The sequence below is a fragment of the Methanolobus sp. WCC4 genome (assembly GCF_038022665.1).
Taxonomy (GTDB): domain Archaea; phylum Halobacteriota; class Methanosarcinia; order Methanosarcinales; family Methanosarcinaceae; genus Methanolobus.
In genome coordinates, this window is record NZ_CP150629.1 from 1,672,473 (window position 1) to 1,730,143 (window position 57,671).

58 protein-coding genes (2 of these 58 cut by a window edge) are annotated in these 57,671 nt (G+C 45.0%); 28 read left to right on the plus strand and 30 right to left on the minus strand.

Annotated features, from left to right (window positions below; translation table 11 throughout):
• The 10 genes from carB to V7O63_RS08025 all read right to left on the minus strand — a co-directional run.
• Window positions 1-540, minus strand: partial view of a carbamoyl-phosphate synthase large subunit gene (gene carB / locus V7O63_RS07980; protein ID WP_340817907.1) — the start only. It extends 2,685 nt beyond the left edge of the window; 540 of the gene's 3,225 nt are visible here — the first part of the coding sequence; it begins with the start codon at window positions 538-540; its stop codon lies beyond the left edge, outside the window.
• Window positions 540-1,637 carry a glutamine-hydrolyzing carbamoyl-phosphate synthase small subunit gene (gene carA, locus V7O63_RS07985; protein ID WP_340817908.1) on the minus strand — a complete coding sequence of 366 codons (1,098 nt, stop codon included), beginning with the start codon at window positions 1,635-1,637 and terminating at the stop codon, window positions 540-542. The genes carB and carA overlap by 1 nt, the downstream gene beginning before the upstream one ends.
• Window positions 1,638-1,730: 93 nt before the next feature.
• Window positions 1,731-2,810, minus strand: coding sequence for a hypothetical protein (locus V7O63_RS07990; protein WP_340817910.1), 1,080 nt, complete (start codon window positions 2,808-2,810; stop codon window positions 1,731-1,733).
• Between the two features lie 10 nt (window positions 2,811-2,820).
• The gene (gatE, locus tag V7O63_RS07995; protein WP_340817911.1) at window positions 2,821-4,722 is read right to left on the minus strand and encodes a Glu-tRNA(Gln) amidotransferase subunit GatE; all 1,902 of its coding nucleotides are present in this window, start codon (window positions 4,720-4,722) and stop codon (window positions 2,821-2,823) included.
• 131 nt (window positions 4,723-4,853) lie between these two features.
• Window positions 4,854-5,963, minus strand: coding sequence for a transposase (locus tag V7O63_RS08000; RefSeq protein ID WP_340817689.1), 1,110 nt, complete (start codon window positions 5,961-5,963; stop codon window positions 4,854-4,856).
• A gap of 396 nt (window positions 5,964-6,359) precedes the next feature.
• Window positions 6,360-6,647, minus strand: a complete 288-nt coding sequence (locus V7O63_RS08005; RefSeq protein WP_340817912.1) for a sugar-specific transcriptional regulator TrmB — start codon at window positions 6,645-6,647, stop codon at window positions 6,360-6,362.
• 543 nt (window positions 6,648-7,190) lie between these two features.
• Window positions 7,191-7,697: a hydrogenase maturation protease gene (locus V7O63_RS08010; RefSeq protein ID WP_340817913.1), complete on the minus strand. Its 507-nt coding sequence runs from the start codon at window positions 7,695-7,697 to the stop codon at window positions 7,191-7,193.
• A complete protein-coding gene (locus V7O63_RS08015) occupies window positions 7,663-8,520 on the minus strand; it encodes a cytochrome B (protein WP_340817914.1) in 858 nt (285 codons plus the stop codon). Before V7O63_RS08015 ends, V7O63_RS08010 begins: the two co-directional genes overlap by 35 nt.
• A gap of 13 nt (window positions 8,521-8,533) precedes the next feature.
• Entirely contained in the window at window positions 8,534-10,324 is a 1,791-nt protein-coding gene (locus V7O63_RS08020; RefSeq protein WP_340817915.1) for a nickel-dependent hydrogenase large subunit, read from the minus strand.
• A 2-nt stretch (window positions 10,325-10,326) separates the two neighbouring features.
• A complete protein-coding gene (locus tag V7O63_RS08025) occupies window positions 10,327-11,487 on the minus strand; it encodes a hydrogenase small subunit (RefSeq protein WP_340817916.1) in 1,161 nt (386 codons plus the stop codon).
• 186 nt (window positions 11,488-11,673) lie between these two features.
• On the opposite strand from V7O63_RS08025, the gene V7O63_RS08030 reads away from it, so the two are divergent.
• From V7O63_RS08030 to hypE, 6 genes are read left to right on the plus strand one after another with little or no spacing between them, the layout of a single operon-like run.
• Window positions 11,674-11,916, plus strand: coding sequence for a HypC/HybG/HupF family hydrogenase formation chaperone (locus tag V7O63_RS08030; RefSeq protein ID WP_340817917.1), 243 nt, complete (start codon window positions 11,674-11,676; stop codon window positions 11,914-11,916).
• Window positions 11,906-12,319: a hypothetical protein gene (locus tag V7O63_RS08035; protein ID WP_340817918.1), complete on the plus strand. Its 414-nt coding sequence runs from the start codon at window positions 11,906-11,908 to the stop codon at window positions 12,317-12,319. The genes V7O63_RS08030 and V7O63_RS08035 overlap by 11 nt, the downstream gene beginning before the upstream one ends.
• Window positions 12,309-13,376 (plus strand): hydrogenase formation protein HypD, encoded by a 1,068-nt coding sequence (hypD, locus tag V7O63_RS08040; RefSeq protein ID WP_340817920.1) that lies wholly within the window; start codon window positions 12,309-12,311, stop codon window positions 13,374-13,376. The genes V7O63_RS08035 and hypD overlap by 11 nt, the downstream gene beginning before the upstream one ends.
• Window positions 13,369-13,752 (plus strand): hydrogenase/urease maturation nickel metallochaperone HypA, encoded by a 384-nt coding sequence (locus V7O63_RS08045; protein WP_340817921.1) that lies wholly within the window; start codon window positions 13,369-13,371, stop codon window positions 13,750-13,752. Before hypD ends, V7O63_RS08045 begins: the two co-directional genes overlap by 8 nt.
• Window positions 13,753-13,764: 12 nt before the next feature.
• Window positions 13,765-14,433 (plus strand): hydrogenase nickel incorporation protein HypB, encoded by a 669-nt coding sequence (gene hypB, locus V7O63_RS08050; RefSeq protein WP_340817922.1) that lies wholly within the window; start codon window positions 13,765-13,767, stop codon window positions 14,431-14,433.
• Between the two features lie 5 nt (window positions 14,434-14,438).
• Window positions 14,439-15,491 carry a hydrogenase expression/formation protein HypE gene (gene hypE / locus V7O63_RS08055; protein WP_340817923.1) on the plus strand — a complete coding sequence of 351 codons (1,053 nt, stop codon included), beginning with the start codon at window positions 14,439-14,441 and terminating at the stop codon, window positions 15,489-15,491.
• Between the two features lie 609 nt (window positions 15,492-16,100).
• On the opposite strand, the gene V7O63_RS08060 is transcribed toward hypE, so the two are convergent.
• Genes V7O63_RS08060 through tatC form a run of 3 tightly spaced genes read right to left on the minus strand, consistent with a single transcriptional unit; the run spans window position 16,101 to window position 17,491 of the window.
• Window positions 16,101-16,328: a twin-arginine translocase TatA/TatE family subunit gene (locus V7O63_RS08060; protein ID WP_340817924.1), complete on the minus strand. Its 228-nt coding sequence runs from the start codon at window positions 16,326-16,328 to the stop codon at window positions 16,101-16,103.
• Window positions 16,329-16,337: 9 nt separating this feature from the next.
• The gene (locus tag V7O63_RS08065) at window positions 16,338-16,673 is read right to left on the minus strand and encodes a twin-arginine translocase TatA/TatE family subunit (RefSeq protein ID WP_340817925.1); all 336 of its coding nucleotides are present in this window, start codon (window positions 16,671-16,673) and stop codon (window positions 16,338-16,340) included.
• 53 nt (window positions 16,674-16,726) lie between these two features.
• Entirely contained in the window at window positions 16,727-17,491 is a 765-nt protein-coding gene (gene tatC / locus V7O63_RS08070; protein WP_340817926.1) for a twin-arginine translocase subunit TatC, read from the minus strand.
• A gap of 80 nt (window positions 17,492-17,571) precedes the next feature.
• Between tatC and V7O63_RS08075 the strand changes: the two genes are divergently transcribed.
• Window positions 17,572-18,297 (plus strand): twin-arginine translocase subunit TatC, encoded by a 726-nt coding sequence (locus V7O63_RS08075; protein WP_340817927.1) that lies wholly within the window; start codon window positions 17,572-17,574, stop codon window positions 18,295-18,297.
• 75 nt (window positions 18,298-18,372) lie between these two features.
• Here V7O63_RS08075 and hypF read toward each other — a convergent pair whose 3' ends face one another.
• Window positions 18,373-20,643: a carbamoyltransferase HypF gene (gene hypF, locus V7O63_RS08080; RefSeq protein WP_340817928.1), complete on the minus strand. Its 2,271-nt coding sequence runs from the start codon at window positions 20,641-20,643 to the stop codon at window positions 18,373-18,375.
• 606 nt (window positions 20,644-21,249) lie between these two features.
• On the opposite strand from hypF, the gene V7O63_RS08085 reads away from it, so the two are divergent.
• The 7 genes from V7O63_RS08085 (at window position 21,250) to V7O63_RS08115 (ending at window position 28,079) form a co-directional block, all read left to right on the plus strand.
• A complete protein-coding gene (locus V7O63_RS08085; RefSeq protein WP_340817929.1) occupies window positions 21,250-21,792 on the plus strand; it encodes a 4Fe-4S dicluster domain-containing protein in 543 nt (180 codons plus the stop codon).
• Entirely contained in the window at window positions 21,789-22,691 is a 903-nt protein-coding gene (gene hdrB / locus V7O63_RS08090) for a CoB--CoM heterodisulfide reductase subunit B (RefSeq protein WP_340817930.1), read from the plus strand. Before V7O63_RS08085 ends, hdrB begins: the two co-directional genes overlap by 4 nt.
• Window positions 22,692-22,879: 188 nt before the next feature.
• Window positions 22,880-24,850, plus strand: a complete 1,971-nt coding sequence (locus V7O63_RS08095; protein ID WP_340817931.1) for a CoB--CoM heterodisulfide reductase iron-sulfur subunit A family protein — start codon at window positions 22,880-22,882, stop codon at window positions 24,848-24,850.
• A 2-nt stretch (window positions 24,851-24,852) separates the two neighbouring features.
• Complete coding sequence (locus V7O63_RS08100) at window positions 24,853-25,284, plus strand: hydrogenase iron-sulfur subunit (RefSeq protein WP_091935832.1); 432 nt, start codon at window positions 24,853-24,855, stop codon at window positions 25,282-25,284.
• 1 nt (window position 25,285) lies between these two features.
• Complete coding sequence (locus V7O63_RS08105; RefSeq protein WP_340817933.1) at window positions 25,286-26,437, plus strand: Coenzyme F420 hydrogenase/dehydrogenase, beta subunit C-terminal domain; 1,152 nt, start codon at window positions 25,286-25,288, stop codon at window positions 26,435-26,437.
• Window positions 26,434-27,891 (plus strand): molybdopterin-dependent oxidoreductase, encoded by a 1,458-nt coding sequence (locus V7O63_RS08110; RefSeq protein ID WP_340817934.1) that lies wholly within the window; start codon window positions 26,434-26,436, stop codon window positions 27,889-27,891. The genes V7O63_RS08105 and V7O63_RS08110 overlap by 4 nt, the downstream gene beginning before the upstream one ends.
• On the plus strand, window positions 27,891-28,079 hold the full coding sequence (locus V7O63_RS08115; RefSeq protein ID WP_340817935.1) for a hypothetical protein: 189 nt from the start codon (window positions 27,891-27,893) through the stop codon (window positions 28,077-28,079). The genes V7O63_RS08110 and V7O63_RS08115 overlap by 1 nt, the downstream gene beginning before the upstream one ends.
• A 103-nt stretch (window positions 28,080-28,182) precedes the next feature.
• On the opposite strand, the gene V7O63_RS08120 is transcribed toward V7O63_RS08115, so the two are convergent.
• Window positions 28,183-29,487: a 4Fe-4S binding protein gene (locus V7O63_RS08120; RefSeq protein ID WP_340817936.1), complete on the minus strand. Its 1,305-nt coding sequence runs from the start codon at window positions 29,485-29,487 to the stop codon at window positions 28,183-28,185.
• Complete coding sequence (hdrA2, locus tag V7O63_RS08125; RefSeq protein WP_340817937.1) at window positions 29,484-31,838, minus strand: CoB-CoM heterodisulfide reductase HdrA2; 2,355 nt, start codon at window positions 31,836-31,838, stop codon at window positions 29,484-29,486. The genes V7O63_RS08120 and hdrA2 overlap by 4 nt, the downstream gene beginning before the upstream one ends.
• A gap of 688 nt (window positions 31,839-32,526) precedes the next feature.
• On the opposite strand from hdrA2, the gene V7O63_RS08130 reads away from it, so the two are divergent.
• The 8 genes from V7O63_RS08130 to V7O63_RS08165 all read left to right on the plus strand — a co-directional run bounded on the left by V7O63_RS08130 (window position 32,527) and on the right by V7O63_RS08165 (window position 38,838).
• On the plus strand, window positions 32,527-32,988 hold the full coding sequence (locus tag V7O63_RS08130; protein ID WP_340817938.1) for a peptidase domain-containing protein: 462 nt from the start codon (window positions 32,527-32,529) through the stop codon (window positions 32,986-32,988).
• A 17-nt stretch (window positions 32,989-33,005) separates the two neighbouring features.
• Complete coding sequence (locus tag V7O63_RS08135; protein WP_340817939.1) at window positions 33,006-33,716, plus strand: winged helix-turn-helix transcriptional regulator; 711 nt, start codon at window positions 33,006-33,008, stop codon at window positions 33,714-33,716.
• 388 nt (window positions 33,717-34,104) lie between these two features.
• On the plus strand, window positions 34,105-35,790 hold the full coding sequence (gene hcp, locus V7O63_RS08140; RefSeq protein ID WP_340817940.1) for a hydroxylamine reductase: 1,686 nt from the start codon (window positions 34,105-34,107) through the stop codon (window positions 35,788-35,790).
• Between the two features lie 73 nt (window positions 35,791-35,863).
• On the plus strand, window positions 35,864-36,202 hold the full coding sequence (locus V7O63_RS08145) for a cupin domain-containing protein (RefSeq protein WP_340817941.1): 339 nt from the start codon (window positions 35,864-35,866) through the stop codon (window positions 36,200-36,202).
• A 138-nt stretch (window positions 36,203-36,340) separates the two neighbouring features.
• A complete protein-coding gene (locus V7O63_RS08150; protein WP_340817942.1) occupies window positions 36,341-36,619 on the plus strand; it encodes a ferredoxin-thioredoxin reductase catalytic domain-containing protein in 279 nt (92 codons plus the stop codon).
• 68 nt (window positions 36,620-36,687) lie between these two features.
• Complete coding sequence (locus V7O63_RS08155) at window positions 36,688-37,149, plus strand: (Fe-S)-binding protein (protein WP_340817943.1); 462 nt, start codon at window positions 36,688-36,690, stop codon at window positions 37,147-37,149.
• A 34-nt stretch (window positions 37,150-37,183) separates the two neighbouring features.
• Entirely contained in the window at window positions 37,184-38,434 is a 1,251-nt protein-coding gene (locus V7O63_RS08160; RefSeq protein ID WP_340817944.1) for a formylmethanofuran dehydrogenase subunit B, read from the plus strand.
• On the plus strand, window positions 38,434-38,838 hold the full coding sequence (locus V7O63_RS08165; protein ID WP_340817946.1) for a molybdopterin dinucleotide binding domain-containing protein: 405 nt from the start codon (window positions 38,434-38,436) through the stop codon (window positions 38,836-38,838). The genes V7O63_RS08160 and V7O63_RS08165 overlap by 1 nt, the downstream gene beginning before the upstream one ends.
• Before the next feature lie 369 nt (window positions 38,839-39,207).
• Here the strand turns inward: V7O63_RS08165 and V7O63_RS08170 are convergent, their stop codons facing one another.
• Together V7O63_RS08170 and V7O63_RS08175 are read right to left on the minus strand one after the other, a co-directional pair.
• Window positions 39,208-39,774 (minus strand): hypothetical protein, encoded by a 567-nt coding sequence (locus tag V7O63_RS08170; RefSeq protein WP_340817947.1) that lies wholly within the window; start codon window positions 39,772-39,774, stop codon window positions 39,208-39,210.
• A 68-nt stretch (window positions 39,775-39,842) separates the two neighbouring features.
• Window positions 39,843-40,049, minus strand: coding sequence for a hypothetical protein (locus V7O63_RS08175; RefSeq protein ID WP_340817948.1), 207 nt, complete (start codon window positions 40,047-40,049; stop codon window positions 39,843-39,845).
• A 366-nt stretch (window positions 40,050-40,415) separates the two neighbouring features.
• On the opposite strand from V7O63_RS08175, the gene V7O63_RS08180 reads away from it, so the two are divergent.
• Complete coding sequence (locus tag V7O63_RS08180; RefSeq protein ID WP_340817949.1) at window positions 40,416-40,856, plus strand: SRPBCC domain-containing protein; 441 nt, start codon at window positions 40,416-40,418, stop codon at window positions 40,854-40,856.
• 4 nt (window positions 40,857-40,860) lie between these two features.
• Here V7O63_RS08180 and V7O63_RS08185 read toward each other — a convergent pair whose 3' ends face one another.
• The 8 genes from V7O63_RS08185 to V7O63_RS08220 all read right to left on the minus strand — a co-directional run bounded on the left by V7O63_RS08185 (window position 40,861) and on the right by V7O63_RS08220 (window position 48,908).
• Window positions 40,861-41,958, minus strand: a complete 1,098-nt coding sequence (locus V7O63_RS08185) for a citrate/2-methylcitrate synthase (protein ID WP_340817950.1) — start codon at window positions 41,956-41,958, stop codon at window positions 40,861-40,863.
• 163 nt (window positions 41,959-42,121) lie between these two features.
• Window positions 42,122-44,905: an aconitate hydratase AcnA gene (acnA, locus tag V7O63_RS08190; RefSeq protein ID WP_340817952.1), complete on the minus strand. Its 2,784-nt coding sequence runs from the start codon at window positions 44,903-44,905 to the stop codon at window positions 42,122-42,124.
• Window positions 44,906-44,909: 4 nt separating this feature from the next.
• A complete protein-coding gene (locus V7O63_RS08195; protein ID WP_340817953.1) occupies window positions 44,910-45,050 on the minus strand; it encodes a hypothetical protein in 141 nt (46 codons plus the stop codon).
• A 362-nt stretch (window positions 45,051-45,412) separates the two neighbouring features.
• Window positions 45,413-46,711 (minus strand): TIR domain-containing protein, encoded by a 1,299-nt coding sequence (locus tag V7O63_RS08200; protein WP_340817954.1) that lies wholly within the window; start codon window positions 46,709-46,711, stop codon window positions 45,413-45,415.
• Between the two features lie 308 nt (window positions 46,712-47,019).
• Window positions 47,020-47,328 (minus strand): B12-binding domain-containing protein, encoded by a 309-nt coding sequence (locus tag V7O63_RS08205; RefSeq protein ID WP_340817955.1) that lies wholly within the window; start codon window positions 47,326-47,328, stop codon window positions 47,020-47,022.
• Window positions 47,329-47,405: 77 nt separating this feature from the next.
• Window positions 47,406-47,828: a hypothetical protein gene (locus V7O63_RS08210; RefSeq protein WP_340817956.1), complete on the minus strand. Its 423-nt coding sequence runs from the start codon at window positions 47,826-47,828 to the stop codon at window positions 47,406-47,408.
• Window positions 47,829-48,235: 407 nt separating this feature from the next.
• Window positions 48,236-48,415 (minus strand): hypothetical protein, encoded by a 180-nt coding sequence (locus tag V7O63_RS08215; RefSeq protein WP_340817957.1) that lies wholly within the window; start codon window positions 48,413-48,415, stop codon window positions 48,236-48,238.
• Between the two features lie 229 nt (window positions 48,416-48,644).
• Window positions 48,645-48,908 carry a hypothetical protein gene (locus V7O63_RS08220; RefSeq protein WP_340817958.1) on the minus strand — a complete coding sequence of 88 codons (264 nt, stop codon included), beginning with the start codon at window positions 48,906-48,908 and terminating at the stop codon, window positions 48,645-48,647.
• A gap of 190 nt (window positions 48,909-49,098) precedes the next feature.
• On the opposite strand from V7O63_RS08220, the gene V7O63_RS08225 reads away from it, so the two are divergent.
• From V7O63_RS08225 to V7O63_RS08240, 4 genes are all read left to right on the plus strand, one after another.
• A complete protein-coding gene (locus V7O63_RS08225; protein WP_340817959.1) occupies window positions 49,099-50,484 on the plus strand; it encodes an aspartate ammonia-lyase in 1,386 nt (461 codons plus the stop codon).
• Window positions 50,481-52,154, plus strand: coding sequence for an FAD-dependent oxidoreductase (locus tag V7O63_RS08230; RefSeq protein ID WP_340817960.1), 1,674 nt, complete (start codon window positions 50,481-50,483; stop codon window positions 52,152-52,154). Before V7O63_RS08225 ends, V7O63_RS08230 begins: the two co-directional genes overlap by 4 nt.
• Window positions 52,154-52,903, plus strand: a complete 750-nt coding sequence (locus tag V7O63_RS08235) for a succinate dehydrogenase/fumarate reductase iron-sulfur subunit (RefSeq protein ID WP_340817961.1) — start codon at window positions 52,154-52,156, stop codon at window positions 52,901-52,903. Before V7O63_RS08230 ends, V7O63_RS08235 begins: the two co-directional genes overlap by 1 nt.
• A gap of 124 nt (window positions 52,904-53,027) precedes the next feature.
• Window positions 53,028-54,014: a HAMP domain-containing sensor histidine kinase gene (locus V7O63_RS08240; RefSeq protein ID WP_340817962.1), complete on the plus strand. Its 987-nt coding sequence runs from the start codon at window positions 53,028-53,030 to the stop codon at window positions 54,012-54,014.
• Window positions 54,015-54,258: 244 nt separating this feature from the next.
• Here the strand turns inward: V7O63_RS08240 and V7O63_RS08245 are convergent, their stop codons facing one another.
• Both V7O63_RS08245 and V7O63_RS08250 read right to left on the minus strand, forming a co-directional pair.
• Entirely contained in the window at window positions 54,259-54,843 is a 585-nt protein-coding gene (locus V7O63_RS08245) for a diacylglycerol/polyprenol kinase family protein (protein WP_340817963.1), read from the minus strand.
• 159 nt (window positions 54,844-55,002) lie between these two features.
• Window positions 55,003-55,176 (minus strand): 4Fe-4S binding protein, encoded by a 174-nt coding sequence (locus tag V7O63_RS08250; RefSeq protein WP_340817964.1) that lies wholly within the window; start codon window positions 55,174-55,176, stop codon window positions 55,003-55,005.
• A 208-nt stretch (window positions 55,177-55,384) separates the two neighbouring features.
• Here V7O63_RS08250 and V7O63_RS08255 point away from each other — a divergent pair, with 208 nt between their 5' ends.
• Window positions 55,385-55,756, plus strand: a complete 372-nt coding sequence (locus tag V7O63_RS08255; RefSeq protein WP_340817965.1) for a TfoX/Sxy family protein — start codon at window positions 55,385-55,387, stop codon at window positions 55,754-55,756.
• Between the two features lie 35 nt (window positions 55,757-55,791).
• On the opposite strand, the gene V7O63_RS08260 is transcribed toward V7O63_RS08255, so the two are convergent.
• Both V7O63_RS08260 and V7O63_RS08265 read right to left on the minus strand, forming a co-directional pair.
• Window positions 55,792-57,051 carry a HAMP domain-containing sensor histidine kinase gene (locus V7O63_RS08260; protein ID WP_340817966.1) on the minus strand — a complete coding sequence of 420 codons (1,260 nt, stop codon included), beginning with the start codon at window positions 57,049-57,051 and terminating at the stop codon, window positions 55,792-55,794.
• Window positions 57,044-57,671 carry the 3' portion of an FIST C-terminal domain-containing protein gene (locus V7O63_RS08265; protein ID WP_340817967.1) on the minus strand. Its footprint extends 512 nt past the window's final position, so only the last 628 of its 1,140 coding nucleotides appear in the window; the start codon falls outside the window, past its right edge; its stop codon occupies window positions 57,044-57,046. Before V7O63_RS08265 ends, V7O63_RS08260 begins: the two co-directional genes overlap by 8 nt.

Here is a 57,671-nt window from a genome sequence, read left to right on the forward strand (position 1 = left end):
ACCGCCACCAGCTCCACCAAGTGTGTATGCTGGACGGATGATCAGGGGAAGTCCTAGTTCATCGATAAGTGCTTCAGCTTCCTTAAGTGAGGAAACTGCGGTACTGCGAGGTACCTTTTCACCGATCTTTTCCATTGCCTGTTTGAAAAGCTCACGGTCCTCGGTATTCTTGATAGCTTCCAGAGAGGTACCAAGAAGTTCCACACCATACTTTTCAAAGACACCATTCTCGGCGAGTTCACTTGTAATATTAAGTCCGGTCTGACCACCGATACCTGCAATAAGACCGTCAGGTCTTTCCTTTGCTATGATCTTCTCAATGGTCTTTGCCTCTATCGGCTCGATGTAAACTGCATCTGCTGTGTCCGGATCCGTCATTATGGTTGCCGGGTTGGAGTTTACAAGCACGACCTCATAACCTTCTTCTTTAAGGGAGCGGCATGCCTGACTTCCGGAGAAGTCAAATTCTGCTGCCTGTCCTATCATAATTGGTCCTGAACCTATCAGGAGTATTTTCTTAATGTCATCACGTTTTGGCATTATTTCTTTCCTCCTGCGAGTTTGAGAACCTTCTCAAAGAATATTCCCTCTGTGTCCATGGGACCGGGGTGTGCATCAGGGTGATACTGTACACTGAACATGTCCAGGTACTTGTGTGCTATACCTTCGACAGTCTTATCGTTAGTATTATACTGTGTAACCACAACCTCAGCCTCTTCAAAGGAATCCCCGTCCACAGCAAATCCGTGATTCTGGGATGTGATGTGCACAATTCCTGTCTCAAGGTCCTTTACAGGCTGGTTTGCTCCTCTGTGACCGAACTTCAGTTTGTAGGTCTCGGCTCCCAGTGCACGGGAGATGATCTGGTGGCCCAGACAAATACCTACTATCGGCATCTCTCCTGTAAAGTGTTTTACTGCTGCGACCGCATCCTGCGCCTGTGCAGGGTCTCCGGGACCGTTGGAGATGAACAAAAGGTCAGGGTCGTATGACTCTATTGTTGAGATGGATGAGTTACCCGGTACAACGGTCACATCCATTCCTCTTGCCAGAAGGCTCCTTTCGATACTGAGCTTTCGACCGCAGTCCATAAGGACCACATTTACCGGGTTGTTCGGGTCCCTCAGAGGACTTTCAAGCCTGAAAGGCTCCGGACAGCTCACCTGTGAGATAAGGTCGATGTCTGAGATGCTCTTCTGTGCACGTGCGAGCCTGACGGCCTCTTCACCATCATCACTGCCGTTGATGAGAGCTGCACGCATCGTTCCATGCTCACGGGTCTTTATAGTTAGCATTCGTGTGTCCACGCCTGCAATGCCGGGCTTGCCTTCTTCCTCCATAAGTTCTACAATGGTCTTCCTGCCTAAGTGGTGAGACGGCTCGGGACATGCCTCCCTGACCACAAGACCTTCCGCTTTAACCCCGTCCGACTCCATACAGTTGCCACTGACACCGTAATTGCCGATAAGAGGATAAGTGAACATAAGGATCTGGCCTTTGTATGAAGGGTCTGTAAGAGCCTCCTCATAGCCAGTATATTGAGTTGTAAAAACAAGTTCCCCGGAAACGATACCTTCGGCACCGAAACCAGTGCCTTTTATAATAGTCCCATCTTCTAATCCTAGTACTGCATTCATCTTTTGAACCTGCGAATACATGTGAGGAATAGGCTATAAGCATTGCGATGGCTTCTTAGCTTTTTGCAGGGAGTAATGTAAAAAAATAGTGAATTATGAGATCTTACGCAGGAATGAACCTACTATAAGAGCTACAAATGCGAATGATACCAAAAGAACCATACCTATGAACTCCCTGGGCTTTTCCGTAGCATAGGCACGTAGTTTAAGGATATACTCGTTATCAATGATCCTTTCTTCCTCTCCGGTAGATCCTGCACCTTCTATTTCCTCAAGTTCGATCGAACCGCTGCCCAGGTCCATGACCCAGATATCGTATTCTCCATCCCTGTTGGATACATAGGCTATCCTTTCCCCATCAGGGCTCCATGCAGGTGCTCTTTCAGAGGAACTGTCACTTGTGATCCTGGTATGTGAACTTCCATCGGCATTCAATATCCACAGGTCGTAATCCCCACCTATGTTAGAGGCATAGGCTATCAGTTTCCCATCCGGACTGTAGTCTGGTTCCACATTGTCGTATGTATCACTTGTAAGCTGTACCGGCCTTGCAGCATTGACACCGATCGTAAAGATGTCTCCCATTGATGAATATACAATGTTTTTGCCGTCAGGGCTCCATGATGGAGAAATATCATCACCTGTAGCATCTGTGAGCCTGACACTGTCCGAACCGTTGGGTGACATGGTCCATATGTCGTAATTTCCAGAAACTCTTGATGTATACACCAGTCTGCTTCCATCAGGACTTAGTGAAGGTGCCTTTGAATCTGCAGTCTCAGTGAGCTTAACTCCTTCGCTGCCATCCTCGTTCATAACGTGGACACTTATGTAGCGTGCAGAGAATGCCTTCTTACTTTCCGATGCGAAATATATCTTTGTCCCGTCACCGTTGAACTCGGGTTCCCCGTCCCATGCCATTCCGTCATAGAGCTTCTTCTTTCCTGAACCATCACTGTTCATGATCCAGATAGCCTGGTCAGCTGCATAGACTATTCTGGTACCATCGGGACTCCATGCAGGATGATTGGCATTTGTGGTGTTGGTGAGCCTTACATCATTTTCAATAACAGCAACTGCTGAGGCACATGATATGACCAGTGCCAGAAAAATGAGCAGGAATGATCCTCTTTTAAGGATATTTCCTGACCAAATAGTAAAAAGTATGCACATCAAAAATATATTATGCACTTAAATATTTATTAATCTTTTGTTTTAGTATCTCACTGATGGTCTTTCCGTCCACTTTTCCACGGACCTCTGCCATAACTACGCCCATAAGCGGACCGACCGCCGCCATGCCTTTCTCCTTCACGAAGTCCTGACGCTCACTGATGATAGCTTCGACCATGTTCTCAACCTCGGAAATGTCAATGCTTCCAAGTCCAATCTTCTCGGCTGCATCCTTTGCACAGAGCTCTGGTTCACATGCCAGAGCACGCAACAGACCATCGATCGCTTCCTTTGCAACACCGCCCTCTGCGATAAAGCTGCATACGTCGATGAAGTGCCTGTCCTCAAGATTGTCTATGTCGACACCGTCACGTTTCAGTTCCGGTAATGTTCCTGTAAGTGTTCTGACAACAAGTGTTGCATTGACATTCTCATTGTCACCAAGGAGTTCCATGATCTCCTCAAAGAGTGGGAGGTATGTGGAATAGGCTATCTTCTCGGCCAGTTCCCTGTGAAGCCCGAACTCGGACTCGAAGCGTTTTGCACGTTCTGTGAGCAGTTCAGGCATCTCTATGGAATCGAAATATTCAGGAGAGATGTTGACCTGTGGCACATCTGTCTCAGGGTACATCCTTGCTGCTCCCGGAAGTGGTCTCAGGTAGGAGTTGTTACCATCCGGAAGTGCCCTGCGTGTCTCTTCTGGAACACCTTCAAGTGTTTCCTTTGCGCGGATGATCACACTTTCCATTGCACCTCTGGCACGCACCTCACGATCTGCTACCATTACCACGGCATCATTCTCCTGTGCACCGACCTCAGCACGAAGTGCCTGTACTTCCTCTTCAGTTACACCGTAAGCCGGAAGTTCATCAGTATGGAAGATCCCTCCTACACCTGATGTCTTTGCACGGTCGGAGAACTCGGTACCAAGACGTCTTCCCGGCTGAACTTCCCTGCCGACATATCCATCGAATCCACGGAGGAGGACAGCATAGACCTTGCCTTTCTTGATGGTCTTCTTGATAACTTTGGACTTTGTCTCTTTGAAAATATCAGTAACATCGAATATAGTATCACAGACGGATGCGTTGCGCTCAAGCAGCTCATCTCTCATTGCAAGGAGATTGACCTGACGCTCAACTTCACGCTCTACCATTGTCTCGATCATGTCGAGTGCCTGAACACCCTTTAGTTCTACACGTGCACCCTTTGCGATCGAGATGTTAACATCCTGGCGTATGGTTCCGAGCCCACGCTTCACTTTTCCGGTGGAACGCAGGAGCATACCGATCTGCTGCGCTGTTTCCTTTGCATGCTGTGGTGAGATGATGTCAGGGTCAGTACCTATCTCCACAAGAGGGATCCCCAGACGGTCAAGGGAGTAAATAATAGAATCTCCCTGGTCCTCTATCTTCTGGCAGGCCTCTTCCTCAAGACATAGCACACCGACACCTACAGGACCAACTGATGTATCAAGATGACCATCCTTTGCAAGGAAAGCCGTCCTCTGGAAACCGGATGTGTTGGAACCATCAACCACGATCTTACGCATCATATGGACCTGGTCCACGGGTACCATGTTGAGCAGCTTTGTGATGCTGAGAGCAATATCAAGGGCTTCCTTATTGACCTCTGTTGGAGGCTCATCATCATTCTCCACCAGGCAGGTTGTATCATATGCCTTGTAGACGTACTTGCGTCTTAGTTTGGACTGTTCCAGGGCAGCCCTGTCGGTCTCTCCCATCTCGCTTGCAGTAGGGCGGAGATATCGGAAGAACTCGTGGTTTGATTCCTCTATGTTCCTTATCTGTGTAGGGCACCTGCAGAACAACTTCTGTTTAGAGTCAAGTTGCTGGTGAATTTCAAGCCCGCATTTCAGGCCAAGTTCTCTGTAATCGAATTTATCACTCATGGATGATCTCACCAAATTAGTTTCGCATACGTCGGTTTACACAACAAACAGCCTCAGGATGTATAAAGTTATTGTTAGAGATTATCAAATTAGCTCATCTTTTTCTCCATTCTAATTTGACAAGCTTTTTCTCACACATAATTTGCAAATGAATTTGGATTTTTGACCTTGTTTTGCAAATTTGCAATCAGCATCAATTGATAAACAACAAAGTTCATGGTAACATAGAGTTCTCTGCTTCCTTTTCTGATTGATCTAACATCAAATTTGAGAATATGCTTCACATGCTTGTGAAACCTTTCACAATCTTGTCTTGTCCCTTTTTTCTTCTGGAATTCTGCATCCTCCATGTTCTGATTTCTTAGATACATTCCAACTTGCTTTGACCTTCCATGTTTGTAGAGGAACTTCAATTTTCTGTTAAGTGGAAAGTGGGGGTCTCCCCCACTTTTCCACATCTTGTTCATCCAATGATTGATTCTCTCTATTCTTCCTTCCTCACTGACAACAGCATCAGAAGGAAGGGATATTGTAGGATTCACATTAAGATCATTCCAGATATCTGCGTAGTTAGTGAATGAATCATATGCACCATCCAAAGCATATGAATCAACTTCAGGATTCAATCTTTTCAAGAACTCAATATGCTGTTCCAGTTGTGGAGAATCATGTGCCAGTCCCTTTGTATACGTCATGTACAATGGACAAGTTCCGATTAATGTGATATGCGCTTTATCCATTTTACAGTTATAATGCGGATTATAATCACTATGCTTGTCGTACCTAGAAGCTTCAATAGGTGTTGAATCTGTTTTTAGGTCCTTTGAAGATGTTAGATCTAGTATTCTCGAAGCTACTTTTTGCATTATTTCCCGGAATCCATTTTCTCCTAACCTGTATTTCACAAAGTGGTGAAGTGTTGCTCCAGTTGGCATTGAAATATCATCGTTCGTATTAACAAAACGAAGAAGCAGAGCTTCTTCATCTGTTAGCGATGAGATAGTTTTGTCAAATGAGAGTTTTCTGAAACACATGACAATGGTGAGTTTTATCATAGAAGAAACACGATACTTGAAATGCCAGTCTTTATTGGAATAGTAGTTGTTTTCAACATGCTGTGCGATATCATCGATATTAAGAGAATGTAGCAACCGGCAAATTGACACATTATCTTTACCAACGTAGTTTCGAATGGAGTCCTCAAAGAGGACTCCTTTATACACAGTACAAATATCCTCCATGAGACTGGCCAAATTTATACTATATGAATCTATTGACCTAGCTACTGTTTTTTTTTTTGGGGGGGCGAGGTCTTAAAGAAAAAAGAGGTAAGCTTTTAAGTCAAAATTCTAATTTGATGGACTCTGTTAGCAAGGTTATCCTGACGATATGGATAATTACCGTTCAGTCTCCATTTCTGTCAGAAGGTTATGTTTTTCCCGGATAATTAACAGAATTGTCCTTTCAAGGAACAAGAAGAGTACTGGTCAGTTATTGATATATGTGTCATATGCGGGCAGGGAAGGCCAGCGAAATACTACACTTGCAGAAAAGTATTGAAAGGTCACGGAAAAATCAAATGGGCAAAAGCCCATTAATATTATATGTTACAGTTTTAAAGAATATCAGGTCAAAGGTCAGCAATAATGTTTTAGTCTTTGTTGAACCTCTTTTCCTGTATCTGTTAACATATACCTTTTCCAAGTCGTTTTTTCAGGTGTAAGGCACCTTGTGATGCCTTTGATGTTGAACTCTTTCAAGGCGCGGCTTATGTTCTGCGTCGATCTGTTCGTTTTCTGTGCAACATCGGATGCTTTGATAACCTTCTGGTTCTCTATTGATTCCATCAGCAAGACACGGCGGTCAACACTGAGTACCCATACTATCAAATCATCGATCGGAGGAGTTGTGCGTGGATTTTCCATTGTTATCTCCTTTTTTGTTTTTTAGTTAGATAGCTTTTTATATAGCTTAATAGTACCTCGGATTCCTAATTCCGATACTGTTCAATATGTATCTTGATATATAAATGTATCGGATTCCTGTGTAAGGGGAATAATGTCACCCGTTGCTTTTTTTAAGTATGTTTTCACAGTGTGAATAACATCTCATGATACATACTATTTCTATCTGTCAAAGCAACATATCTCATGACGGCAGACCCTTAAAGGAGGAATCTCCTGTTGCCAGGTTCATTCAGATGATCCTTTCATGTTCACAAGGAATGGCAGTGATCTTCTAACAAACGAACCATGTTCTCTTTTTACAAGAGTAACGGCGTTAATTCTAGGTTCTTTTTCATATTTATCATTATTGATTAACAATTTAAGAAGATAAGGTCATATACAGCTTTTTTTAAGCATGTTTTAACTGTTTTGTCTGTCTTTTTCAATAAATGCACAGCAGATGACTTAAAAGTACAAAAAAAGTAAAATAAAGGGAGGGAAAACCACGTTAGTGAATCGATTTTACTTTCTCATAATTTCCAGTTCATCGAGGATCAGTTGTATGGTTCTGTCAACTGAATTCTCCACTTTTTCGGAAAGAGACAGGGATAGTTCCTCTGCTTCTTCTATCTCTATGGCAAAGATCGTGATATCTTCAGGCAGATCCTGTACATGTTCAGCTATACATAGCACATCTGCAAGACTGGTATCATGCAAAGAGTACAAATTTGAAGACGAAGCCTGTTTTATGTCCTCCGGTTTGAAACGGTGCACCGATCCGACCTCTCCGGCACCTTTGGTTGCATCGACGATTATGACCTTGCTGGCATCTTCAAGCAGATTGAGGATATCAAGTCCGCTGACACCGGCATCTATCAGCTCTACGTCTTCCGGTAGTTCGTCGCGCATTTCCATAAGGCGGTTGATGATGTGGATACCTACACCATCATCACCTATAAGTGGGTTCCCGCATCCCAGTATTCTTATCGTATGATCACTCCGCTTGTGGTTGTGGCTGTGTGTCATCATCTACGTTGATGAGGTCAACGTAGTGGTGGTCACAGAGGTCGCTCGTTCCTGTCCAGAAGATAGCCTTGTGGTACTTCCATATCTTAGGATCGAGTTCGATGATACCTACATGTACGGTCACTTCTATGATAAAGAAGTAAGCCATCAGGAGGTGAACGGTTCGCATAAATGCAAGTGTTCCCAGGTTGAAGTATGGACCGATCATGTCACCTGCAAGGAGTATCAGATGGCCTATAGGCAGACCAAGTAATGTCCACTGCTGATGATATAGTGGGATACCACTGATGAATACAAGTGCTACTGCAGCTCCTTCGAACACAAGAAGGAATTTTGTCATCGGGTGGAGCTTCTCAATGTATCCTCTGTTCTTTACATCGTATACGGTGTAAGCAGGGTATGGCGCCTTACCCAGATAGTTGAGCAGGATCTGCTTCATCCTCTTTGCATCGTCAGGACCGAACAGGTACCTTCTGGCTATGTGCATTGCCCTGTGAGAATATCCACGGATCCCGCCAGCCTCACATATCGCACAGTATGGACATTCGGTGGTTATGATGTTATAGGGAATAACTATCCAGTTGGCCACCATGAATACTATCGCAAAGGCCATGTGTATATAAAGGGCTGAGTGGTAGGTCATGAACCCCCATCCAGCGTATATCTTGAATCCTGTGACCAGCAGAATGAATAAAGCAACGAGGTGGGCAAAGTGCGCCAGCCTCTCAGGAAGGGAATATCTTTCAATATGCCTTTCCCCGTGCATCTTGATAGCCTTTCTGCTGATCAGCTTTGGACATTCCGGGTCGCTTTTCTTTTCAGGCATGTGAATTCACCCCTTATACTATAGTAAAGGTTCTTGGGGTTCTGTCCTTCTCTGTCAGGTCGATGGTATGGACAGCACATGCGATACATGGGTCAAAGGACCTTGCAGTATGCAATATACCTGTAGGGTTGGCATTGTCGACACCAAGGAGATTCTCAGCTGCAGATATCTTTGTACCCATCAAAGCCTGTTCCAGAGGACCAGGCACTCCATTCGCATCTCTTGGTGAGCAGTTCCATGTTGTTGGAACGACCATCTGGTAATTCGTGATCTTCAGGTCGGAACCTGCCTTGACCCAGTGTCCAAGTGCACCACGTGGAGCTTCCCATAGGCCGATACCACGTGAGTCCTTTGCATTCTTCAGTTCAGGGTCGACGTAGTACTTGCCGTTTGGATCAAGGTCCACGGTCACCCATTTGAGGAACTGTTCAGAAAGGATCAGGAGTTCCTGTGCCTTTGCTATCATCCTTGTGAAGCTGTTGACAGCGGAATATCCATTCTCTGAGAACAGGTTCATCAGACCGGTGGTCAGTGGTTCGTTCATTGCTAACATACGGGAGACCGGACCTACCTCACATGGTATTCCATTGTAGCGTGGTGCCTTTATCCAGCTGTACCTGCTGTCGCTGCCACCCTCAAAGTCGATCTCACTGGCAGATGTCACAGGGTCGGTCACGCCGTCGAATGGGTGCAGAGCATCATCAGATGTATAGAATCCATGGGTTGTCTCTTCTGTGATGTATTTATGGTCGAAGCCCTTCTTCTCGAATGAACTGTTAATGAATGAAGCTGGCTGGAACGACGTCTGGCCGAATCCTACAGGGTCGTAACCATCGCCGTTCTCGACATCATAGAATACACCATATGTAAGGAAACCTACGTTTGAATCCTCAGGGTAGGCACCGGTCCTGTCCAGCTTGAAACTGGCAGGCAGTCCAAGGGTCTTCTCTCCGATCAGTTCCGAACCGAATGCGCTGATAAGTTCAAGGTCACCCCATCCTGCATTCTGTGAGAAATTGTTGGATGAAAGGGATCTGTCAACCACACTCTGCAGGTGTTCAAGCAGGAAGTTCACAGCTTTCTGCGGGGATGATGCCCTATAGGTGTTCTCCAGCCATGTTTCATGGTCGACACCCAATGTGGAACCATCGACGAAATCCATTAATTTATGATAGTAAGCGGTAAGCTTTCCTATGTCAGCAAGTGATGGGCGATATGTGACACCACCGGCAACAGTTGACATCTGGTGTGGCATCTTTCCGCCCATGAGGGCCAATGCCTCTTCAAGATTCTTCTTCTGTTTGATGCCGTCTATGTAAGCTGTTCCCGGAGCTACGGACTCTCCATTCAGCTTATAGCTGATCGGTGCGAAACGGGAGAGAAGCTCTTTCCATAGAGCACTGCCTGTGCCCTCGACGGTATCAAGTATGTTCTTATATGCAGGGTTCACAAGGTCCGGGCCCCAGAGCACATAGATATGTGTTGCATGGCTTGCCATTGTGTTGAGTGACTGGATGAGGTTCCTTGTCACAAGTGCATCTTTTGGTATCTGGTCCGCTACCTCATAAAGGTCATCAAGGGCATTGACAGCTGCCAGTGATTGTGCTGTGGGGCAGATACCGCATATCCTCTGTGTGAAACGTGCAGCGTCTCTTGGATCACGGTTGACGAGCATACGCTCCATTCCCCTGAAAAGCATTCCGGAGCTCTGCGCATCTGTGATCACTCCATTCTCATTAACCTCTGTAGCTATACGAAGGTGGCCTTCGATACGTGTTAAAGGATCTACAACAACACGGGTCATTTTTATTCCTCCAGTTTTTCCTTGTGTTCTTCAGCGTATTTGTCGAAAATGATCCTGCGTGCAGCATGGGCAGCCACACCGACCGTTGCAGCACCTACTCCTATGGCTGACATGGTACCGACATTCATTCCATATGCAAGTGGCTTGTCCTCTATCATCTCATAGAATGGTGAAGCAGCATCCGGGAATCCTGGTTCACAGCATGCTATACAGGAGGAACCTGCCTGTGTGCACATACTTACTCCATTGTTCCACTTTCTCAGGCCACAGTCCGAGCGTGTGTAAGGTCCTTTACATCCGACCTTCAGCAGGCATCCCTTGCCTGAGAAGTCATCGTCCAGTATGCCTCTGTCATAGTATCCCCTGCGCGGGCAATTGTCATGCATGGAATTATCTGCCGGGAAGAAAACGAGAGGACGTTTATATGTATCCAGTACAGGATCAAGGTTGTTGATGTCTATCTTACCAAGGATCACAGCTGCGAGTGTGAGGAGTACCCAGTCAGGGTGTGTCGGACATCCGGCAATGTTTATTACAGGTTTATCGATACCGAGCTCTGAGAGCATGCCTCCATAAGGATTCTCATTAAGGTAGGCAACGCCTCTGAAATCAGTAAGTTCTTTCAGGTCGCTGTCTGATGAATTTATACCACCGTATGCAGCGCACATTCCCACTGCCAGGATAGCAGATGCATTGCTTGCAGCCTTCTCGAATATGTCCTTGAAGGTGCGCTCTCCATACATGCAGTATTTACCGGATCCTTCCGGACCATTTGCAATGGATCCTTCGACCACAAGTATATAGTTACCCTCTTCGATAGCTTCATCCAGGAGTATCTCTGAGTTGAGTTCTGAGGTTGATGCAGGTCTGCCATCGACGAAGATACCCTGCTGTGCGAGCAGTGTCTCGTGGAAGGCCAGGTCAACACTGAGCTTTTCGATCGCCTGGGAAAGGTCAGGGTTGCCACCATCCAGAAGGGATGCGGAACAACCTGTGCATTCTGCTCCGTGCAGCCAGATGACCTTTGTCTTTGAGAGCTCAAGTGCTTTTGTTATCTGTGAACGGTGTATTCCTAAAAATGTGGACGCTCCTATGGCACCTACCACCTTCAGGAAAGTTCTTCTATCCATACTTAAGAAATCCTGTTTTTCTGTTTTTTCCATGGGTCTAAGCTCCTGTAACCAGATAAAATTTGATCATGAATGCTTGAACGTGATTGTCATGATTGTTAACGCTAATAAAGGTTTCTGACTGTTCTTAATTTTTTATAATATTTAATAATAATTTCTAATAGCAATATGGTTTTTAAGTAAGTATCTTTTATATACTTAAAATGCCAATTCAAAACCATGTGTATTGCAATCCCCGGCAAAGTGACCGAATTGCTGGATGAATATACTGCCATGGTCGATTTTGGAGGCGTTGAAAGGCAGATCAAGCTCGACCTTCTTGGAGAATGTGATGAGACGCTTCTTGGGCAGTATGTCCTGGTGCATGTTGGTTATGCCATTTCTTTGCTTAGTGAAGAAGAAGGAAAAGAAACCCTCGAGCTCATAGGTGAGCTTCTGGAAGGAGAACAGGATGTCTGTTGAGTCAGAACTCCTGGAAAAGATACGTGATATCTCACGTCCTGTCAGGATAATGCATATCTGTGGGACCCATGAGAGAACCATCTCTAAATATGGGATGCGTGATGTGCTTCCCGAAGAGATCGAAGTGCTCAGTGGCCCCGGTTGTCCGGTATGTGTTACTCCCGAACAGGAGATCGACCGTGCAATAGCACTGGCCGAGTCAGGTGTGGTCATTACATCCTTCGGTGACATGATGCGTGTTCCCGGAAGTAATGGCAGTCTTATGGAAGCCCGTTCAAGGGGATGCGATGTGAGGATGGTCTACAGCATCGATGATGCCATTTCTTTGCTTAGTGAAGAAGAAGGAAAAGAAACCCTCGAGCTCATAGGTGAGCTTCTGGAAGGAGAACAGGATGTCTGTTGAGTCAGAACTCCTGGAAAAGATACGTGATATCTCACGTCCTGTCAGGATAATGCATATCTGTGGGACCCATGAGAGAACCATCTCTAAATATGGGATGCGTGATGTGCTTCCCGAAGAGATCGAAGTGCTCAGTGGCCCCGGTTGTCCGGTATGTGTTACTCCCGAACAGGAGATCGACCGTGCAATAGCACTGGCCGAGTCAGGTGTGGTCATTACATCCTTCGGTGACATGATGCGTGTTCCCGGAAGTAATGGCAGTCTTATGGAAGCCCGTTCAAGGGGATGCGATGTGAGGATGGTCTACAGCATCGATGATGCCATTGCCATTGCAGAGAAGGAACCTGAAAAGAAGGTAGTGTTCTTTGCCATTGGTTTCGAGACAACGGCACCCACCAATGCAGCAGCGATCCTTCGAAGACCGCCTGAGAATTTCAGCCTGCTCCTGTCGCACAAACTGACGATCCCTGCCATGAAAGAGCTTATCAAAGAGATCGAAGTGGATGCTTTTGTTGCTCCCGGACATGTCTGTACTATAATAGGAGTACATCCTTTCGAGCAATTCGCCGAAAAAGGGTTCCCTATAGTTGCAGCAGGATTCGAATCTGACGAACTGCTTCTTGCCATTCTCATGATACTGGAACAACAGAAGAACGGCACATATGTCGTTGAGAATGCATATCCCAGGGCTGTGCGGGATGAAGGCAACATCCGTGCTCAGGAAATGATGGAACAGGTATTCGAGACTGTTGATTCGGACTGGCGTGGTATCGGGACCATTAGGGATTCAGGACTGAAGATAAGACTTGAGTTCTCAAAGTATGATGCAGCACTGATCTATGAGGATGCCATCAATGAGAAGATGAAGGATATCCCATATGGTGATCCAGCTGCTTCACTCTGCCGCTGTGCCGATATCCTGAAAGGAAAGGAGAAGCCGGACAATTGTCCTCTTTTTGCAAAACGATGTAACCCCGCAAACCCTGTAGGTTCCTGTATGGTAAGCCAGGAAGGCATGTGCTATAACTGGTTCCGCTATAGAGGTGTCGATAATGCATGAGTATTCGCTGGCATGTGAGATCATGGATAATGTGATCTCCATTTCAGAGACCAACGGAGCAAAGGGTGTGAACTCGATAACCGTGGGCGTGGGAAAACTAACCCATGTGAACCCGGACCAGTTGACGTTCTGCCTTGAATCGCTTGTAAGCGAGAATATCGCCCGTGGTGCCGAGATCATACTTAACGAGATCTATCCTGAAATGGAATGCCAGTGTGGTTTTTCAGACAGCGGGAAAAGGTTCTGTACTACAGATGACGAGGTTATAGATGATATCAGGGTCTTCCTGGATGTCCCATGCCCCGAATGCGGGGAGATGATGCAGGCTTCAGGTGGTCGTGAACTTATCATCGAAAGTATCGATATTGAACAATAGGAGATCTTCATTATGTTAATGCATGTGATCAATGTGGGCCATGATGTTCTCAAGGCCAACGACAAACTTGCAGAGAAAAACAAAAAACGACTTGACAAGAACAATGTTCTTGCCATAAACTTCATGGGTGCCATTGGTTCAGGAAAGACCACACTCATTGAAAGGACCATCACAGAACTGGGTAAGAAGTACCGCATAGCTGTGATAGCCGGTGATGTTATCGCTGATATGGATGCAGGAAGGATAGCAAAGCTCGGTGTTACTACCATTCCTGTGAACACGGGAAGGGAATGCCATCTAGATGCAAAGCTGGTGGAGAAGGCATTGAAGTCCATAGACCTCAAGAATATCGATATCCTTCTCATGGAGAATGTGGGTAATCTCATCTGTCCTGCTGACTACCAGCTTGGTGAACACCTCCGCGTAGTTGTGGTAAGTGTCACTGAGGGTGATGATATAGTCCTGAAACATCCGGTCATATTCAAGAGCACGGATATCGCTATCATTCACAAGAAGGATCTTGCAGAGGCGGTGTTCGCCAGTACGGAGAAGATGGAGGGAGATGTCAGACATCTTAACCCTGATATCCCTGTACTGAAGACATCAATTCACGATAAGGAAAGCATGGACCAGTGGTTCTCAACCATCTCATCACTTGCAGATGAGCGTAAAAAGGAATGATGTAAATGTCATCTCAAAAAACGATAACTATGGAACATGGTGCCGGTGGCCAGTTCATGCAGGAACTCATCGGTGGCATGATACTGAAGAACATCACCAATCGCTCTGCAGGAACCGTAGGTCTTGATGACCTTGACGACGGTTCCACCATTACCCTTCCCGATGGACTGGATGATGGTGCCGAGCTTGTAATGACCACCGACAGTCATGTGGTGGATCCTCTGTTCTTCCCTGGTGGGGATATTGGTAAACTGGCGGTCTGCGGAACGGTCAACGACCTGACAGTCATGGGTGCAACACCGCTGGCCCTTACATGTGCGATCATTCTTCCTGAGGGCTTCGAACTATCAGTCTTTGAAGATGTCATCAGGTCCATGAACCTTGCAGCAGAGGAAGCCGGAGTTGCCATTGTCACAGGTGATACCAAGACCATCCAGGGCAACAAACTGGATTCTATGATCATCAACACCACCGGAGTGGGAATCGCTCCTGAGGTCGTCAGGGACAACGGACTCTCCCCGGGTGATGCCATCATAGTCACAGGCAACCTGGGAGACCACGGAATTGCACTGCTCTCGCACAGGGAAGGTTTCGATTTCGAAACAAAGCTGGTCTCTGATGTCTCACCGGTCAACGGACTCCTCAAAGGCCCACTCTGTCTAAGGACAGAGGATGGCAGGCCTGTCATCACAGCCATGAAGGACCCCACACGTGGAGGACTGGCTGCATCAACAAACGAGATGGCCCAGAAGAGTGGTGTCGGGATAGTCCTTGAAGAAAGCGATATCCCTGTTGACATGGCAGTGAACACTGCATGTGAGATGCTCGGACTCAATCCTCTTGAGATAGCCAATGAAGGAAAGGCCGTAATAGGTGTCAGACCCGAATATGCCGAAGAGGTACTTGAGATGCTGAAAGACCACAAATATGGTTCAAATGCCCGTATAGTCGGCAAAGCTGTCAGTGAGAATGCAGGAAAGGTCCTGCTCAGGACATCAATAGGAAGCCTTCGTCAGCTTGGAATGCCAGTTGGCGATCCTATTCCAAGGGTCTGCTGAAAGGCAGGCTCGATATCTTTTTCTTATTTTTAGCTCTGAAAAAGGCCTTTGTAGGGGTTCTGCTGATTACAACTTTGACCACAGAATTTTTCAATAACTGTATTTTTTCAGTCTTCTTCAGGATGAAAGCGAAGGAATGTGCCGCCTGCGGCGGGTGGTAGCAGTGTTCTTCGTTATAAATGATCTTTAGTATAACTATCAGAAACACAAGGATGCAGGAATAATAAGTTTGACCGATTGGAAGTCATGAATTACTTAATCCATCCCGAAGGGTCCCGGCGAAGCCGGCACGGTCCGAAAAGGTGAATTAAATTATCTGTTGTCTTCACTTCTTTCTCTACATACCGGAATTGAATATCGCGATATTTATCATAAGACTGAAAGTCCAGATTATGGAAGATATGTACGATTACATGATTCATTCAAATGAGAATCTCTACAGAATCCAAAAAAGCGTATTATAATGTTTATGAAGGAATATGAGAATTAGTTGAAAAACATAAAGTGAGCATGAAAAGGAGTTTTACTCACCTTTTTAGCATGGTGTTGATCCAGGTGAGAAGCTCCTCCTCCTCTTTCCGATGGAAACAATACCTGATCAGATGCTATTCAGCTAGCATCAGCATCTTCATTTTCTTCTGAAACTGTTGTTACCGGATCCTTGAGGGAACGTTCGAATTCCTTCACTGCGATCTCTGACTCTTTCTGTGCCTTCTTGAATTCACCCATGGAAGTTCCCATGGAACGTGCGAGTTCAGGTAATTTGGCAGCACCAAAGAGTAAGAATATCACTGCAAAGATCAGTATAAGCTCAGTTGGGCCTAATCCGCCTATCATAATCTATCACTACTCCGTTTTTGGTATGTTTTTCATGTCATCGGTCCTGGCGGCTTCTTCCATGAGAGCAAGAAGTTCTTCTGTGCTCTTATCCTGCACATCTATCCCTGCTGAGGCTGCGATCTGCCTGACCTTCTCATCGACATCCGTTTGGTCAGGAGTTGTATCCTTATTGACCGGGGCTGTCATGTCAAGATCGGACAGGCCAAGTTCAGCAGATATCTGTGCCTTCTGGAAGTCACCATATGCCTTCCCGGCTGCCCGTGCAAGCTCGGGTATCTTGTCGGGACCAAAGATAAGCAACGCAGCGACCAGTATGACAACTATCTCCAGCGAACCTATCATGGTATCACTAATCTCCTTAATTCCTTTCTGACATAAATACCTTTTTTGTTCGCTTATCTCGAAACAAGTAACCCTATCTCAAATAACACTATCAAGAGAACCGCGCATACAAGTTGGGCAATAAATGTAGGGTCCGGTGTTATAAATAGGGAAAGTGTAAGAAGTGATGCATAGACCACAAGTCTCATCTTTTTGAGTGTTGCATGCCTGATAAGCTGCATCCTTGTGGCAAAGAACATCAGCACAGGTATCTGGAACACAAGGCCTGTGCCTGCCATCAGGGTAACTGCCATGGAAACTGTCTGTTTGACGGATATCTGGTTATCGGCAAAACCCTCGGATGCCAGGATGATATAGTCGAACATCAAAGGCAGGATGAATATCAGTGCGATGGCAGCTCCTCCTATGAAGAATATGAAGGATACCGGGACCACGCTCTTTACGAACTTCCTCTCATTGGGATACAGTCCCCTTGAAGCGAACCTAAAAAGCTCATAGAATGTGAAAGGCAGAGTGAATGCAACAGCCATCAGCAATGAGATCTTGAGCCTGGCGAACATCCATTCGAAAGGTGTGTAGATGTTCATCTCTATATTCTCGCCCAGGAAAGTATTCCATGCGTGAGTGAGCAGAGCTTCTGTGAAAGGATATGTCACAATTACACAGAGGAGCATTGCCAGGATTATCACAACAAAGCGGTTGCGCAACTCACGCAGATGGTATATGACGTGTTCATTATAATCTCCTGACACGCCGCTACTGCCCGAATTGACTTTATTTTCAGTACGTTTTTGGTTTCCAATTCGTTCGTAATCCATAAGATCAGTGTAGGTTTGGGATATATACCATAAAAACATAGTACCCGCAAAAACGTAAAGGTGATATTCTGAATTCTTATATGGAAGACCTTGGTGTGATCATAGTTTCACTCAGGAAGAAAATAGCCCTCTTCTTATCATTATTCTTTGTTGTCTTCATGGTATCTTTCCAGTTTGCAGGCTTTTTGATAAGCACAATAAAGGAAGACCTTTTGCCAGAGGGCGCAAAACTGGTCTACGTATCTCCCCTTGAGATCATGTTGTTGAAGATGAAGATAGCATTGTTCATTGGCCTGTTCTTCGTACTGCCATTCGTGCTGTTCTTCGCTGTCAGGGCAATTATGAAAAGGAAGATGGTAACGATAAATGTCCGAAAAGGACCACTCTTCATCGTTTCCGTGATCGCTATTGTCTCTTTCCTGGCAGGTGTATCCTATGCATACTTCATTATGCTCCCGCTTTTCATCGATTATCTGTACCTGAATGCTGCTGCTTCAGGTGTTGTTGCTACCTACTCGATATTCAGCTTCATATCCTTCGCAGTACAGGCATCGCTGATATTCGGTTTCGTGTTCGAGACACCACTTGTATTGACAACGCTGACACGTTTTGGTATAGTGCAATACCAGACACTTGTGACATATCGAAAACACATCTATGTGCTGTGCCTGATCATAGGCGCTGCGATCACGCCACCTGATATAATAAGCCAGATGATGGTCGGTATACCACTTCTCGTGTTCTTCGAACTGAGCATGATAATAGTCAGGATCGCAGGTAAAGGAAAAAAGAAGGATAAAGACTGAAACGGATTGTTTCTGGTGGGATCAGGGTCTTTCAATCGAGTGATATTTCCTGTAACCTTGATACTCCCTTATCCTTTATTCACTCAGGCTGGCAACGATTGCCTGTCCGAGTGATATGCCCGCATCTCCGCATGGCAGTCTGCTGTGTGAGATGAACTCAAGTCCGTTCTCTTCTACTACATCCCGGATACAATAGCTGATGTGCTCATTGTAGGCCACACCACCTGTGAGTCCAACTGTGTCGATACCTGTCCTTCCTGCTGCCCGGATAGCCAGTTCGGCCATCCCCCTGGCAAAGGCATCCTCGAATGCCCATGCGAGTTCAGGTACAGTATGTTCATCAAGGCGCTGATATAGTTCAAAGAGCAACATACCGGTATCCAGAACCTCATCATTTATCGTAACCGGAAGTTCCAGTGTCCTTTCCTTTGCCTTTCTGGCAATGGATTCCAGTTTCATGGCAGGTTCCCCCTGATAGCTGCGATAGTTGCATATCCCAAGCAAGGCGGATGCTGCGTCCAGCACTCTTCCCGAACTGCTGGACATTATGACATTGATCTTCTTATCCAGTTGTCCAAGGACCAGTCTTGCTTCCTTTTGCCCGTGTTTGAGTTCGAAAGGCAGTTCCAGCAGCTCATCATCGTCAACCAGTCCCTTCAACATTGAAAGGGCCATACGCTCAGGGTAATAGGAACACAGGTCCCCGCCGGGCATTGCATGTGGCTTAAGGTGTGCCAGTCTCTTATGGTCCGTATAGCTTGCTTCAAGGATCTCTCCGCCCCACACGGTTCCGTCAGATCCGTATCCCACGCCGTCAAGAGCTATGCCTATTATCCTTGAATCACGGTCCAGTTTTGCATCCGCCATGAGCGAGACCAGGTGGGCATGATGGTGCTGGACAGGGACAACAGCATCTCCACCGTTCTCCTTTGCAAAGAGGGTCGTATTGAAATGCGGATGAAGGTCACATCCCCATCGTTCCGGCTTTATGGAAGTGAGCTTTGAGAATCTGCGGAAGACCTCCGAATGGTATCCGGCAGTCTCAAAATGACTGGTATTGCCTATATGAGGTGAAATATATGCCTTGTTCCCTGATGCAAATATGAGCGTATTGCTCAGTTCGGCACCAACACCAACACAGGGCCTTACTTCAAAGGGGAGTTCTATGGGCTGCGGAACATATCCGCGGGAGCGACGAATGAAAACGTGATCATCCGAGAATGACCTGATGACCGAGTCATCGATACGATTCTCTATTCTCAGATCGTGCATGAGATAATTATCTGCCACAGTTGTAAGGTCACTGATGGCCACATCATTGTCAATGACCATTGGCAGGCCGGGAACATTGGCCGATGTCATCACATACGCATTGCCTGATGTTTCCCTGAAGATCATATTATGGATGCCTGAGTATGGAAGCATCACCCCTACATTATGCAGGTCCGGGGCGATCCCTGCAAGTGCATCGCAGTCCTCTTTCTTGTCCAGTATCACCACGGGCCGTTTACTGCTGATCAGTAGTTCTTTCTCTTTTGCATTGATGTGGACAAGTTGCTTTGCAGCATCGATATCCTTTGCCATTATAGCAAATGGCTGCTGTGGTCTGCCCAGTCGTTCCCTTAAAATTTCCACTGCATCTTCCTGAAAGGCATCGCAAACAAGATGGAATCCGCCATATCCCTTGATGGCTATTATCTTCATATCATCAATGGCCTGTGCACAGTCAATGATGGCCTGTTGTTCCCGTGACAGGATCTTGCCAGTCCTGTCAGCAAAGCTCATCTCAGGACCACAATCCTGGCAGCAGACCGTTTGTGCATGGAACCTTCTGTCGGCAGGCGATGAATATTCACCATCACATATGCTACATGGCTGGAAATCCTTCATGGATGTGCTGTGACGGTCATATGGAAGTGTCTTCGTCAGGGTATATCGGGGTCCACATTCCGTACATGAGATGAATGGATAACCGTAACGTCTGTTCTTTATGTCGGAAAGTTCGGATATGCAGTTATTGCAGATCCCTATATCGGGTACCAGGATAGAGTTAGGGGTACTGTCACTGCTGCTTTCCATGATGGAAAAACCGGGATGCTCATTGACCTCGGCTTCCTCAATTCCGATCGAGTCTATATGACTTTCAGGTGGTCTTTCTGCCTGGAGGTCATGAAGAAAGGATTCTATCTGCTGTGCAGTACCTTCTGCTTCGATCTCAACACGTCCACCCGTATTCCGCACAAAACCACTAATCCCGTTCTTCACAGCCATGCGATAGACGAATGGTCTGAATCCCACACCCTGTACGATCCCTTCAACTTTGATAATCCTGCTGACAATAGTCATTGTTCTTTGTCTCCGTTGCGTTTTTTAGCGGATGCTCATTTCGGAAACTGTTACTTTTAACAGGCGTGAGATTGGCTTTACGGAATATATTCTTTGTCATGATCGGCTCTGTAGAAAAACTCTACTTTACTATAAACCACAGATACACGCAGATAAACACAGATTTGACGAAACGTTATCTGTGTAACCTGCTGAACTATTGTTCAGCAGACATCCAGCTCCAAAGGAGATGGATGCATCTGTGTTTATCTGCGGTTATACCTGAAAACCCATTAACAACCAGGATTTCTACAGAGCCCATGATCCTTTCATTAAATATCACTGAAATTGAAGTGGATATTTGTTGCAGATTTAGTCAGAGGTTTTTGTCTTGCCGCACAAAGGATGCAAATATCAGTGATTATTAGTAAATATTCCATTCTGTCATTATAACTAATTTGAGTATATTTGTCAAAATTAGTATTTATGAGAATTAATGAAAAGGTAGCCCGAAGCTTTTTTAAGTAATAATCATGTACAATCCGGGTGCAATATTAAATTATTAATCGTGATAAATATCGGTTGATATGCAACTGATATTCACTGTCATGAAAAACAGGGATAACCATGCCATCCAATATAGAAAGATGTTACCAATGTGGTCAATGCACATCTGTATGCCCAATGGGAGAACAGGAGCAAACATACAAGATCCGTAAGTTCTTACAAATGGAAAAACGAGGTCTTGCAAATGAAGAGAGCATGATGCTCCCTTTCATATTCTACTGCACCACCTGTTACCGATGCCAGGATAACTGTCCTCAGGAAGTCAAGATCGTGGATGGTGTTCTGGAGATCAGAGCAAATGCTGTACATAACGGACAGATGCTCAGGTCCCACAGGAAAGTAGCTAAGATGCTTTTTGAATATGGTCATGCGGTTCCCACTACTCCAGAGGTCATGGAAAAGAGACTACATCTTGGTCTCGATAAGATGCCACCTACAGTACAGGGATCGGATGAGCAGCTGGATGAGATAAATACCCTGCTTCAGATCACAGGTTTCGACCGATTGCTGGAGGATGAAGTACCTGAGATCAAGCTGAATGAAGGCCTTACATGTGTCCAGCAGCCAGGTTCTGAACTATCAGCAGTAGAGGAGGGTGCATGAGCAACCTGTCCCTTTTCCTCGGCTGTGTGGCCCCTAACCGATATCCAGGTATCGAGGCTGCAACAAAGAAGACCTTTTCAAAGCTTGGTATAGAGCTTGATGATCTGGAAGGAGCATCCTGTTGTCCTGCACCTGGTGTCTTCAGGTCATTTGACAAAACGACCTGGCTTACACTCGCATCCAGGAACATAGCTCTCTCTGAGGAAATGGACGATGATGTCCTTACAATATGTAACGGATGCTACAGCACTCTTAAAGAGGCTGACAGTGAACTGAAGAAAGACCCGGTACTGAAGAAGGATGTCAATGAGAAACTCATTGAGACTGGTCATGAGTTCATGGGTCAGCATGATGTTCGCCATGTTATCGAGTATCTGTATCAGGATATCGGTGTGGAAGGTATCAGGAAAATGATAACCACTCCGCTGAAGATGAATGTGGCTGTGCACTATGGCTGCCACCTCGTGCAGCCTCTCAAGGAAGCTGATTCAGGGCTTGTCAGTGGCACTATCACATTCTTCGATGAACTTGTGGAAGCCACAGGTGCAAAGAGCATTGAATACGAGGACAAGATGATGTGCTGCGGTGCCGGTGGTGGAGCAAGGGCTGCTGCCCTCGATGCCACTCTCAGGATCACCGAGAACAAGTTGCAGAAAATGACGGATGCAAAGGTGGATTGTATTGTCAATGCATGTCCTTTCTGCCATCTTCAATTCGATTCCGGGCAGCAGGAGATCAATAAGAGCTCCTGTACCGAATATGCGATCCCGGTATTACATTACACCCAGCTTCTGGGACTTGCACTGGGTTTCTCTCCGGAGGAACTCGGAATTGACCTTAACAGCACAAACACTGCTGTGTTCATTGAAAGGATAAGGAATGGCTTCGTCACGGCCTGATCCTTACCCTTATTCTCCATTCAGATTGTAAAAACGGAAAAACGATCGAAAAACGGAAAAACAGAAAAACGATCAAAAACGAAAATAGGAAAGCTGCTTAAAAACAGTTTTTCTATTTTATTTTTTTTAAATTATCAGGCGTCAGGATACGCCATGAAAAACGGGTGATATATTTGGTTTTAAAACAAATGACAGATGATCCAGATAACACTGATGAGGCAAGAATAGGTGTCTTCATCTGTGAATGTGGAGTCAATATCGGAGGTGTCGTTGACTGTCAGGCAGTTGCAGACTATGCAGGCACGCTTCCTGATGTTATACGCTCCTCGGTCAACAAATATACCTGCAGTGATTCCGGCCAGTCCGAGATCAAGCAGGCAATTATAGATAATAAGCTCAACCGTGTGCTTGTGGCAGCATGTACGCCTAAGACACACGAACCTATCTTCAGGGCATGTGTGGAAGAAGCAGGTCTGAATCCTTACCTTTTCGAGTTCGTGAACATAAGAGAACACTGCAGCTGGATTCACATGCAGGAAAAGGAAGAGGCAACAGAGAAGGCCTGCGAGCTCGTACGCATGGGAGTCTCAAGGGCAGCCAGGCTTGAACCCCTGCAGTCCAATGAGGTGCCTGTAACTGACACAGCACTTGTGATCGGTGCCGGTGTTGCCGGTATGCAGTCAGCCCTTGATATCGCAGATATGGGTTACAAGGTCTACCTTGTTGAAAAGGACCCATCCATCGGTGGAAAGATGGCACAGCTCGACAAGACCTTCCCCACCAATGACTGTAGTATCTGTATCCTCGGTCCGAAGATGGTCGAGGTTGCAAGGAACAAGAACATCGAACTGATGACATATTCCGAAGTAGAGGAAGTGGACGGATATGTCGGTAACTTCAAGGTGAAGGTAAAGCACAAGGCACGTTATGTGGACGTTGATACCTGTACCGGATGTGGTCTCTGCGTTCAGAAGTGTCCTGTTGAGGTACCCAACACCGAGTTCAACGAGGGCATAGGCACACGTAAGGCGATCTACGTTCCATTCCCGCAGGCCGTTCCTTTGAGAGCCGTTGTTGACAGGTCAGTATGTATCGACTGTGGTGCCTGTTCCAGGGCATGCAGCAGCAATTCTGTCATAATGGAGCAGGAAGACTCGTTCTCAGAACTTGATGTCGGTGTCATAGTCGTTACAGCAGGTTTCGATGTATACGACCCGGAGCCAACCAATGATTTCGGATACGGACTTTATGATAATGTAATTACAGGCATGGAGCTCGAACGCCTGATAAATGCCAGCGGACCTACCATGGGTAAAGTAGTAAGACCAAGCGATGTAAAGCCACCAAAGAAGGTCGGTTTTATCCAGTGTGTGGGAAGCAGGGACAAGAAGCGTAACAGATATTGTTCCAGTTTCTGCTGCATGTACGCTCTCAAGGACGCTCAGCTTATCAGGGAGAAGTATCCTGACTCCGAGGTCTATATAATGTACATGGACATGAGGACCCCCTTCAGGAACTATGAGGAGTTCTACGACAGGGCAAGGGACATGGGTATCCGTTTCATCAGGGGTAAGCCCGGCAAGGTCACTGAAGTTGAGAATGGAGACCTGAAGGTCCGTGTCGAGGATACACTGACCAACGATATCATCGACCTTGATCTTGACCTGCTGGTCCTCAGTGTTGGTGCTGTCTCAGGAGAGAGCACTGAACGTATCAGACAGATCCTAAAGGTCAGCAGGGCTGCTGATGGTTTCATGATGGAAGCACATCCAAAGCTCAAGCCAGTGGACACCACACTGGATGGTATATTCATAGGCGGTGTCACCCAGGGACCAAAGGATATCCCGTATTCCGTATCACAGGGAAGTGCATGTGCTGCCCGTGCAACACGCTATCTGGCACAGGGTAAAGCAATAACGGAAGGTATCACCGTTGATGTGAATGATGATATCTGTGTAGCCTGTGGAATTTGCGTACCAATGTGTCCTTTCCAGGCACTCTCACTGGAGGACGGCAAACTCAATATTATCAAGGCACTCTGCAAGGGTTGCGGAACATGTGCAGTGGCCTGTCCGACAGGTGCGTTGCAGCAGAACCACTTCAAGAACGACCAGCTTCTGGCGCAGGTCAAGAACGTCTTTACCTTCGGAGATGAATGAAAATGACAGAGAACAAACAATGGGAACCAAAGATAGTCGCATTCTGCTGTAACTGGTGCAGTTACGGTGGTGCCGACACAGCAGGTATGGGAAGATTCCAGCAGCCTGCATCCCTGAGGATCATTCGTGTCATGTGTTCCGGTCGTATCGATCCGCTTCACGTTTTCAATGCATTCCTTGAAGGTGCGGATGCAGTATTGGTAACAGGATGTCACCTTGGTGACTGTCATTACGTTAACGGTAACTACAAGACCCAGGTAAGGTACGACTTCATGGAAGATATGGTACTGGAACTGGGCCTTGAGCCTGAAAGGCTTCATCTTAGCTGGATAAGTGCCAGTGAAGGTGAGAAGTTCGCAAACTTCGTCAGGGAAGTAACTGAACAGGTCAGAAAGCTCGGACCAAGTCCTCTTAAGCCAGAGGGGGTGAACTGATATGGTAGAAGTTGGAGACAGAATAATAGGCTATTCGACCGACACCGGAGTTCGTAACAAGGGAGCTTCCGGCGGTCTTGTAACTGCAGTATTGGCAGCAGCTCTTGAAAAGGGACTTGTTGAAGAGGTCGTTGTACTCAAACACATAAGCGAGTACGAGGCTGTACCGATCATAACCAGCGATGTGAACGAGGTCCTTGCATCAGCAGGAAGTATGCACACAGTTCCTGTGAACCTTGCAAAGTACGCTGTTGGTAAGAATGTTGCCATGCCTGGAAAAGCATGTGATATCAGAGGTGTTATCGAACAGGCAAAGCGCAATGAGGTCGATATTGACAATACTTATCTTATAGGTCTCAACTGCGGCGGGACCATGTACCCGGTACAGACCCGGGAGATGCTCATCAACATGTATGAGATAGACCCTGAGGATGTCACAGGCGAGAACATAGAGAAGGGTAATCTGATCATCAGGACAAGGTCCGGTGAGGAGAAGGGAATCTCTATCGACGAGCTTGAAGAAGCAGGTTACGGAAGGCGTGAGAGCTGCCGTTACTGTGATGTCAAGATACCAGTTAATGCAGATCTTGCATGTGGTAACTGGGGTGTCATCGGCGAGCTTTCAGGGAACGCAACCTTCTGTGAGGTAATGAACGAGAAGGGTGTCCGTCTTCTGGAGAATGCCATTGAGGCTGGTTTCATAGAGGTCCAACCTGCAAGTGATAAGGCCATCGCTATCAGAGAGAAAGTGAACAACGTCATGCTATCCATGAGTGAGAAGTGGTCTGAGAAGATATTCACCGAGATACCGGATAGTGAACGTACCAGATACTACATGGAGCAGTTCGCTGACTGTATCGACTGTGGTGCCTGTAAGGAGGTCTGTCCTGCATGTACCTGCGGTGAGGATTCCAAGTGTACCATGTATCACAATCTTGAGGACAATTACAGGATGAGCATGTTCCACATGGTCCGCCTGATGCACCTGTCTGACAGTTGTATAGGCTGTGGTCAGTGTACTGATGTCTGTCCTGCGGATATTCCGGTAACAACCATCTTCAGACGCTTTGCTGAAAAGTCACAGAAGAAATACAACTACAAGGCCGGAATGACACTTGAGAGACCACCTTTCCTGGAGGTGATGCCAAGATGAAGGAAATGATATATCAGACGATCTGCCCCGGATGTGGTGTAGGATGCGGACTTTTCATCAGAGAGAACGATGAGGGTAAGTTAAGTATCGACCACATGAAGAGCAGTCCTGTGAACCTTGGAAAGCTGTGCAGGTTCGGAATGAAACTCCCGCACTATTACGCTAAAGCTAATAATGCTGAAAATATGGTAGATGGCTCTGCTGTGGATGCAGAAACTGCCATAAAAGCAGCAGTTGATATCCTTAAGGATGCTGACACCGACAGTGTTGCACTGTTGTCCGTGGGTAATACCAGCAACGAGGAACAGATGGCATTCACAAAGCTTGCTGAAACACTTGGTACTGTTGTGCAGACCGGTGTTCAGAAGATGTGCATGCCTGAACCGAGAACACTGGCTGGGATAGAAAAGGCAAAAAAGATAGTCCTTTTCGTTGATCCATATGTCCAGTACCCTCTCATTGTCAGGAGACTGCTTGCAGCAAAGCAGAATGGTGCACACGTGATCTCAGTTGGCACAAAGCCTCTGAACCTTGCTGATGAGACACTTGACCTGAAGCCTGAGCAATATGGTGAACTGGAACTTGACAGTGAATCATTGATCATAGCTGATGTCCATCCAAATTCAGATGCCGGAATGGTGAGCTATGTGAAGGCACTTGCTAAAGGAACGGGTGCAGGACTTCAGTTCATGAAGCCTTTCATGAACAGCAACGGAGCTGCACTTCTTGCAAATAAGGATGGCAGCAGAATAGGTCTTGCAGAACTGATGGAAGACATCGAGCTTGGCAATATCAGGACACTTGTAACTCTTGACAGTGACCCTGTGGAGCTCATGCCTGATGCTGAAGCAGCTATTGAGGCATTGAAGAAGCTCGATAAACTGATAGTCATCAGTTCAGTTAAGGGTCCGGCTACAGGGATGGCCGATGTTGTCATTGCCACTGATCCTGTTTACAGCAAGGCAGGTACCTTCCTGAACGTTGAGGACAGCCTTCAGAAGAACAGTGGTACAGGAAAGGCCGGTGTGGATGCCCTGTCACTGCTCAATGCAGGTATCGGCGGGAAGACCTTCACCCATGACGAGATGAACTATCTTGTGATGAAGACCATCGAAGCCAGCAAGGATGGTCCATCAGGGAAAATGCAATGTAGCGGAACAGATATCGCTGTCTCTTCAACAGATATTCCTGAGGACATGTATGAACTGAGATACCTGTACAATCCTTTCATGTGGTCCGACAGGGAGGATGACAATGACTTTGTCCTTCTCAACAGGAACACGGTCAAAAAGCTCGGTCTTAAGAAGGGCGGCTGTGTGAACCTGAAAGGTGAGAAGGGTGAACTGAAGATGAGATTCCGTGTGGAATCAATTCCTGACGGCCTTGTACTGACAGCAAAGAAACTGTCCATAGCTAAAGGAGTTTCAACCGCTATATCCATGGAGGTATGTTAATGCCTGAACTTGACACCGAACAGCAGAAAGCCTTCATCGAAGAGATGATGCTTAAGAACGAACTCAAGGGAGCTTCCAAAAAGAGGCTCATCAGGTTCCTTGCTGAAAAATACCAGTGGGACCAGCAGAGAGTTCAGTTCAAGCTCAAAAGGGCTATACTTGCTGAAAGGTACGCACAGTCACACTGAACCTTTGATGGTAGAATAGTCCAAAAAATATCATGGCAGGACATTCCTGCCTTTAATACTCTTTTGTGTTCTTTTTTAAGGTAGTATCTTAGTCAATGGAAGCTCATTCCAGTCTCTTTTTTATCTCATCACTGAGCTTCTCACTTTTCTCATCTTCGAGCATCTTTCGAAGTTTAACATTATCAAGCAATGGTTTTGCCTTTTCGATCCGCTCTTTTGCCATTTTGAGCAATGAGCCATCGATCTTAGGAAGCTCCACTTCAACATGCTCTTTATGCTCTTCCTTTTCAACCTCAAGTGTCCTTGAGATATCAGGATGGTCCCTTTTACCAGTTACCATGGAATCAATGGCATCACGCCACTGCTGTGCCCAGGGGGAGTCTGGAATATCGGTGTGATTGACCTTTGTACGTTTAACCGTCATTACATCCTTTGGACAGGCATTGACACAGGCACCGCAATAGGTACAGTAGTCGTGTAGTGCGGCTATCTTCGCCCCATCCTCGGGCACATACCAGAGATGTGAAGGACATACGTTGAAACATCCATGGCAGCCCTGTGGGTCGCATTTGTCCACATTTATCTCTATGAGACTAAGTTCTCCCTCGAACTGCTTTTTTAGATCAACGGCATCATATGGGCAGACAGCCTGGCACCAGGTACAACGGGTGCATTTGTCATCGTCAACTGTGACAACTCCCTCTATCTCAGGCGCTTCGCCTCGTTTCTCGCCTTTGACCCTGATGGCATCCTCGGGACAGAGGTCCTGGCACAGCACACAGTAGTCGCACTTATCCTCATCCACCAGCAGCAGGTCGAATGGCTGGATATCAGTAGGGGTCTTTTCCTTTTCCACAAGCAGGAATGCCTCACAGAATTCAGCACAGAGGCCGCAGAAGTTACATTTGTCCGTATCTATCTCTATCTCGCCTTCTGCTCCTTCCTTGAAGGGTGCTATCTCCTCTTTCTTCTGGAAGGTGAACTCTACATCTATTGCCTCCTCGGGGCATACAGCCTTACAGAGTGCGCATGGGAGGCATTTCTCATTCATCCTGACATAGGAATCGTAGGTTGGGAACTCATCCTTCTCAGGGAGCTCTCCCTCCTCGGTCATCTTAAAGGCGTGAACCGGACAGAAGTTGGCACACATGGAACAGAATGTACACTTCTCAAGGTCCATCATCACAGGTGGTGCATCCAGTCCTGTGGCTATCTCCTGTATGGGACCCAGTTCCAGTGCTTTAGTAGGGCAGAGTCCTACACATATGCCACAGCCCACACATCTTTTGTAATCATAATCAAGGAACTTGACGGACTTGCTGCTTATCTGGCGGTAGATGAAGTGGGAGCCATCGATGTCCATATCCTTATCGACACAGAGGGAACCTTCACGGCATTCCTCGGTCACTGTTCTCCCTCCTTCAGTTCGGAACCGATAGGTCCTATCTTTTCCAGATAGTCCACGAAATTCTCAATGGAACTGGCAAACCTCTCGCCCTCGGAAGCTGATATCCATTCCACTTTTAGACGTTTGGGGTCTATTCCAACGTCACCAAGGACTTCCTGAAGGGCTTCCATCCTGTTCTTTGCATTGTAATTGGCAAAGATGTAGTGGCATTCCCCAAGACGGCATCCTGCTACGAGCACACCGTCCGCACCATTTTCAAGTGCTTCAAGGACAAAGGATGGGTCCACACGTCCGGCACACATGACCCTTATGACACGGATGTTGGTCGGATATTGTATCCTTGAAGTTCCGGCAAGGTCTGCACATGTGTAGCTGCACCAGTTACAGAGGAAAGCAACGACCAGCGGGAATTCTGATTTAACTTCTGTAGCAGCGTGGATCTGAGCTATTATCTGCTCATCGGTGCTGTTACGCATCCATATGGCATCAGCAGGGCATGATGCACTACATGCTCCGCATCCCATACAGGAGAGCTCATCAACCACCGCCTTGCTGTCCACCATGGTGATCTTGTTGAACTTGCAGACATCTGCACATATGCCACAGCCTATGCATTTGTCCGGGTTGACATGTGCACTTAGCGGGTCCATCTCCAGTTCGCCCTTTGACAGGAGTTGCATTGCCTTAGCAGCAGCAGCACTTCCCTGGGCAATGGATACCTGTATCTCTTTAGGACCGGATGCGCATCCTGCTATGTAGATACCTTTTACGTGGGAGTCAACAGGTCTCATCTTTGGATGGGCTATTGAGAAGAAGCGGTCCGTGCGTCTTGTAAGATTGAGCACTCTGGATATCCTGTCCGCATCAGTGACGTTCTCCATGCCTGTTGCAAGGACTACGAGGTCGGAAGGTTCCTCGTATATCTCACCGTTCAGGGTGTCCTCATAACGAAGCTGCAGTTTTCCTGTATTATCCTGGAGTATCTCCCCTACCTTCCCGCGAATGAAGCCGATGCCCATTTCCTGGCTGCGGATGTAGTATTCCTCGTACATCTCACCGCCTGCACGTACATCTATATAATGAATAGTAATATCAATTTCAGGATAGCGTTCCTTGAGAAGCTGTGCATTCTTCATGCTTGACATGCAGCATACTCTGGAACAATATGGGTTGCCGACCTTCTCATCCCTTGAACCGACACATTGTATGAATGATACCTTCTTCGGTATCTCCATTGTTGAAGGTGAGAGCACTTTTCCCTTTGTAGGACCGGCAGCGTTCAGCAGTCGCTCCAGTTCCATATTCGTGATGACATCAGGATAGATGCCATAACCATATTCCTGTTTGCGGGAAGCATCGAAATGGTTGTAACCTGTTGCAAGTATTATGGCTCCCACGGTGAATTCCAGTTTTTCCTCTTTCTGATGATAATCTATAGCATCGGCAGGACATGCCTGTTTGCAGAGTCCGCAGCCTACACAGTACTCATTGTCAATATAGACCACCTGTGGGACAGCCTGTGGTATCGGCATGTTGATGGCCTTCGTCCTTCCAAGACCTGAATCGAACCTGTTGGCAATTTCCACAGGACAGACACGACCACATTCATCCACACAGCCCTTACACTTATCTTCAAGAACGTATCGTGGTTTTCTGGTAACGGTCACCTGGAAATTCCCTACAGGTCCTGAGACATCGGTGACCTCTGCAAGTGTTATAAGGTCTATGTTGGGGTGCTGGTCCACATCGGTCATCTTCGGAGCAAGCACACAGATAGAACAGTCGTTAGTGGGGAACACCTCGTTTAGCAGTGCCATCTTTCCACCGATGGTGGGTTCTTTCTCAACAACGTACACATGGTGTCCTGAGTTGGCAAGCGTGAGGGAGGCTTCGATCCCGGCAACGCCTCCTCCAATGACAAGCACATCCTTTGTAACGGGGACTTTCTTGAGCTGGAGCGGGTCCAGTAACTTGAGCCTGGCAATTCCCATCCTGATAAGGTCAAAGGCTTTCTGGGTGGCCATCTGAGGGTCATCCATATGGACCCATGAGCACTGCTCGCGGATGTTGACCATTTCCAGCATGAAAGGATTAAGACCCGCTTTTTCGAGCACCCTCTTGAAGGTCTGCTCGTGCAGGTGAGGTGAACAGGCTGCTACGAGTATATGATTGAGATCAAGGTCGGTTATGTCCTGGACGATGGATTCCTGTCCCGAATCAGAACACATGAACTGTATGTTCTTGGCAACTTTCACCCCGTCAAGCTCACTGACCTTTTCTCTTAATGACTCGACGTTTATGGTATGTGCGATGTTCAGTCCGCAATGACAGATGTAAACTCCAATTCGCATATAGTTGCCTCCTTCCGAGATTGAATGATGACCTGAGTAAAGATATAGTTTTGGATGAATGGTGAAAAACCATTGATTAACATCTCATTATTGGCTTTCTGTGCATATTTGGAATGTTCCATCATTGAAGCCAATCATCTATGCGAACAGTTTAACAGATGGCCATAAGGCTTTTAACCTAATTGTTCGTATTATTGATTGTTTTACCTTCCTGCGCAGGGATGCGCAGAACTAAAGTGAAGAGAGGACATTGCGATGTCCTCTTCACCTTCCGATCATTCAGAATATCTATTTTCAAGCTTGTTTCATTAAACCGGTGCCAATATCTTTGCCCGGTTCCAGTCTTTTAAGCCAGGTTCTTAACTTTTCATGTTTGTGTCAACCAGGTTCACAATATCATTGTAAAAAAATAACAGTTCGATCAATGGCCATAATAGTTTTATTATAAATCTGTATTGAATTAATTGTTTGTACCCAACCAACAAACTTGCACGGAAATTGAGGGAAGGGGAGAACATATCCATGTTCTCTTCTCCCACCTTGCATTAGCCTTGCCAACTCCACAATAAAATTCCTCCTTTCATTGACTTTATTTTACAGTTTGATCAATGGCTAGAAAAGTTATATAGTATATTTTTTCATCTTTTTTCTGTTAACTAGTAAAAAATAACTAGTAGGAGTACAAACAATGAGAAAGATAGCAATAGGATTTATAGTACTTTTGCTCTGCATTTCAGTTGCAAGTGCAGGTCAGGACAACAAGAATAAAGATGATGGTTTTACTTTGATCAATGCAAAGGACCTGGGCTACAAGGTAGTTCCAGTGAAGTCAGACGATGGTGGGATCAGCATCATGTCAATTACCGATACAATTACTCAGGGAGAGACAAACTGGCACTATGTTAATATTAATTCATATTATGATTCTCTAAATGTAGATCTTAATTGGGGAGATTCCAGTGATTCCCTTAAATTATACATCTATGATCCGAGTTACAATTGTATAGGTACATTCTATGATTCAGCAGATGGAAGTATCAATGGAAGAATCAATCTCTATATTTCCAGAAATGGTGGAATAGAACAGGGAACTTGGAGATACAGAGTTTATGGTTATTCTGTAAGTGGAACGGAAGATTATTCTATTTAATGTACTATTAGCTTAGTATGAAAAAAATCAGATTTTTCCTCTTCTTTTTTTTCTTTTTAATATTTATTTGTCCTTGTGATGGTAACTATTTAATTGAACCGAATGAGGATTCTGATTTAATAACCCATACAGATGGAGCAGAAGGGACAGATACATTCTGGGACCTGCCTTTTTACTTTAAATTAATAACCATCATTGCGTTTGTCCTTGCACTCGGCTGGAAACTTGTAGCAATTCTCACGGCATGGGTCAAGAAGGATCCCAAGAATGAGAATCGTCTTAAGATCCTCAACTTCATAGAGGATAATCCCGGTAGTACGGTCAACATGATCGAGAAGGACCTTGGGATCAAAAGGGGAACTGTCCGTTACCATGTCAATACGCTGAAGGATTCCGGTAAGATACTCCTGTTCAAGAACGGTAACTATGTAAGTCTCTTCCGTAACGGTACCGATCTGTGGAGAAAGGACCACAAGAGTACAATAGAACCTCATCTGCAGGGAATGACGTGCAAGAAGGTATGCAGTCTTATCTATGAGAATCCTGGCATAACCAATAAGGATATCTCAGATACATTGGGAATAACCAGATCAGCGGTGGCTTCCCATATAAGGACACTGGAAGAGATGGGGTGTCTTGTGGTCGAATCCAGTGGTAAGTTCAAGAACTATTACCTGGATACAGGTCATCATCCTGATAAATTACCTTTCTTTGAAAGGGTAGCCTGATAATCTCAAAAGCTGATGTATGTTAAAAAATGTAATTGTGCAGATGTATGTGCTTTTGCATTTTATTTATTTTCAAGTATGTAGTTTTTTCCACAATCCTTTTTCTAACCCTGTGCATCCGGGGACACATCACTGACCTTGATCAGTCCAGATAGATTTATAAAGTTCTGACAACTATTTTAATTGGGTAAATGTATGGGAATAGGGAGTGAATTTTGTCTGTGTGAAAGATGTTCATTGAAATGAATGTGGCAATGACGCATCATAAATGAACACTTTATGATCATTATATACAGGTATCCACCTGGAAACTGTTCTCCTTATATCCAAGTATCCCTAATATAGCAGTATCTTAAAGATATCGTAAATAGGAAGCATGGTGAATAAAATGTTCTGTTATCAGTGTGAAGAAACCTTGAATGCAACCGGTTGTACAAAGAACGGTGTATGTGGAAAGAAAGCTGAAGTTGCAGACCTTCAGGATGACCTTATCTATGTCCTGAAAAGTATTGCGTTCTACAACTCCAAGGCAAGGGAGAACAATCTTAACGATGCAAAGACCGATGAGTTCATTCTTGACGGGCTATTCGCAACGGTCACGAATACCAATTTCAGCAAGGCTGACTTTGAAAAGCTCATCAGTGAAGGCTTTGAGATCAAGGATGGGATAAAGAAGAAACTGATGGATGCCAAGGTCATCAATGAGAAGTCCGGATCATCCTTCCCCGCATGGATCAAAGAGAAGCTCCTTGGTGCAAGTCCCAATGCAGGCGAGGAGATACCCGTCATGGCAAAGGTCACCCCTCAGACCCTTGCAAATATCAACACCGGTATACTTGCCACAGAGAACGAGGACATCCGTTCACTCAGGGAATTGCTTGTCTACGGCCTTAAAGGAATGGCAGCCTATGCCCACCATGCAAATGTTCTCGGCTACAAGGATGACAATGTAATGGCATTCTTCGAGAAAGCCCTTCTTGCAACTATGGATGATGATATGGGTGTCGATGAACTGGTCCCAATGGTACTTGAATGTGGTACACATGGTGTCACTACCATGGCACTGCTTGACAAGGCAAACACCACGACCTACGGCAATCCTGAGCCAACTGCAGTCAATATCGGTGTCAGCGATAAACCTGGTATCCTTGTCAGTGGACACGACCTGCATGACCTTGCACAACTGCTTGAGCAAACGCAGGGAACAGGTGTTGATGTTTATACTCATGGTGAGATGCTTCCGGCAAACTCTTACCCTGCTTTCAAGAAGTATGATAACTTCGTTGGCAACTACGGTGGATCATGGTGGGAACAAAAAGAGGAATTCGAGAAGTTCAATGGTCCTATATTCATGACCACCAACTGTATCGTTCCTCCCAAGGAAAGCTACATCGACAGGATCTACACAACAGGTATAGTCGGTTTCGATGGTGTAACACACATCAATGCCGGTGAGGACGGAGGCAAGGACTTCTCTGCTATCATAGAGCAGGCAAAGACATGCAAACCACCTGAACAGCTTGAGGAAGGAACCATCATGGGAGGTTTCGCCCACGTATCCGCACTCTCCGTAGCTGACAAGATCATCGAGGCTGTAAAGGGCGGACAGATCAAGAAGTTCGTTGTCATGGCAGGATGTGACGGAAGACACAAGGAAAGAAGTTACTACACTGACTTTGCAGAAGCTCTTCCAAAGGACACTGTCATCCTCACAGCAGGATGTGCAAAGTACCGCTACAACAAGCTCGATCTTGGTGATATAGGTGGTATTCCAAGGGTCATTGACGCAGGCCAGTGTAACGATTCCTACTCACTGGTAGTTATCGCGCAGGCGCTTGCTGAGGCATTCGGACTTGATGATATCAACGACCTGCCTGTATCATATAATATCGCATGGTACGAGCAGAAGGCATGCCTTGTCCTGCTTGCACTTCTCAGTCTTGGTGTCAAGAACATCATGCTCGGTCCTACACTGCCGGCATTTGTCTCACCGAACGTTCTCAATGTCCTTGTTGAGAACTTCAACATCAGGCCGAACTCAACAGTTGAAGAGGACCTCAACCTCCTCATTTAAGCTTTTTACAGCAGTTCTTAACAAGGCTTTTATTTTAAGCCTTGATCTTTCTTTTTATCTAGGAAGTGGATCAATGAAAATTACAAGTTATACAGGTGCAGAGAAGAAAGACAACCCGCACGGGGTTACAGTACACAAGCTCTATGATACAGAACATGCCCAGGTCATGCACATGCAACTGAAGCCGGGCGAGGCGCTCAAAAAACATTCAACTCCTGTGGATGTGTTCTTCTATGTGCTTGAAGGCGAAGGCATCGTTGAGATAGGTGATGAACAGCAGACCGTTACAAAGGACATGCTCATTGAAAGTCCTGCAAAGGTCCCACACAGGCTTTTGAACGAAAGCGACGGACTTTTCCGTGTTCTTGTGACGAAGGTCCCACGTCAGACCGAACCGACAAAGATGGTTTGAACAAAGGTGGTTCAGGTCGGTATATCCAATGTCTGCCTCTTTTTCAGACTGGAAAAATAAGGTCGGGCGGAAATAGATAAATAATGATATCTTGAATATACCAATCATACTTTTATTGACTAGAACAGGAGATCATCTATGACAGACCTTGCGCCAATTATGGAAAAAACACACGAATGGGCATCAAAATATGCAAAGAAGAAAGGTTTTATCTTAAACCCTGATGAAGAGATGCTTCAAATGGTCATTGAAGGGCTTGCCCGGAACAAGGAGGAGCATGGCAAACAGTATTGTCCGTGCAGGTTGAGGACCGGCGACGATGAAGAGGACCGTAAGATAATCTGTCCATGTATCTATCATCACGATGAGATCGAGGACGAGGGTAGCTGTCACTGTTCTTTGTTCTTTAAGGTCTGAAAGTATCTCCTATGAAAAAAGGTTCCTGAACAAAGATTTAACGAACGCATTTCCAGAAGGTGAAAATGATGGCAAATGTAATGGAGATATACCAGTTACTTCCAAAGACGAACTGTAAGGAATGCGGGAAGAGCACATGTATGGCATTTGCCGTGGATCTTCTGGGACGCAAGGTAAAAGTGGATGATTGTACTCCCCTTGTTAATGAAACAAAGCACAAGGACAATTATGCGAAATTATCGGAGATGTTCGCTTCTGTAAAGGATGTCACAGAGACCGGTCTCATAGTCCATAATGAGAAGTGTATCGGCTGTGGTAATTGTGTTGTGGCGTGTCCTGTGAATGTCGCCAATGACCCTCTGGGCGCAGGCAGTGGAAAAGCACCCACATCTGATAAGGTCATTTTCAAGGTTGAAGATGGTGTCGTGAAGGCTAGCAACGTACAGGAATGTCGTCGTTTCGGAGAGAACAAGATCCTTTGTGTCGCATGCATAGATACTTGTCCTACAAAGGCAATTGAATTTGTTTGATCGTTCCCTGTCCTTTTTTTAGTGTGGTGATAATTTGAGTGAATATTATGTTTGTACGGGCTGTGCTCTCCTCTGTGACGATATAGAGGTCGAGACAGAAGATAACAAGGTGATAAAGGTCCATGCTGCATGCCGCAAAGGCGTTGCACGCATGAAAGGTTGCAGCGATTCGATGGAATGCACCATCGATGGCGAGAAGGCAGAAGTCGGTGATGCTATCCAAAAGGCTGCAGGTATATTGGGGAATGCTGAGAATCCTCTGATCTTTGGTCATGGCAATTCCAGTTCAGAGGCGCAGAAAAGGTCCATCGATCTTGCAAAAAGGACTGGAGCATACATTGATGATACTTCCTCGTTCTGTCAGGGTCCGATAATAGAGGCGATACTTCAGGACAGGATAAAGACATGTACCCTTGATGATGTAAGGCACAAGGCCGATGTAATAATATTCTGGGGTGCAGACCCTTCCAATTCACACCCACGTCATCTTTCAAGATATTCCTATTTCCCACGTGGTAAGGAGCGCCAGAGGGGATGGGAAGAGGACAGGACCGCAATAACCATCGATATCAGGAAGTCCGATACTGCCGTTATATCCGGTGATACTCGTTTCTACCAGATCCCGATGGCTGGGGATGCGGAGTTCATGGAGGCTCTTGTAAGTGCGCTGTCAGGAAAAGTTCCTAAAACATCCTATGGTTTCGATGTTAAAAGGATACTTGAGCTGTCAAATGTGCTGAAGAAGGCAAAGTTTGGTGTCATCTGTGTTGGTCTGGGACTCATCTACTCTCTTGAGGAACTCGAACCATTGTTCACGCTGATGGATAAGCTCAATGAAGTATCTGACTTCAATCTTATCCCGATGGTCGGACAATATAATATGAGAGGTTTCGATCACAATCTCTTTGAAGAGACAGGATACATCAACCGTGTCAAGTTCAACCCTGAAACAGGTGAAGCAGAACACGGCGCTGAACATTCGGTTGTTGAGGCTCTCAGGAGCAAGGCCGTGGATGCCGCCCTTATCATAGGCTCCGACCCGTTGTCAAGCCTGCCGCTTTCCGTTGCACGCTATCTTGCTGAGATCCCACTGATCACCATCGACCCATGTAGGAACCTTACAGCAACAAAGTCCACGGTAACGATCCCCTGTGCACTTGGAGGTGTTGAAGCAGGTGGCACAGCCATCAGGATGGATGGAGTGGAGATAGAGATGAAAAAGATAATCGATACCGATAATCTCTCCGATGAGGAGATACTTACAAGGATCACGGAGGCGATCTGATGGGATTCGGACAATTCCTTGCAGCACCTGAAGTAAAGATGAAGATAGTCACCTACAGGGACGTGTTCCAGAACACTGCCCAGGAAACATCACGTTTTGGTGAGGATTACGAAAAGCTCTCAGCAGTGATAAAACTGGACCCAAAGGACATCTCCAGACTTACTATCAAAGCCGGGGAGACTGTTGTTGTCAGGAATGCTTTCGGAAAAGTGGTCGTAACCGCACAGGTATCAGATAATGAGGGAGCTCATCCGGGAATCGCTTATATGGTGAACGGTCCCTGGTCAAATGCCCTTGTGCCAGATGAGACAGGCGGTACAGGTGTTCCAAAGTTCAAGGACTTCGAGGCTACCGTGCAGGGTGCAAAGGGTGAGAAGGTCACAGGGATACAAGAGATATTCTGATATTTTCTTTTTTAGTGTGGGAGATCGTCTCTGTAGAATTCCCCATTTGAATTCAGAAATAAAGTATTATCAACTGATGTCTATATCCATCTTTTCGGATTGTGCCGGCTTCGCCGTGACCCTCCGGGATGGTTTTAGTTGTTTATGACTTCCGATCAGGCAATCTTATTGTTCCCCTGCAACCTTGTGTTTCTGATGGATCTGTAAAAGTTCGTTGACAAACAAAGAACAATACAACCACCCGCCGCAGGCGGCACGCTTCATCACTATTGTCCTGATGTGAAGACCGTTGGAATATTGTAGTTGTTGAAAATTGCTGATTTAAAATTTGTGATTGAAAGGATCTCTACAGAGCCCGGCTATTCATATTTAAAGTGTTTCCGGCTCTACATTCTCATAGACTATCACATTATCCTGTCTATAAAGTGCCATAACCGCCTTACCATTAATTGATTTTCTGGTCAGTGCTATATGGTAGGGATTCTCGTCGATATCGATGGTCCCGAAAAGGATATTCCTGTGAATTGTCAGTGAGACGCTGCTGTTCTCATATCCTGAAACTTTTCCCTTGTATGTATGAAAACCTGCTTCTCCAAGGATAAAGATCCCGGATTCGTTGATTAATTTTATCTTTCGCTGGTCTTCGGGGAGCACCTGCTCTGTCAGGTGCAGTTCAAGGTCGCTATCCGGTAGCGATAACCTGATGATACCATCAGTCGCAGTATGATTGAATTTTTCAGGGTCCAGAGTTATTGTCATCGTTTCAAAGGGCCACACGTCTGTGATACCTGATGTGCTTTTTTCAATGTTCCCGATATCTACCATCTCAATTTTAGGCTCATAGACATTCTCTGTTGTTACTATAGCAACTAATGAAAGAATAATTGTTAAAAAAATAAGGAACGATAATGTCTTTGAAAATCTCTCATTCCACATTTGTATCCACTATGTGAATAAATGCAGCATGCTATTTAAAAAAAGTGAAAATTGTTCTATTGCAGTGATCAGTTGTTGTAAGCATCGTATATCTGCCAGACCCATACAATGAATCCCAGCAGGTAGCCTATAAGGATGAATTGCAGGAACCAGCAGATAACAAGGACCGTCCATATGCCTATAGCTTTGAAGAATTCACCTTTTATTATCTGTCCCAGCCCCGGGATGAAGATTGAAAGTAATGCCGGAACCCCATATCTTTTATCGTTGCTCATGATCTTAGCTCTTTATTGCTTTTAGTGACCTCATGTTAATGATGTTAAAATGATACAGGAATATAAAAAAGCTTACATATATCGTCCTTTATTGCTGGCACTATTATTGTTATCAGGCAGTAAAACTTTTAATCCATGCAGACATTAAGCAGTGTTAGGCGACGATATAAATGTTCATGACCAAATTATCTATCTTTTCTTTCCCGGTTTGTAGGTGATATATCTCTTTATGCACTCTATTTTAATATCATCTAAAATTATATATTTAATGAACGCTAAAACGGGTAACATAAAAGCGGGTATCTAGTGTGAACGATCGATCATCTCTTTCCTGTAATTTCCTTTTCTTCGGAGGTTTTCCTCATAATGAATAAGATCTGTACTGACGTAACAATTGAAGCTCCTATAGATGTGGTCTGGGATCTCCTGACCGATTTTGAGAACTACGAGAAATGGAACTCATTCATTCCTGATATCAAAGGAAAACTCGAACCCGGCTCAAAACTTGATATCTTCCTGCAGCCACCTGAGATGAAAGGCATGAGGATCGACCCGGTGGTCACAAAGGTCGAACCCGTGAAGGAGTTCAGGTGGATAGGTAACCTGTGGGTCAAAGGTATCTTTGACGGAGAACATGCTTTCAGACTTGAGGATCTGGAGAACAACAGGACAAGGATGATCCAGTGTGAGAGATTCAGGGGTATACTGGCTCCTCTTATATTGTATCTTGTTGGTGAAAAGACCAGAATGGGTTTCGAAAGTATGAACACAAGCCTGAAAAAGGAATGTGAGAAAAGAAAGGTTTAAGGGCTCAAATGGTATGTGCCCTTGGTCTGATAACTCTGTTATCAGAATATTGTTCCATGCAGTGAGCTATCCATCCTGATACCCTGCCCATTGCGAATATCGAGGTTGCAAGCTCGGCAGGTACATCCAGATACTTGTACACCACTGCAGAATAGAAATCCACGTTAGGATAGATCGGCTTTCCTCTCATCTCTACGAATTCGTGGTAAAGGATATGTTCTATCTCTTCAGCCATATCGAACCATGATGTATCACCGTTCTCAATTGCAAGTCTTCTGGCAACGTCCTTGTAGATCTTTGCTCTTGGGTCATATGTCTTGTATACACGATGGCCGAATCCCATGACCTTCTCCTTTCGTTCGAGTTTCCCGAGAACGTAGTCCTTTGCATTCTCAATATTGCCGATCTCGTCCATCATGTCCATGACACCTTTCCTGGCACCGCCATGTAACGGTCCCTTGAGGGTGCAGAGTCCGCAGATCACAGCGGAGTACATGTCTGAAAGTGTGGATGCAGCAATTCTTAATGAGAATGTGGATGGGTTAAGTTCATGTTCTGCACTTAAAATGAGATCTTTTTCCATTGCCTCTGCTTCAAGCTCGGTTGGCATCCTGCCTGTGAGCATGTAAAGGAAATTTGCTCCGTGGGACAGGTCATTGTCAGGACTTATAACATCCAGGCCATGACTTCCACGGTGAAGGGCTGCAACGATCGTGGGGAACTTAGCCACAAGTCTTGCAGTCTTGTTCTGATTAGCATCTACTGTATGATGATTGTTCTCTTCATCAAAATGGGCGGTGCAGGAAATTGCGGTCCTCAGACCATCAAGTTCTTCGCTACCCAGGCTCAGATCCTTAAGGAAATCTACCAACTTGCAATTGATATGACGATTTTCTTTAAGCTTCAGGGAGTATTCGTTCAATTCGGCTTCATCAGGGAGCTTTCCGTTGATAAGCAGGTAGGAAACTGCATCATACGGCAGGTCTACAAGATCCTCTATCCTGATCCCTCTGTACATCAGGATTCCCTGGATACCATCGATAAAGGATATTTTGGTATCCAGAGCTACTACGCCTTCCAGGCCTTTTTTCATCTCTTCCATATAAAATTCCTCCGATGGGTCGAAGTACACGTTTTTTTAAAATATGTTCAATAATACCTTTTGTTTGTCCATATATATACTTTGCTGGATTTTTAACGCCATAATATAATTAGATTGTTTCAAAATATGGACAATCCTGAACAAAAACAGGAGAACGAACAGTTCATTCTCCTCTTACCTTATCTCTCAGGAACTTGTGAAGAATTCCACCGTTCATGTAATATTCAACTTCCACATCGGAGTTCAGGCGAACATCTACGGTGAAGGTCTTTTCTGTGCTTTCTTCAGTCTTTGCGGTTACTGTTACTTCCCCGAAAGGCTTGAGCTCATCGATTCCTGTGATATCGAAAGTCTCCTTTCCTGTAAGTCCGAGGCATTCAGCACATTCTCCTTCTTTGAACTGGAGCGGGAGAACACCCATACCTACAAGGTTACTGCGGTGTATCCTTTCGAATGATTCTGCAATGACAGCCTTGATTCCAAGGAGCTGGGTACCCTTTGCAGCCCAGTCACGTGAGCTTCCTGTACCGTATTCCTTTCCTGCCACAACGACAAGCGGAGTACCTTCTTCTACGTACTTCATAGCAGCGTCGTAGATAGGCATTTCCTCGTTCTCAGGCTGGTGTATGGTCCATGAACCTTCCTTGCCTCCAACGAGCTTGTTCTTGAGACGGACATTTCCGAATGTTCCTCTCATCATGACCTCATGGTTACCACGCCTGGATCCGTATGAGTTGAAGTTCTTCTCATCGACTCCCTTTGATATCAGGTACTGGCCTGCGGGGTAGCTTGATGGAATGGATCCTGCTGGTGAGATGTGGTCAGTGGTTATACTGTCAGCCACCATCACAAGAGCGCGTGCTCCTTTGATGTCTGCCAGACCGTCCACCTCAAGCGGGAAGTCCTTGAAGAAAGGTGGTTCCTGGATGTATGTTGATTCCGTGTCCCAGTCATAGAGCAGTCCCTTTGGAGCTTCAAGTTCTCTCCAGAGGTCTGTTCCCTGATAGACATTGGAGTACTGTTCCTTGAACATCTCAGGTGTTACAGCCTTGCGTATTGTCTCATCGAGCTCTTCCTTGCCTGGCCATATGTCCTTAAGGTAGACTGGCTGTCCGTTAGGGTCACAGGCGATCGGCTCGTTCATAAGGTCTATGTCGACTGTACCTGCAAGTGCATATGCCACGACGAGCATTGGTGATGCAAGGTAGTTAGCCTTTATCTGTGAGTTGATCCTTCCTTCGAAGTTCCTGTTACCACTGAGAACTGCTGCAACGGTCAGGTCCTTGTCCTCTATCTTGTTCGAGACGGCTTCATTGAGTGGACCACTGTTTCCGATACATGTGAGACATCCGTATCCTACAAGGTGGAAACCAAGTGCATCGAGATATGGCATAAGATCTGCTTCCTCAAGGTAATCTGTAACTACACGGGAACCAGGTGCCAGACTTGTCTTGACGAACGGCTTGACCTTCAGTCCCTTCTCAACGGCTTTCTTTGCAAGGAGTCCTGCACCGATCATGAGAGCTGGGCTGGATGTGTTGGTACATGATGTGATGGATGCGATAACAACAGAACCATGTGTTACTGCAACGACATCGTCAGCACATTTGATCTTTGTGATGCCTGTGTGATGTGGATGTGTGATCTCTGATACGCTGTATCCACCATCTTCGAGCCAGCGGCTGTAATCCTCGTCATCCCCATTTGGAGCCTTTCCGCTCTTTGCAGCGAACACGTCCTTCATTGTCTGGTGGAATGCCCTTGACATATCCTGAACAGGTATGCGGTCCTGAGGTCTCTTTGGTCCTGCAAGACTTGGTGTTACTGTGCTGATGTCAAGTTCAAGTGTTGATGTGAATTCGGGGTCCTCTGCTCCTTCTTCAAGGAAGAGTCCCTGTTCCTTACAGTACTGTCTGACAAGTTCGACCTGTTCTTCGCTTCTTCCTGTCATGGTCATGTACGCAAGTGTGACCTCATCGACAGGACAGAATCCCATTGTAGCACCGTATTCTGGTGCCATGTTAGCAAGTACTGCCCTTTCTGTGAGTTCAAGTGCCTTGTATCCAGGTCCGTAGAATTCCACGAACTTACCTACAACACCGTGCTGCCTGAGCATCTCTACGACAGTAAGTACGAGATCAGTGGATGATACGCCTTCCTTGAGCTCTCCTGTGAGCTTGAATCCCACAACTTCAGGGATCGGCATGTAGTATGGCTGACCGAGCATTACGGCTTCAGCCTCGATACCACCGACACCCCAGCCAAGGACACCAAGTCCGTTGATCATTGTGGTGTGTGAGTCGGTACCAACGAGTGTGTCAGGGTAAGCGACAAGTTCGCCATCCTTCTCTTTGAGATGGACCACGGATGCGAGGTACTCGAGGTTGACCTGATGGATGATACCGCTTGCAGGTGGTACTACTCTCATGTTATCGAAAGCATTCTGTGCCCAGTGGAGAAGCTCGTATCTTTCCTTGTTGCGGTGGAACTCATATTTCTCGTTGCAGTTACGTGCATATGATGTGCCGTAATAATCCACCTGTATGGAGTGATCGATAACGAGGTCTGCAGGGATCACAGGGTTGATGGTCGATGGGTCGCCACCAAGTCTCTGGGTTGCTGACCTTATAGCAGCAATATCTACAACAGCAGGCACTCCGGTGAAGTCCTGCATAAGTACCCTTGAAGGATTGAATGGTATGTCGACTGCAAGAACCCCGTTAGGACTCCAGCTTGCCAGGTTCTTCACATCTTCCTCTGTGATCACCTTTCCGTCCACGTTCCTCAACACAGCTTCAAGTAAGACCCTGATGGAGTAAGGTAATCTGGAAATGTTGGTGATTCCCAGCTCTTCGAGCTTTTTCAAGCGATAGAGGTTTACCTTCTTGTCACCGATAGTGATGGTCTGTTTGGATCCAAATGAATCCTTGAGATCGTCATTTGTCATAATGTCACCTGTTAAATGTAATTCGATAATGATGTTCTATAGGATCAAAACCGGCCCTTCTGCCGGAATTGTTAGTATCGTTTGCCTGTGGCATTCCTAGCCGTTCAAATAATTCCCTGCCGATATCAACTGTTTTGCTGACCATGATGCCAGCTGTCCGCAGGGTGTTCAGACTAGGGAATAAAAACCCGCATTGAAATAAATAAGTTTGCCCTCCTTTAATGTGATTAACTAAGTTTTTGTAATCTGTGGGGATGGGGGTGGAATGGTCTGATCGTTTCTTTATAATTATCGGATTAGTTTTTGGTAGGATAGTTGTTGAAACTATTTTTATTGTTTCAAGCAAATTGGTAGGACAATCATAGAATATGCTACTCATATCATGAAAAAGCACGCTAAATGGGATAAAGCATAGTGTGCTGGTTTATTTGAAGAAAAAACAAAGGAAGGGATATTAACTTTTAAGAGTGGGGCTGTTAGGAGAATGATGAAGACTTTAAGTTTAATTTACTTTTCTAGCTTAGATTGAATTTCTTTAACTATCCCATCTTTGCCTTCTTTATTATAGTCTAAATACCCTATACTATCTGGAATGCCTACTATGGATGTATTGTCAATTCTAATTGGTAATATAAATTCAGAATCTCTTTTTTTTGCCTCTGCAGCTGCAACGCTAAACTCAAAATTTGTCCAGTCCTTTTTTGGATAGTGTTTTGAAATGAAAGGAACCACATATCTTGTATTTGTTGCATATGTTTCTTTAAAATAGCAATCTAGTCTTTTGCCCCACAAATTGCTTTTTTCATATTCATCATAAAAAACTGAAATTGAGCTTTTTACTAAATCCCCAGCAATTTCTTCAACAATACTTCGATCTTCTCCTGCAAATGAAAAAGCAATATCATACTTGAATTCATTATATTTTTTTAGGATAGCATCGTTTGCTCCATCATAATTAGAATAATTGATGTTAATTTCTAACTCTTTATTTCTTTCGTCTTGTTCTTTTATAAAATAGTTAAGTACATTAATGCCAAATTTTAAGTTATCATTTTCTATAAAGTCAACTAAATAATCTTCAAATAAGTATCCTGTAATTAATACGTAGAATCCCCCCATTTCGTTTACTTTTCCAAATGTGAGAATTCGATTATCAACAATCAAGTCTTCTCTACTTACTACTTGAGTAGTCGGATTTCCATGCAGTAAATCTCTACAAACCAAATTTGTCTTCTGGTGAAATGGATCACTAACTGCAATTTTGTCAATATCGTTGAATATTTGATGATATGATGTATTAAATTGATACTTTTTGTCTATGTTAATTATAAACTCTTTTAAACTTCTGAAGTGATGTTTTCTATCAAAACCAATAATTTCATCATTTTCGTTCATATATGTGTCAATACCTAAACCTAAATCTAATGCCTCTAAAAATTGATTTATTTTTGATAAATTATTGGAGTTTAAATCTCCATTGCCAATAGTGTGAAGTATTATCCCTCCTTTGGAGAAAAATTCCTTTACAGTACTAGCTTCGATTTTTGAAAAATCACTTTGTGGTTGTGGAGTTCCTTCAATTATTAAAACATTATATTTATTTTTTAAAAAATCATGTGTAGAAATGAGTTCATTTTTAAATTTACTATCTGGTAGTTTTTTATGTATATCATCATCTATAATAGCAAATTTACTATCAACAATAGATTCCTGTTTTAATATTGATATGAAATTTTTTAATTTTGTATATGATGATGTATGAGACCTAGGTTTGATATATAAGTGTATAATTTTTGTATTCATCATTTCAACTCTACTATATTTGTTATATATATGTAAAATTGATTTATGAATTTATATTATTTGCTACTCGATAATAATGTCTAATTTTAACATTCCAATCAAATCTTCAGAACTATCAAATTAACGATGTACAATCTATATCGAACCTGACTGAAATGCACGTAAAACCGTCAAACCAAAGCAGACATATTAACAGAATCAAAAACAGAGACCAATATGTCTCCTGTCCGTGCCGTCCGTGACAAAAAAATGTGGAGAAAAAAAGGAGGTGTGTTCCGTTATTAGCGGAACAATGAGTCTATTAGTAGCACTTACATTCCGACAACGAGGTTGCCAAACCAGCAGACGTCGTCTTTGGAATTCATGATGGTTGGCTTGAGCACATTCATTCCTGATTCCACGATGTGGGAGGCTTCGAATATCTGGGCGAGCTGTGACTTGCCTTCTTCAAAGAGGTCGCCTACGACTTTCATGCCTTCGATGAATCCCTGTTCTATAAGTTCCACAGGACTGATCCCTGCTTCAAGAGCTTCATGGGCTATTCTTTCGACGGCGCTTTCGTCGAGATCTATAACGGCATGCTTTGCCATATCGATGATCTCTTCCTTTGTTGGGTTCATATATCTCACCTTTATTTTGGTGTAATTCCTGTTGTTCTTATCTATATTATAGTGTTGATCGTTCTTTTATTCCTGCCCTATACAATTCCCAGATCAAAAGCCAGCGACAATACGATAGCTATTATCGAGAAGACAAATATCACCAGGTAATTCAGGCGTTCCTTTGAGACTGACAGACTCCACATGATGTATTCCAATCCGCGATAGTCCTCTTCGCTCAAAGTTGTCCTGCTCACTATCTTCTCGAGCAGTTCCAGGTTCCTAAGAACGCCTACCCGGCGTGTTGCTATATGATACCTGTGTGCAAAGAACACCAGATACCCTATAACACCCAGGTAGAACAGAGCTTTCGCCAGTATCCCGTTATAATAATCAGCGATTATTATCAGTCTCAGGAAGGCTGCGGAGATCAGTCCTATCCAGAAATAGAACTGCACCTTCCTCAGGCTGCTGCCCTCAGGGATATGTATGTTATTCAGATTTGTGACTGTTTGAGTCATTTTTGATTCTACCTGTCTTTTTTGTTGTATCTGTTTCCAGCAGATCGTTTTTGGTTTCGTTTTTGCTGGAAGACAGAATCTTGTTACCGCCTTAATATTATTTAAAGCTATTGCTTATTCACTTCTGTTAAGTTAAGGTTCATCTGTAAAGGTGGTCTGGTTGGATGTTCAGGGGAACGTAAAACAAAGTCATCATAGGTCAATTATGGTGAGGACATCTGGATAAGAGGGCCAGAAGGAGAGAGGGACGACCATCCACGTTATCTTTCCTATTGATAACAATGATATCCCTTTGTTTGAGAATGATGAATATCCATATTCAAGTGCATATGGGGATAAATAAAACAAGCAAACTTTATGAGAAAGAATGAAGGAAAAAGATGTATAAAAAAGATATGATCAAGGAATTAACATTCCAGACAGTCTACAGGTCTTTTGAAGAATGCCTTGACCATGCCATTATCATCGACTTCTTCTGAGAAACGTATGAGCTCCCAGCCGTCCATGCCAAGCTTGTTGAGATCTTCCTTCGTGCTGTTCCATTCTCCATAGTGTACAGACCTGATATCATATTCCCATGGTGCCATTTTATAACCTCTTTTTATTTGATATTGAATGTGATCATACTTGAGTATATAATAAGGTACAATTGCGTGATATAAATAACTTGTCAAAAAACAAGCTTGTGCTCAAATCAATTAGATCTTACTTAGGTGAAGGATCAGGGATAGAATATTGTCATCTTCAGATAGAAAACAGATAGAAAAGAAAAAATGAGATGACCCTATTGGGACAAAATAGATTAAGCTGGACAGCTCACTGACGTGAAAGCTTTTTAATGCTCTCAGGATCCCTCTTATTTTCTGAGATACCTTCAAAGAGCCTGCTCTTATCGATCCACATGTCTGATGCGCTCTGCAGACCCTGAGATTTATGAGGGGCATACTCAATTCCAAAAGCAGGAATGGGATTTTCGCCAATTGATGGGCTCCTTAATGAATCCTGAAGCATCTCGCGGCCAGATATCCTTTTTGTCTTCTCTTCTGCTGATATCTGCTCTTCTGTCTTGTTCTCTGTCATATGTTACTAGATTGATCTTATAGCTATTAAAGGATTCTGACAGGTGAAACGAATACATCAGGCATTCCGGATGCAATTTCATTCGAAAGGATGTGAAAATACGGAGCATATATTTATTACAGAGTAACTCCAGTATTTTTATGGGGAACTTAGCGAGTGGTTTTCTTTAGTTCATTTTGAAGGAGTTCACATGAGGTTGGAAAGAGACACTCTGGGAGAAGTGGAAGTACCTGATGATGTTTATTATGGTCCGCAGACAGCAAGAGCTGTGGATAATTTCAGGGTCAGCGGCGAAAGGTTACCTGTCGAGTTCATTAAAGCCCAGGCAGCCATAAAGATGGCATCAGCAAAGGCTAATATGGAACTTGGAAAACTTGATCATGAGATAGGTGAGCCGATAATAGAAGCTGCTTTTGAGATAAGGGATGGGAAACTGCTGGAACAGTTCGTTGTGGATGCATTCCAGTCCGGCGCAGGTACATCACAGAACATGAATGCCAATGAGGTCATTGCCAACCGGGCACTTGAGATCGTTGGATATGAAAGAGGACGATATGACATCATCCATCCCAATGATCACGTTAACATGTCACAGTCATCCAATGACACCACACATACTGCCGTTCATATAGCTACAGTTGAAAGTATCCGCTCATCGTTGCTTCCTGTGGTCGATGGGTTTCTGGGGGTGCTCACCGAGCGGAAGAATGAGTTCATGCCGATAGTAAAACCCGGAAGGACACACTTGCAGGATGCAGTTCCCCTGACATTGGGACAGGAGTTCGGTGGATATGTCAGGATGGTAGAACTTGACAGGAAGCGTCTGATGGAAGCGATTGATGGCCTTCTTGAACTCAATATGGGTGGGACTGCCATAGGGACCGGCCTGAACACACCTTCCGGTTTTTCGAAGATCGCCATCCGGGAAATGAGAACTACTACAGGTGTTGACTTCAGACTGGCTGCCGATCCATTCGAGGCAACCCAGGGTGCAGGTGCTATACTTGCCTGTTCTGCAGCGCTTCGGGGACTGGCGGTGAGCCTGATAAAGATCGCAAATGACCTGCGTCTGCTCTCCAGTGGTCCCAGGGCAGGCATGGGTGAGTTGAACCTTCCAGCAGTTCAGCCGGGTTCATCCATAATGCCTGGAAAGGTCAATCCTGTAATGGCGGAAATGCTCAACATGGCATGTTTTCAGGTGATCGGCAACGACACTGCCATCACGATGGCTGCGCAGGCCGGACAGCTTGAACTCAATGTATTCACACCGCTTCTGGCTCACAATATCCTTCGTTCTGTCAGGATACTCTCAGGGGCAATTTCCTCGTTCAACAGGAAATGTCTCTCCGGTCTGAGCGTCAATACCGAAAGGTGTGCTGAACTTGCCGTCTCCAGTCTTGCTCTTGCAACCTCACTTGCACCTGTGATCGGTTATGAAAGGGCGGCTGAAGTGGCTTACAGGGCACACAGGGAAGGCCGGAACATAAAGGACGTAGTAATTGAGATGGGAATACTTGATGATGAGGAACTGGAGGACCTGCTTGATCCCATGGAACTAACAGGGGTTGACATATGATAGACCATGATATTATCGTGATAGGTGGAGGACTTGCCGGGCTCAGGGCAGCGATCGAGGCTTACAAACTGGGAGCTGATGTTGCTGTGATCTCTAAGGTATATCCGGTTCGAAGTCATTCCGGTGCCGCACAGGGCGGTATCAACGCATCACTGGGTTCAGATGATAGCTGGGAATCACATGCCTTTGATACGGTGAAAGGTAGCGACTATCTTGCAGATCAGGATACTGTGGAAGTGCTTTGTAAAGAAGCTCCTGAAAGGGTGATCGAGATGGAGAACTGGGGATGCAATTTCTCACGACAGAAGGATGGTACAATAGCCCAGCGACCATTCGGAGGAGCAGGATTCCCGAGGACATGTTTTGCAGGTGACAGGACAGGTCACAATCTCCTGCATACCCTGTATGAGCAGGTTCTCAGGGCCGGGATCAAGGTGTACCACGAATGGCTTGTAATAAAACTAGATGTGGATAATGGAAGATGCACCGGTCTTATTGCCATGAACCTTGCTGATTCGGAGATCGAGGCCTTCAGGGCAAAAGCCACCATTCTTGCAACCGGTGGTTATGGCAGGATATACCAGAGGTCCACGAATGCTATCATAAACAGAGGCTTCGGTATAAGTCTTGCATACAATGCAGGGGTTCCGCTGGAAGATATGGAATTCGTCCAGTTCCATCCGACAACCCTGTGGGGAACCAACATACTCATCACAGAAGGTGCCCGCGGAGAAGGAGGCTACCTTTACAACAAGGACCATGAGCGCTTCATGGAGAGATACGCAAAGGAGGCTATGGAACTGGCTCCCAGGGACATCGTTGCCAGGGCCATACAGAAAGAGATAGATGAAGGCAGGGGCTTCCCAGAAGGATATGTACATCTTGACCTGACCCATCTTGGAAAACAGAAGATAAACGAACGTCTTCCGGGTATCAGGCAGATCTCAATTGATTTTGCAGGTATCGACCCTGTGAAGGAACCAATACCTGTTCAGCCGGGACAGCATTATTCCATGGGTGGTGTGACATCCGATAAGGATGGAAGGACGCCGATGCAGGGTCTTTATGCTGTGGGTGAATGTGCCTGTATCAGTGTTCATGGCGCTAACCGGCTGGGTGGTAATTCTCTTCTGGATACGGTCGTTTTCGGCCGAAGGGCTGGTATTAATGCTGCCGAAGACGTTCGCTCAAGATTATGGCCCGATGAGGATGGCCTGCTTGAGGCGTGCCGGCAGGAGGAGATCAGGATAAGCGGGATGATCGGTGGTGAAGGTGAGAACTTTGCTTCCATAAGGGATGAATTACAGTTGATAATGCAGGAACATGTCGGCGTGTTCAGGAACAAGAAGGGTCTGGAACATGCTCTTGACAGGATAAGGAAACTTAAGAAAAGGGCATCCGGGCTGAGGGTTCAGAGCAAGGCCACCGTCTTTAACTTTGAACTTATGAACGCCCTGGAACTGCAGGGAATGCTTGAACTGGGACATGTGATCGTACTCGGGGCACTTGCAAGGGAGGAAAGCAGAGGTGCACACTATCGTACTGACCATCTTGAAAGGGATGATGAGAACTGGTTGAAACATACCCTGGCATACAAAGGAGATGAACCACTGCTTGAGTATAAGGAAGTGAACATAGGTCGTTTCACTCCACAGAGGAGGGAATACTGATGGTCAAGCTCACTATAAGGAGGCAGGATGAGAATGCCATATGGTATGATACTTTCGATGTCGAGGAAAGGCCGGGAATGACGGTACTTGAGGCATTGTTCCGGATACAGGAAAAGCAGGATGGCAGTCTCTGCTTCAGGTATTCCTGCAGAGGTGCGGTCTGTGGAAGTTGTGCTATGCTCATCAACAGGAAACCCGGACTTGCGTGCAGGACACAGTTGTCGGATGCCAGGACCGAAGTCGTCAGTGAATCCGAAAAGGAGGATGTCCTCCTTAAACACAGCAATAAGGACGAGGACAAATATGAGATCCTTGTGGAGCCACTTCCCAATCTGAAAGTTATAAGGGACCTCATAGTTGATATGGACCATTTCTTCAGACTTGTTGACTCCATCGAACCCTGGATCGCTGCTCCTGAGGATGCAGGCGGTCAGCAGACACTGATGGAACCGGCATTGCAGATGCAGATAGAGAAGTACACTAACTGCATATTGTGTGCCACATGTCATGGAAGTTGTCCTGCGGCTGAAAGGGACGGGGAATATCTCGGACCTGCTGCACTGGCAAAGGCATGGCGTTTCTTCCTTGACCCTCGTAATGGTGAGGAAGGCGCTGAGAAGATCGTTTCCGGAGTTGATTCCGAAAAAGGTGTATGGGGCTGTGATGTTGTTTACAGATGTGTGGCCGTCTGTCCGAAGAAAGTCCCGCCAACCTCTGCTATCCTTAAATTCAGGGATGAGCTGAAATAAGGGTCATGTATGGAATTGTTATGGTCTATAATTCAATACAACAAATTATATAGTAATAATGCAGTGGTTTTTAGTGCTATGGTCTGATTGTGGGATTTTTTGTGCAGGAAAGTGAGTTGATCATTTGGATACAAATAAAGCAACGAACAGGGATCTGGTCATCGGAATTATTGGTGGCTTATTTGTACTTTATATGGCACACAATTTTGACCTTTTCGAGTATGTGGTTTCCTATGTCACTTCACATGAGTCATGGGAAGCCGATGAGCTCTTCATCCTGTCTGTCTACCTGACTGTAGCATTGTCGGTCTTTTCTTTCAGGCGGTGGAAAGAGGCGCTGGAAGAGATTGACAAAAGAAAAGCACTTGAAAAAGATCTTATTATAGCAAAGAATGAAGCAGATACTGCCAATCGTACAAAGGGAAAATTCCTTGCGGATATGAGTCATGAGTTGCGGACTCCCCTCAATTCTATTATAGGCTTCTCAGAGATGCTTCTTGATGAAGCATTCGGGACCCTTGATAAAAGGCAGAACCGTTACGTGAACAATATTCATAAAAGTGGTAACCATCTATTGAATCTGATCAACCAGTTGCTTGATCTCTCAAAGATAGAATCCGGGAAAGTAGAACTGCATCTCGAGGAATTTGAGATCGACATTCTTTTTGAAGAGATAAATGAAGTGCTTGACCCTCTTGCTAAAAGGAAATACATTGACCTGACATATGTTTCAGATCCCCAGATCCGTGTAGTGAACATGGATAAGATAAAGATGAAACAAATACTTTTTAACTTAGCCAGTAATGCGCTCAAATTCACTCCTGAAGATGGATCTGTAGATATCGGGGTGCAAAAGAAAGGAGATCTCATGCAGATATGCATAACTGATTCAGGTCCGGGTATCGATGAACAGGGTCTCAAGAAGATATTTGAGCCCTTTGAACAGCTGGGGACGAACGAAGGATCAGAGTACAAAGGAACAGGGTTAGGACTGGCCATCGTGCGTGAACTGGTTGAAATGCAGAAAGGACATGTGTGGGCTGAAAGTGAACCGGGAAAAGGTACCAGTTTCTTTCTGGAATTGCCTATGAACATTTCTATAGATGGCTAGATATTTTTAATATCTTTTTCATACAGCTTCATATATGCTTCTTATACGTTTTTGATTTCCAGTCTCTTCCTATAATATTTAAAAATATGATAGAGTTATTTTAAATATTATTGAAGCGTGAAACTATTTGTGGGTGTCGGGTTACTGACACAGGGGACTTGTGGAAGATTTCCACATTGGGAAAGGCACCTGCAGATAGTTCATTCTATTTGCAGGTGTTACAATATCATATGCCTGTTACAATTTACAGATGTGTCATCAACAGGAACGCGGCTTCTGCGAAGATCCCTGAAAATACAGGGATCGCAAGATTGTCGTCTATACTGATAAATGTCGTTTCAACATAGGTGGCTACAAATGCCATAAGAATGGCTACAAGCGGATCACCAAGTAAAAGAACGGCTATTATCAGGTCCACTGTGAACTCGGCTATGCAGCCTTCCAGACTTTTTCCATTGCCAAATATCCTTATTCTCCCAAACCTTTTTCCGATGAGTGCAGCACTCATGTCACCAAAGGTTGTCATAAGGATGGCTGCAAAGGCAATATCCCTGCTGAATACCGAGACCGCCACAAGGGCACCAAGGGTGAAATAAACGTGCGAACCCAGACCCATTTGCTCTTTTTGACGCAAGAGTATATTGAATACTGGAAGCTTGATACCTCTGTCAAGTCGGAAATGCTCGATGGTGAGTATGAGTACAAGGTAGACTATCAATAAGGTCTGTGTTTCCTGCTTCCCAAAAAATACATAGACAAGTATTATGAGTATCGATGTCAGGTGGATACCTTTTCTCATCAGTTCATTAGCAAAGGAAATAGAAGCCATTGACCACTTATTCTATCTATTTGTATATAAAGGCCCACTTTCATAGTAAAAATAAGATGGATGTCACTCTTGCCAATATCAGATTCTATAGTCTTACATACAAATGCAGCAAGTTAAAAAAGAAAAAGTAATTACCGGCTACTATAAGTTGCCGGGATCTTATTCCATTGCTATAGCTTCTACCGGACAAACATCTACACAGTCACCGCAGTCTACGCATTCGTCTGCATTAACGGCTGCTTTTTCTCCATTCATGGAAATTGCTTCTACCGGGCAGGAATCTACACACAGTTCGCATCCTGTACATGTATCTTTATCAACAACAGCTGGCATTTTATTTTACTCCCTATTCATCTTTTTAAATGTAAACACAACCTTCTCTGGGATTATGAGATAAATACTTATCGTGACGTTGGAGAATTTACCTTTGAACAGGGTGAAAGATGTAATAGCTAGCACTATGATCAGAATGGCAGATATAATATAGGGATACGCACAAAATATCTCCATTTAATTTGATCGGATATCGGGATGGTAATCTATGGCATGGAAGAAAGCTTCTGAAGAACTGACACACCTGCTGGAAGAATATATGCCGGGTTTTGATGTGGAGTTCAGGAAAATGTTTGGAAGCCCTGTTTATTTTGTACGGGGGAATATGTTCGCAGGTGTCCACCAGGACAACATCATGCTTCGTCTGAAACCTGATGACCAGGAGATCCTTTTTGCCGAGCATGATGAAGCTGCACCTTTTGAACCAATGGGAAGACGGATGAAAGAATATGTTCTCCTCCCGCCCTCGGTATCTGATAATGATGAACAGATGCGGAAATGGCTTGACATATCCTATGATTATGTCAGTTCACTTCCGCTGAAAGAAAAAAAGGAAAAGAAAGAAAAGAAGAAGCCATGAAATGATCATCTCTTCAGTATCTGATCGGCCTGGTATCAGTGTTTCAGGGGTAAGGACACTGTAAAGGTGCTACCTTTGCCAACCTCACTTTCAACTGATATTGTTCCGTTATGCATCTCTGTAAGTTTTCTCACAAGAGACAGTCCAAGTCCGGTTCCATCATATTTTCTGCTGAGGGCGGAGTCCAGTTGTTTGAAAGGCTCGAATAGTTTTTCCTGGTCTTCCGGCGAGATGCCTATTCCGGTATCATTGACACAAATATCTATCATATTCTCTCTTTGGGAAGAGTATATGGAGATATTTCCTTCGGCAGGTGTGAATTTGATAGAGTTTCCAACGAGGTTCAGGAATATCTGCCTGAGTTTCTTCCTGTCTGCCATAATGAAAGTTTCCTCTGTATTTGAAACATCAAGTGTCAGGTTGTTCCGGGATACCAATGGACCAAGGGTCAATACAACATCATCTATAATGTCCTTCACAGATAACTCTTCTAAGTTGAGTTCCATTTCACCTGCTTCTATCTTTGACAGGTCGAGGATATCATTTATTATTGCAAGCAAGTGTTTTCCACTATTTGATATATTACTGGCATAATGGTCTTGTTTCTCATTGAGCTCTCCTGCAACACCGTCTATCAGCATCTCAGAAAAACCTATAATGGAATTAAGCGGAGTACGTAGCTCATGGCTCATTATTGCCAGGAACTCGCTTTTTGCGCGGTTCAGGGATTCCGCATGCATCCTTGCTTCAAATTCCCTGTTCTTCTCCTCGATCTCCCACAATGCCCTTTTGTGAAGAAGGCAGGCTTCTATTGAGAACGCGAATTTAGATATCACCTTGCTCAACTGGCTGGCTATGGTATCAAGGTCTTTTACCTCATTCATCCAGTAGAGTTTCAACACTCCGAAATCCTTCAGAGGGAACAGGATACAGGATCCTCTTGTGAACTTTTCCTCTACAATATAGTCTTTGAGATCATCATTCCGTGAATCTATTATCAGTACGTTCTCACGCGAAACGGACGATATGATCGGATGGGAATGTGGAAGTCTCTTTTGAGTACTATAATACTCAGGATGTGCATATACAAGGCTTGCAGTATCTTTGTCCTGAAAGTCCAGATATTCGTCCTTAATCCAAACAGACACATAATTGACCCTTTTCCTTGACATAAGCTTTTTCAGGAAAATGTCGCAGTTCTCCTGTATATCAAATGAATTCCCTATGGACAGTGATAGTTCATAGAGCAGGGCCACTTCATTGAAGATGTCCGTGTACTGTATCTGTTCATTCATGGAATATCCCGATAACAACTGTTTTATTGAAGAATTCGACTGTGTCCTTGCCCATAGAAGCTATTTCTCCAACTGACAGAACACCTTCCGGTATTATCTGTATATCTCTGTTCTCTAATCTATTTTTGATCACTTGAAGTTCATCTTCAAAACCTTCCTGAAGGAATATGGACCTTGAGACGCAATCTATGATGAAACAACCTTCAATATCCTCTCTCTCTTCAACAAAACAGTCATCAATAGCTGTTTTTGCAGACCGGAGAAGTGAGGTTTTATCACTGGTCAATATATTCAGGACCGCATTTTCCGGAATACCGCCCGCACATACTAATTCTCCTTCTTCGGTAATTTCCATTACATCCCGAACGAGATCTTCGTGACCTTCCATGTATATGCCTAATGGATAATGCTTTAAGACCTCAAAATGGTCGTTCTCATCTATTGTTTTTCCTGTAAAGGCTTCAATTGTTTCTTTGTAAACCTCAAAAGCATTTTTCCAGTTAAGCTCTTTGATGACCTTTTCATCACATTTTGTTACAACAAGGGGGCCTGCTGCTTTTTTCCATCCATGGCGTACTCCAAGCCTGCATTCCATATCAATGAAGGAGATAATGGCTGCA

Excerpts from the sequence above, each read along its gene's own strand:
- V7O63_RS08005 (WP_340817912.1), bottom strand. The coding sequence starts at position 6,647 with ATGGAAAATCCACGCACAACTCCTCCGATCGATGATTTGATAGTATGG.
- V7O63_RS08185 (WP_340817950.1), bottom strand. The coding sequence starts at position 41,958 with ATGGAAGAGATGAAAAAAGGCCTGGAAGGCGTAGTAGCTCTGGATACC.
- hdrB (WP_340817930.1), top strand. The coding sequence starts at position 21,789 with ATGAGCAACCTGTCCCTTTTCCTCGGCTGTGTGGCCCCTAACCGATAT.
- V7O63_RS08255 (WP_340817965.1), top strand. The coding sequence starts at position 55,385 with ATGGCATGGAAGAAAGCTTCTGAAGAACTGACACACCTGCTGGAAGAA.
- V7O63_RS08020 (WP_340817915.1), bottom strand. The coding sequence starts at position 10,324 with ATGACCCGTGTTGTTGTAGATCCTTTAACACGTATCGAAGGCCACCTT.
- V7O63_RS08010 (WP_340817913.1), bottom strand. The coding sequence starts at position 7,697 with ATGATGACACACAGCCACAACCACAAGCGGAGTGATCATACGATAAGA.
- V7O63_RS08000 (WP_340817689.1), bottom strand. The coding sequence starts at position 5,963 with ATGGAGGATATTTGTACTGTGTATAAAGGAGTCCTCTTTGAGGACTCC.
- carA (WP_340817908.1), bottom strand. The coding sequence starts at position 1,637 with ATGAATGCAGTACTAGGATTAGAAGATGGGACTATTATAAAAGGCACT.
- hypF (WP_340817928.1), bottom strand. The coding sequence starts at position 20,643 with ATGACTATTGTCAGCAGGATTATCAAAGTTGAAGGGATCGTACAGGGT.
- V7O63_RS08195 (WP_340817953.1), bottom strand. The coding sequence starts at position 45,050 with ATGGTCAGCAAAACAGTTGATATCGGCAGGGAATTATTTGAACGGCTA.
- V7O63_RS08075 (WP_340817927.1), top strand. The coding sequence starts at position 17,572 with ATGGAAGACCTTGGTGTGATCATAGTTTCACTCAGGAAGAAAATAGCC.
- V7O63_RS08030 (WP_340817917.1), top strand. The coding sequence starts at position 11,674 with ATGTGTATTGCAATCCCCGGCAAAGTGACCGAATTGCTGGATGAATAT.
- V7O63_RS08200 (WP_340817954.1), bottom strand. The coding sequence starts at position 46,711 with ATGATGAATACAAAAATTATACACTTATATATCAAACCTAGGTCTCAT.
- V7O63_RS08205 (WP_340817955.1), bottom strand. The coding sequence starts at position 47,328 with ATGAACCCAACAAAGGAAGAGATCATCGATATGGCAAAGCATGCCGTT.
- V7O63_RS08130 (WP_340817938.1), top strand. The coding sequence starts at position 32,527 with ATGAGAAAGATAGCAATAGGATTTATAGTACTTTTGCTCTGCATTTCA.
- hypE (WP_340817923.1), top strand. The coding sequence starts at position 14,439 with ATGTCATCTCAAAAAACGATAACTATGGAACATGGTGCCGGTGGCCAG.
- hcp (WP_340817940.1), top strand. The coding sequence starts at position 34,105 with ATGTTCTGTTATCAGTGTGAAGAAACCTTGAATGCAACCGGTTGTACA.
- V7O63_RS08115 (WP_340817935.1), top strand. The coding sequence starts at position 27,891 with ATGCCTGAACTTGACACCGAACAGCAGAAAGCCTTCATCGAAGAGATG.
- V7O63_RS08220 (WP_340817958.1), bottom strand. The coding sequence starts at position 48,908 with ATGACAGAGAACAAGACAGAAGAGCAGATATCAGCAGAAGAGAAGACA.
- hypD (WP_340817920.1), top strand. The coding sequence starts at position 12,309 with ATGTCTGTTGAGTCAGAACTCCTGGAAAAGATACGTGATATCTCACGT.
- V7O63_RS08250 (WP_340817964.1), bottom strand. The coding sequence starts at position 55,176 with ATGCCAGCTGTTGTTGATAAAGATACATGTACAGGATGCGAACTGTGT.
- V7O63_RS08135 (WP_340817939.1), top strand. The coding sequence starts at position 33,006 with ATGAAAAAAATCAGATTTTTCCTCTTCTTTTTTTTCTTTTTAATATTT.
- V7O63_RS08150 (WP_340817942.1), top strand. The coding sequence starts at position 36,341 with ATGACAGACCTTGCGCCAATTATGGAAAAAACACACGAATGGGCATCA.
- V7O63_RS08155 (WP_340817943.1), top strand. The coding sequence starts at position 36,688 with ATGGCAAATGTAATGGAGATATACCAGTTACTTCCAAAGACGAACTGT.
- V7O63_RS08210 (WP_340817956.1), bottom strand. The coding sequence starts at position 47,828 with ATGACTCAAACAGTCACAAATCTGAATAACATACATATCCCTGAGGGC.
- hdrA2 (WP_340817937.1), bottom strand. The coding sequence starts at position 31,838 with ATGCGAATTGGAGTTTACATCTGTCATTGCGGACTGAACATCGCACAT.
- V7O63_RS08145 (WP_340817941.1), top strand. The coding sequence starts at position 35,864 with ATGAAAATTACAAGTTATACAGGTGCAGAGAAGAAAGACAACCCGCAC.
- V7O63_RS08060 (WP_340817924.1), bottom strand. The coding sequence starts at position 16,328 with ATGATAGGCGGATTAGGCCCAACTGAGCTTATACTGATCTTTGCAGTG.
- V7O63_RS08175 (WP_340817948.1), bottom strand. The coding sequence starts at position 40,049 with ATGAGCAACGATAAAAGATATGGGGTTCCGGCATTACTTTCAATCTTC.
- V7O63_RS08180 (WP_340817949.1), top strand. The coding sequence starts at position 40,416 with ATGAATAAGATCTGTACTGACGTAACAATTGAAGCTCCTATAGATGTG.
- V7O63_RS08235 (WP_340817961.1), top strand. The coding sequence starts at position 52,154 with ATGGTCAAGCTCACTATAAGGAGGCAGGATGAGAATGCCATATGGTAT.
- V7O63_RS08165 (WP_340817946.1), top strand. The coding sequence starts at position 38,434 with ATGGGATTCGGACAATTCCTTGCAGCACCTGAAGTAAAGATGAAGATA.
- V7O63_RS08110 (WP_340817934.1), top strand. The coding sequence starts at position 26,434 with ATGAAGGAAATGATATATCAGACGATCTGCCCCGGATGTGGTGTAGGA.
- V7O63_RS08025 (WP_340817916.1), bottom strand. The coding sequence starts at position 11,487 with ATGGAAAAAACAGAAAAACAGGATTTCTTAAGTATGGATAGAAGAACT.
- acnA (WP_340817952.1), bottom strand. The coding sequence starts at position 44,905 with ATGACAAATGACGATCTCAAGGATTCATTTGGATCCAAACAGACCATC.
- V7O63_RS08035 (WP_340817918.1), top strand. The coding sequence starts at position 11,906 with ATGTCTGTTGAGTCAGAACTCCTGGAAAAGATACGTGATATCTCACGT.
- tatC (WP_340817926.1), bottom strand. The coding sequence starts at position 17,491 with ATGGATTACGAACGAATTGGAAACCAAAAACGTACTGAAAATAAAGTC.
- V7O63_RS08215 (WP_340817957.1), bottom strand. The coding sequence starts at position 48,415 with ATGGCACCATGGGAATATGATATCAGGTCTGTACACTATGGAGAATGG.
- V7O63_RS08045 (WP_340817921.1), top strand. The coding sequence starts at position 13,369 with ATGCATGAGTATTCGCTGGCATGTGAGATCATGGATAATGTGATCTCC.
- V7O63_RS08260 (WP_340817966.1), bottom strand. The coding sequence starts at position 57,051 with ATGAATGAACAGATACAGTACACGGACATCTTCAATGAAGTGGCCCTG.
- gatE (WP_340817911.1), bottom strand. The coding sequence starts at position 4,722 with ATGAGTGATAAATTCGATTACAGAGAACTTGGCCTGAAATGCGGGCTT.
- V7O63_RS08170 (WP_340817947.1), bottom strand. The coding sequence starts at position 39,774 with ATGTGGAATGAGAGATTTTCAAAGACATTATCGTTCCTTATTTTTTTA.
- V7O63_RS08105 (WP_340817933.1), top strand. The coding sequence starts at position 25,286 with ATGGTAGAAGTTGGAGACAGAATAATAGGCTATTCGACCGACACCGGA.
- V7O63_RS08015 (WP_340817914.1), bottom strand. The coding sequence starts at position 8,520 with ATGCCTGAAAAGAAAAGCGACCCGGAATGTCCAAAGCTGATCAGCAGA.
- hypB (WP_340817922.1), top strand. The coding sequence starts at position 13,765 with ATGTTAATGCATGTGATCAATGTGGGCCATGATGTTCTCAAGGCCAAC.
- V7O63_RS08245 (WP_340817963.1), bottom strand. The coding sequence starts at position 54,843 with ATGGCTTCTATTTCCTTTGCTAATGAACTGATGAGAAAAGGTATCCAC.
- V7O63_RS08095 (WP_340817931.1), top strand. The coding sequence starts at position 22,880 with ATGACAGATGATCCAGATAACACTGATGAGGCAAGAATAGGTGTCTTC.
- V7O63_RS08100 (WP_091935832.1), top strand. The coding sequence starts at position 24,853 with ATGACAGAGAACAAACAATGGGAACCAAAGATAGTCGCATTCTGCTGT.
- V7O63_RS07990 (WP_340817910.1), bottom strand. The coding sequence starts at position 2,810 with ATGTGCATACTTTTTACTATTTGGTCAGGAAATATCCTTAAAAGAGGA.
- V7O63_RS08065 (WP_340817925.1), bottom strand. The coding sequence starts at position 16,673 with ATGATAGGTTCGCTGGAGATAGTTGTCATACTGGTCGCTGCGTTGCTT.
- V7O63_RS08085 (WP_340817929.1), top strand. The coding sequence starts at position 21,250 with ATGCCATCCAATATAGAAAGATGTTACCAATGTGGTCAATGCACATCT.
- V7O63_RS08230 (WP_340817960.1), top strand. The coding sequence starts at position 50,481 with ATGATAGACCATGATATTATCGTGATAGGTGGAGGACTTGCCGGGCTC.
- V7O63_RS08225 (WP_340817959.1), top strand. The coding sequence starts at position 49,099 with ATGAGGTTGGAAAGAGACACTCTGGGAGAAGTGGAAGTACCTGATGAT.